Source organism: Streptococcus sp. SC1 (genome assembly GCF_030272855.1).
In the GTDB taxonomy this organism is placed as follows: Bacteria; Bacillota; Bacilli; order Lactobacillales; family Streptococcaceae; genus Streptococcus.
The window spans coordinates 1-57394 of the sequence record NZ_JAQCMU010000006.1 but is presented as its reverse complement, the minus strand read 5'-3'; the positions used below and the strand labels follow the sequence as shown (position 1 = coordinate 57394).

The 57394-nt window shown below is 42.1% G+C and carries 53 protein-coding genes, 9 tRNA genes, 1 rRNA gene, 3 pseudogenes and 1 riboswitch (1 of these 67 cut by a window edge); of the genes and pseudogenes, 12 read left to right on the top strand and 54 right to left on the bottom strand.

Translation table 11 applies throughout. The features are described from left to right. The 3 genes and pseudogenes from PAN94_RS08785 to PAN94_RS08775 all read right to left on the bottom strand — a co-directional run. Nucleotides 1-438: pseudogene (locus tag PAN94_RS08785) on the bottom strand (type I restriction endonuclease subunit R); its annotated part reaches 1350 nt to the left of the window's first position; the annotation flags it as partial. 200 nt (nucleotides 439-638) lie between these two features. Next, on the bottom strand, nucleotides 639-1103 hold the full coding sequence (locus tag PAN94_RS08780; protein ID WP_285875544.1) for an ImmA/IrrE family metallo-endopeptidase: 465 nt from the start codon (nucleotides 1101-1103) through the stop codon (nucleotides 639-641). Between the two features lie 197 nt (nucleotides 1104-1300). After that, nucleotides 1301-1675, bottom strand: coding sequence for a helix-turn-helix domain-containing protein (locus tag PAN94_RS08775; protein WP_285875543.1), 375 nt, complete (start codon nucleotides 1673-1675; stop codon nucleotides 1301-1303). A 210-nt stretch (nucleotides 1676-1885) separates the two neighbouring features. Here PAN94_RS08775 and dcm point away from each other — a divergent pair, with 210 nt between their 5' ends. Then, entirely contained in the window at nucleotides 1886-3334 is a 1449-nt protein-coding gene (gene dcm / locus PAN94_RS08770; protein WP_285875542.1) for a DNA (cytosine-5-)-methyltransferase, read from the top strand. Between the two features lie 28 nt (nucleotides 3335-3362). Here the strand turns inward: dcm and PAN94_RS08765 are convergent, their stop codons facing one another. The 12 genes and pseudogenes from PAN94_RS08765 to PAN94_RS08710 all read right to left on the bottom strand — a co-directional run bounded on the left by PAN94_RS08765 (nucleotide 3363) and on the right by PAN94_RS08710 (nucleotide 16536). After that, nucleotides 3363-4298, bottom strand: coding sequence for a protein NO VEIN domain-containing protein (locus PAN94_RS08765; protein ID WP_285875540.1), 936 nt, complete (start codon nucleotides 4296-4298; stop codon nucleotides 3363-3365). Next, nucleotides 4273-6234 (bottom strand): DEAD/DEAH box helicase, encoded by a 1962-nt coding sequence (locus PAN94_RS08760; RefSeq protein ID WP_285875539.1) that lies wholly within the window; start codon nucleotides 6232-6234, stop codon nucleotides 4273-4275. The genes PAN94_RS08765 and PAN94_RS08760 overlap by 26 nt, the downstream gene beginning before the upstream one ends. 12 nt (nucleotides 6235-6246) lie before the next feature. Next, nucleotides 6247-7533, bottom strand: a complete 1287-nt coding sequence (locus PAN94_RS08755) for a hypothetical protein (protein WP_285875538.1) — start codon at nucleotides 7531-7533, stop codon at nucleotides 6247-6249. Nucleotides 7534-7549: 16 nt separating this feature from the next. Further along, on the bottom strand, nucleotides 7550-8479 hold the full coding sequence (locus PAN94_RS08750) for a DpnII family type II restriction endonuclease (RefSeq protein WP_285875537.1): 930 nt from the start codon (nucleotides 8477-8479) through the stop codon (nucleotides 7550-7552). A gap of 244 nt (nucleotides 8480-8723) precedes the next feature. Beyond that, nucleotides 8724-8933: a SymE family type I addiction module toxin gene (locus PAN94_RS08745; RefSeq protein WP_129312471.1), complete on the bottom strand. Its 210-nt coding sequence runs from the start codon at nucleotides 8931-8933 to the stop codon at nucleotides 8724-8726. A 403-nt stretch (nucleotides 8934-9336) separates the two neighbouring features. Then, nucleotides 9337-9931 (bottom strand): annotated as a pseudogene (locus tag PAN94_RS08740) (type I restriction-modification system subunit M N-terminal domain-containing protein); the annotation flags it as partial. A 98-nt stretch (nucleotides 9932-10029) separates the two neighbouring features. After that, nucleotides 10030-10536, bottom strand: coding sequence for a methylated-DNA--[protein]-cysteine S-methyltransferase (locus PAN94_RS08735; RefSeq protein ID WP_061910078.1), 507 nt, complete (start codon nucleotides 10534-10536; stop codon nucleotides 10030-10032). A gap of 35 nt (nucleotides 10537-10571) precedes the next feature. Beyond that, on the bottom strand, nucleotides 10572-11429 hold the full coding sequence (locus PAN94_RS08730) for a VOC family protein (RefSeq protein ID WP_149555779.1): 858 nt from the start codon (nucleotides 11427-11429) through the stop codon (nucleotides 10572-10574). A gap of 230 nt (nucleotides 11430-11659) precedes the next feature. Further along, complete coding sequence (locus PAN94_RS08725; RefSeq protein ID WP_285875536.1) at nucleotides 11660-12109, bottom strand: Rrf2 family transcriptional regulator; 450 nt, start codon at nucleotides 12107-12109, stop codon at nucleotides 11660-11662. 56 nt (nucleotides 12110-12165) lie between these two features. Next, complete coding sequence (locus PAN94_RS08720) at nucleotides 12166-13014, bottom strand: metallophosphoesterase family protein (RefSeq protein ID WP_285875534.1); 849 nt, start codon at nucleotides 13012-13014, stop codon at nucleotides 12166-12168. A gap of 95 nt (nucleotides 13015-13109) precedes the next feature. Next, nucleotides 13110-15833 (bottom strand): FtsX-like permease family protein, encoded by a 2724-nt coding sequence (locus PAN94_RS08715; RefSeq protein WP_285875533.1) that lies wholly within the window; start codon nucleotides 15831-15833, stop codon nucleotides 13110-13112. A gap of 1 nt (nucleotide 15834) precedes the next feature. After that, nucleotides 15835-16536 carry an ABC transporter ATP-binding protein gene (locus tag PAN94_RS08710; protein WP_285875531.1) on the bottom strand — a complete coding sequence of 234 codons (702 nt, stop codon included), beginning with the start codon at nucleotides 16534-16536 and terminating at the stop codon, nucleotides 15835-15837. Between the two features lie 141 nt (nucleotides 16537-16677). Between PAN94_RS08710 and PAN94_RS08705 the strand changes: the two genes are divergently transcribed. Continuing rightward, complete coding sequence (locus PAN94_RS08705; protein ID WP_285875530.1) at nucleotides 16678-17241, top strand: TetR/AcrR family transcriptional regulator; 564 nt, start codon at nucleotides 16678-16680, stop codon at nucleotides 17239-17241. Between the two features lie 129 nt (nucleotides 17242-17370). Here PAN94_RS08705 and PAN94_RS08700 read toward each other — a convergent pair whose 3' ends face one another. After that, nucleotides 17371-18300 (bottom strand): peptidase U32 family protein, encoded by a 930-nt coding sequence (locus PAN94_RS08700; protein ID WP_285875529.1) that lies wholly within the window; start codon nucleotides 18298-18300, stop codon nucleotides 17371-17373. A 129-nt stretch (nucleotides 18301-18429) separates the two neighbouring features. Here PAN94_RS08700 and PAN94_RS08695 point away from each other — a divergent pair, with 129 nt between their 5' ends. Then, the gene (locus tag PAN94_RS08695; RefSeq protein WP_285875528.1) at nucleotides 18430-18720 is read left to right on the top strand and encodes a DUF3270 family protein; all 291 of its coding nucleotides are present in this window, start codon (nucleotides 18430-18432) and stop codon (nucleotides 18718-18720) included. Nucleotides 18721-18767: 47 nt separating this feature from the next. Here PAN94_RS08695 and PAN94_RS08690 read toward each other — a convergent pair whose 3' ends face one another. The 9 genes from PAN94_RS08690 to PAN94_RS08650 form a co-directional block, all read right to left on the bottom strand. After that, nucleotides 18768-19610 carry a C39 family peptidase gene (locus PAN94_RS08690; protein ID WP_285875526.1) on the bottom strand — a complete coding sequence of 281 codons (843 nt, stop codon included), beginning with the start codon at nucleotides 19608-19610 and terminating at the stop codon, nucleotides 18768-18770. A gap of 180 nt (nucleotides 19611-19790) precedes the next feature. After that, complete coding sequence (locus PAN94_RS08685) at nucleotides 19791-20222, bottom strand: YtxH domain-containing protein (RefSeq protein ID WP_285875525.1); 432 nt, start codon at nucleotides 20220-20222, stop codon at nucleotides 19791-19793. A gap of 15 nt (nucleotides 20223-20237) precedes the next feature. Further along, nucleotides 20238-20633 (bottom strand): DUF948 domain-containing protein, encoded by a 396-nt coding sequence (locus PAN94_RS08680; protein ID WP_285875523.1) that lies wholly within the window; start codon nucleotides 20631-20633, stop codon nucleotides 20238-20240. Between the two features lie 12 nt (nucleotides 20634-20645). Further along, complete coding sequence (lgt, locus tag PAN94_RS08675; protein ID WP_285875522.1) at nucleotides 20646-21425, bottom strand: prolipoprotein diacylglyceryl transferase; 780 nt, start codon at nucleotides 21423-21425, stop codon at nucleotides 20646-20648. Further along, the gene (gene hprK / locus PAN94_RS08670) at nucleotides 21418-22353 is read right to left on the bottom strand and encodes an HPr(Ser) kinase/phosphatase (RefSeq protein WP_285875521.1); all 936 of its coding nucleotides are present in this window, start codon (nucleotides 22351-22353) and stop codon (nucleotides 21418-21420) included. Before hprK ends, lgt begins: the two co-directional genes overlap by 8 nt. Before the next feature lie 143 nt (nucleotides 22354-22496). Then, nucleotides 22497-22988, bottom strand: coding sequence for an NUDIX hydrolase (locus tag PAN94_RS08665; RefSeq protein ID WP_285875520.1), 492 nt, complete (start codon nucleotides 22986-22988; stop codon nucleotides 22497-22499). 141 nt (nucleotides 22989-23129) lie between these two features. After that, nucleotides 23130-23402: a PspC domain-containing protein gene (locus PAN94_RS08660; protein WP_037586216.1), complete on the bottom strand. Its 273-nt coding sequence runs from the start codon at nucleotides 23400-23402 to the stop codon at nucleotides 23130-23132. A gap of 102 nt (nucleotides 23403-23504) precedes the next feature. Beyond that, a complete protein-coding gene (locus PAN94_RS08655) occupies nucleotides 23505-23954 on the bottom strand; it encodes a SprT family protein (protein ID WP_285875519.1) in 450 nt (149 codons plus the stop codon). Next, entirely contained in the window at nucleotides 23941-26073 is a 2133-nt protein-coding gene (locus tag PAN94_RS08650; RefSeq protein WP_285875518.1) for a Tex family protein, read from the bottom strand. Before PAN94_RS08650 ends, PAN94_RS08655 begins: the two co-directional genes overlap by 14 nt. A 171-nt stretch (nucleotides 26074-26244) precedes the next feature. Between PAN94_RS08650 and PAN94_RS08645 the strand changes: the two genes are divergently transcribed. From PAN94_RS08645 to zwf, 5 genes are all read left to right on the top strand, one after another. Then, nucleotides 26245-26382, top strand: coding sequence for an SPJ_0845 family protein (locus PAN94_RS08645; protein WP_125373709.1), 138 nt, complete (start codon nucleotides 26245-26247; stop codon nucleotides 26380-26382). Beyond that, a complete protein-coding gene (locus PAN94_RS08640) occupies nucleotides 26379-27284 on the top strand; it encodes a permease (protein ID WP_285875517.1) in 906 nt (301 codons plus the stop codon). The genes PAN94_RS08645 and PAN94_RS08640 overlap by 4 nt, the downstream gene beginning before the upstream one ends. Further along, nucleotides 27281-28096 carry a TIGR03943 family putative permease subunit gene (locus PAN94_RS08635; protein ID WP_285875516.1) on the top strand — a complete coding sequence of 272 codons (816 nt, stop codon included), beginning with the start codon at nucleotides 27281-27283 and terminating at the stop codon, nucleotides 28094-28096. The genes PAN94_RS08640 and PAN94_RS08635 overlap by 4 nt, the downstream gene beginning before the upstream one ends. 183 nt (nucleotides 28097-28279) lie before the next feature. Beyond that, on the top strand, nucleotides 28280-29644 hold the full coding sequence (locus tag PAN94_RS08630; RefSeq protein ID WP_285875515.1) for an MFS transporter: 1365 nt from the start codon (nucleotides 28280-28282) through the stop codon (nucleotides 29642-29644). Nucleotides 29645-29765: 121 nt separating this feature from the next. Then, entirely contained in the window at nucleotides 29766-31229 is a 1464-nt protein-coding gene (gene zwf, locus PAN94_RS08625) for a glucose-6-phosphate dehydrogenase (RefSeq protein WP_285875514.1), read from the top strand. Nucleotides 31230-31299: 70 nt separating this feature from the next. Here zwf and mgtA read toward each other — a convergent pair whose 3' ends face one another. From mgtA to PAN94_RS08600, 5 genes are all read right to left on the bottom strand, one after another. Then, nucleotides 31300-33960 carry a magnesium-translocating P-type ATPase gene (mgtA, locus tag PAN94_RS08620; RefSeq protein ID WP_285875513.1) on the bottom strand — a complete coding sequence of 887 codons (2661 nt, stop codon included), beginning with the start codon at nucleotides 33958-33960 and terminating at the stop codon, nucleotides 31300-31302. A gap of 157 nt (nucleotides 33961-34117) precedes the next feature. After that, entirely contained in the window at nucleotides 34118-34729 is a 612-nt protein-coding gene (locus tag PAN94_RS08615) for a glutathione S-transferase family protein (RefSeq protein ID WP_285875512.1), read from the bottom strand. Nucleotides 34730-34877: 148 nt separating this feature from the next. Next, nucleotides 34878-35033, bottom strand: a riboswitch (M-box (ykoK) riboswitch). A 52-nt stretch (nucleotides 35034-35085) separates the two neighbouring features. Further along, nucleotides 35086-36252, bottom strand: a complete 1167-nt coding sequence (locus tag PAN94_RS08610) for a MalY/PatB family protein (RefSeq protein WP_285875511.1) — start codon at nucleotides 36250-36252, stop codon at nucleotides 35086-35088. Nucleotide 36253: 1 nt separating this feature from the next. Continuing rightward, a complete protein-coding gene (locus PAN94_RS08605; RefSeq protein WP_285875510.1) occupies nucleotides 36254-37348 on the bottom strand; it encodes a cystathionine gamma-synthase in 1095 nt (364 codons plus the stop codon). A gap of 150 nt (nucleotides 37349-37498) precedes the next feature. Then, complete coding sequence (locus PAN94_RS08600) at nucleotides 37499-39127, bottom strand: putative polysaccharide biosynthesis protein (RefSeq protein WP_285875509.1); 1629 nt, start codon at nucleotides 39125-39127, stop codon at nucleotides 37499-37501. 86 nt (nucleotides 39128-39213) lie between these two features. On the opposite strand from PAN94_RS08600, the gene PAN94_RS08595 reads away from it, so the two are divergent. Then, on the top strand, nucleotides 39214-40659 hold the full coding sequence (locus PAN94_RS08595) for a UDP-N-acetylmuramoyl-L-alanyl-D-glutamate--L-lysine ligase (protein ID WP_285875507.1): 1446 nt from the start codon (nucleotides 39214-39216) through the stop codon (nucleotides 40657-40659). A 27-nt stretch (nucleotides 40660-40686) separates the two neighbouring features. Here PAN94_RS08595 and PAN94_RS08590 read toward each other — a convergent pair whose 3' ends face one another. The 7 genes from PAN94_RS08590 to rplK form a co-directional block, all read right to left on the bottom strand. Beyond that, nucleotides 40687-41436: a CPBP family intramembrane glutamic endopeptidase gene (locus PAN94_RS08590; protein ID WP_285875506.1), complete on the bottom strand. Its 750-nt coding sequence runs from the start codon at nucleotides 41434-41436 to the stop codon at nucleotides 40687-40689. 96 nt (nucleotides 41437-41532) lie between these two features. After that, nucleotides 41533-42186, bottom strand: a complete 654-nt coding sequence (locus PAN94_RS08585; RefSeq protein ID WP_148876020.1) for a DUF1803 domain-containing protein — start codon at nucleotides 42184-42186, stop codon at nucleotides 41533-41535. Beyond that, nucleotides 42179-42691: a YiiX/YebB-like N1pC/P60 family cysteine hydrolase gene (locus PAN94_RS08580; protein WP_148876018.1), complete on the bottom strand. Its 513-nt coding sequence runs from the start codon at nucleotides 42689-42691 to the stop codon at nucleotides 42179-42181. The genes PAN94_RS08585 and PAN94_RS08580 overlap by 8 nt, the downstream gene beginning before the upstream one ends. Nucleotides 42692-42778: 87 nt before the next feature. Next, the gene (locus PAN94_RS08575; RefSeq protein WP_148876017.1) at nucleotides 42779-43714 is read right to left on the bottom strand and encodes a manganese-dependent inorganic pyrophosphatase; all 936 of its coding nucleotides are present in this window, start codon (nucleotides 43712-43714) and stop codon (nucleotides 42779-42781) included. 310 nt (nucleotides 43715-44024) lie between these two features. Continuing rightward, nucleotides 44025-45473, bottom strand: a complete 1449-nt coding sequence (locus PAN94_RS08570) for an APC family permease (RefSeq protein ID WP_061910139.1) — start codon at nucleotides 45471-45473, stop codon at nucleotides 44025-44027. A 131-nt stretch (nucleotides 45474-45604) separates the two neighbouring features. Further along, nucleotides 45605-46294, bottom strand: a complete 690-nt coding sequence (gene rplA, locus PAN94_RS08565; protein ID WP_001085675.1) for a 50S ribosomal protein L1 — start codon at nucleotides 46292-46294, stop codon at nucleotides 45605-45607. A gap of 97 nt (nucleotides 46295-46391) precedes the next feature. Next, entirely contained in the window at nucleotides 46392-46817 is a 426-nt protein-coding gene (gene rplK / locus PAN94_RS08560; protein ID WP_001085808.1) for a 50S ribosomal protein L11, read from the bottom strand. A 149-nt stretch (nucleotides 46818-46966) separates the two neighbouring features. Here rplK and PAN94_RS08555 point away from each other — a divergent pair, with 149 nt between their 5' ends. Then, nucleotides 46967-47314, top strand: a complete 348-nt coding sequence (locus PAN94_RS08555) for a DUF3397 domain-containing protein (RefSeq protein WP_125380369.1) — start codon at nucleotides 46967-46969, stop codon at nucleotides 47312-47314. A 106-nt stretch (nucleotides 47315-47420) separates the two neighbouring features. On the opposite strand, the gene gloA2 is transcribed toward PAN94_RS08555, so the two are convergent. The 4 genes and pseudogenes from gloA2 to PAN94_RS09845 form a co-directional block, all read right to left on the bottom strand. Continuing rightward, the gene (gloA2, locus tag PAN94_RS08550) at nucleotides 47421-47807 is read right to left on the bottom strand and encodes an SMU1112c/YaeR family gloxylase I-like metalloprotein (protein WP_285875504.1); all 387 of its coding nucleotides are present in this window, start codon (nucleotides 47805-47807) and stop codon (nucleotides 47421-47423) included. Nucleotides 47808-47917: 110 nt separating this feature from the next. After that, nucleotides 47918-50215, bottom strand: a complete 2298-nt coding sequence (locus tag PAN94_RS08545; protein ID WP_285875503.1) for a DNA translocase FtsK — start codon at nucleotides 50213-50215, stop codon at nucleotides 47918-47920. A 71-nt stretch (nucleotides 50216-50286) separates the two neighbouring features. After that, a pseudogene (locus PAN94_RS08540) lies at nucleotides 50287-50479 on the bottom strand (PspC domain-containing protein). A 132-nt stretch (nucleotides 50480-50611) separates the two neighbouring features. Further along, on the bottom strand, nucleotides 50612-50734 hold the full coding sequence (locus PAN94_RS09845; protein ID WP_502963018.1) for a DUF2798 domain-containing protein: 123 nt from the start codon (nucleotides 50732-50734) through the stop codon (nucleotides 50612-50614). Between the two features lie 286 nt (nucleotides 50735-51020). Between PAN94_RS09845 and PAN94_RS08535 the strand changes: the two genes are divergently transcribed. Beyond that, a complete protein-coding gene (locus tag PAN94_RS08535; RefSeq protein WP_285875502.1) occupies nucleotides 51021-51440 on the top strand; it encodes an NUDIX hydrolase in 420 nt (139 codons plus the stop codon). Between the two features lie 55 nt (nucleotides 51441-51495). Beyond that, on the top strand, nucleotides 51496-52290 hold the full coding sequence (locus PAN94_RS08530; RefSeq protein ID WP_285875501.1) for a peptidylprolyl isomerase: 795 nt from the start codon (nucleotides 51496-51498) through the stop codon (nucleotides 52288-52290). 199 nt (nucleotides 52291-52489) lie between these two features. Here PAN94_RS08530 and ldcB read toward each other — a convergent pair whose 3' ends face one another. The 13 genes from ldcB to rrf all read right to left on the bottom strand — a co-directional run bounded on the left by ldcB (nucleotide 52490) and on the right by rrf (nucleotide 57383). Further along, the gene (gene ldcB, locus PAN94_RS08525; RefSeq protein ID WP_285875500.1) at nucleotides 52490-53272 is read right to left on the bottom strand and encodes an LD-carboxypeptidase LdcB/DacB; all 783 of its coding nucleotides are present in this window, start codon (nucleotides 53270-53272) and stop codon (nucleotides 52490-52492) included. A 9-nt stretch (nucleotides 53273-53281) separates the two neighbouring features. Further along, nucleotides 53282-54997: a TcaA second domain-containing protein gene (locus PAN94_RS08520; RefSeq protein WP_285875499.1), complete on the bottom strand. Its 1716-nt coding sequence runs from the start codon at nucleotides 54995-54997 to the stop codon at nucleotides 53282-53284. Nucleotides 54998-55015: 18 nt separating this feature from the next. Further along, on the bottom strand, nucleotides 55016-56146 hold the full coding sequence (locus tag PAN94_RS08515; RefSeq protein ID WP_285875497.1) for a DUF6574 domain-containing protein: 1131 nt from the start codon (nucleotides 56144-56146) through the stop codon (nucleotides 55016-55018). Nucleotides 56147-56421: 275 nt separating this feature from the next. Next, a tRNA-Pro gene (locus tag PAN94_RS08510) sits at nucleotides 56422-56495 on the bottom strand. 42 nt (nucleotides 56496-56537) lie between these two features. Beyond that, nucleotides 56538-56611, bottom strand: a tRNA-Arg gene (locus PAN94_RS08505). A gap of 18 nt (nucleotides 56612-56629) precedes the next feature. Further along, a tRNA-Leu gene (locus PAN94_RS08500) sits at nucleotides 56630-56715 on the bottom strand. Nucleotides 56716-56720: 5 nt separating this feature from the next. Further along, nucleotides 56721-56792, bottom strand: a tRNA-Gly gene (locus PAN94_RS08495). Between the two features lie 18 nt (nucleotides 56793-56810). Continuing rightward, a tRNA-Thr gene (locus PAN94_RS08490) sits at nucleotides 56811-56883 on the bottom strand. A gap of 15 nt (nucleotides 56884-56898) precedes the next feature. Next, nucleotides 56899-56980 (bottom strand) — tRNA-Leu (locus PAN94_RS08485). A gap of 5 nt (nucleotides 56981-56985) precedes the next feature. Next, a tRNA-Lys gene (locus PAN94_RS08480) sits at nucleotides 56986-57058 on the bottom strand. A 30-nt stretch (nucleotides 57059-57088) separates the two neighbouring features. Further along, a tRNA-Asp gene (locus PAN94_RS08475) sits at nucleotides 57089-57161 on the bottom strand. A 4-nt stretch (nucleotides 57162-57165) separates the two neighbouring features. After that, nucleotides 57166-57238 (bottom strand) — tRNA-Val (locus PAN94_RS08470). Nucleotides 57239-57267: 29 nt separating this feature from the next. After that, a 5S ribosomal RNA gene (gene rrf / locus PAN94_RS08465) occupies nucleotides 57268-57383 on the bottom strand. Nucleotides 57384-57394 lie beyond the last annotated feature (11 nt).

Here is a 57394-nt window from a genome sequence, read left to right as displayed (position 1 = left end):
ATGCCATTCTTCCGGATCATTATTACTAGAAGTCATGACAACTCCAATTTTTTCTGTCCAATTCGGACGCTTTTCAAGTAAGGTACGATAAATTTTCATCGCAATCGGACGAGAATAAGCAACAATCATTGCTTTTCCAGTTAATTCCTGCGCACGATTTTCTTCATAATGAGTAATAATATCTTCACACAAGGCACTAATAGTTTGGTCGGCCCCTAAAATACTATCAAGACGCCCCAATTCCTTCTTGCTTCTATCAATCGCATGTGATTCAGCGCTTTGTGCCATCAAGTCATACTCTGTGTCAATCAAACGCAAGATATTTTCATCTAGTTTTAAATGCATGACACGGCTTTCATAATAGACGGGCCGAGTGGCGCCATCTTCAACCGCCTGTGTCATATCGTAAACATCAATGTAATTACCAAAAACCTCTGTTATCCGAGACTATTCCCGACGGGTGACCGTATAAAACCTTTTTTTGTTTTTTACAACAAGGAAACTCTATTGTTCCTGTAATTTTTAACGCTTCTGTTCCTATAACTATTCGCCTTCCTTTCTATCTAGGGGTTTGAAATATTACACTTTTTTGTCAACTCATTAGCAAAAATTTTTCTTGCTGCTTTTACACAGCAAGATTAAATAATGTTGCACTCTTCCAATCGTATTATTGTGGATTGCTTCGAAACTTGAAAAAAATCAGCTAACCTATTGATTTCTCTCCAATCAGCCTGTTCATCGGCAATCCCTAATTCTTCTGCTGCCTTAATGAACATCTGCTTCGGCATTAATATTTTGGGTGCAATTCCAACAGCTTGATTTTCAAGAATCTCCTCTTCGTCAGATAAATATCCTACCTGGTCTACCCGACACTTACAAAACTTTGCGTGACGAGGAAGAACAAATCGTTGCATAAGATAATACATTCTGTGTTTATACCAATGTACGTATTCATGTGCAATCGTATTGTTCAGGCATCCTACATTTGTCTTTTTTACAGCCTCTGGATCAATAAGTACTGTTTTCAGAGAATACTTTTTTTCATCATACAGCCCTTCATCTGGATCATATACCTCGACTAGCCCATCATCAAAAATGGTCATACCGTATATATCCAGTTCTTCTGATAAACAAATAAACTGCACATCTAGTTTCAGTTCATTTTTTGCAATATCCAATATAGGAACAGGCTGTGGACTACTCAATGTTTGAGGATAATATGTTTCAAGAAATTAAGTAGCAACCTTTTCATAATCTGGTGCAGGAATATACGGCATTAGATTATTCAAGTTATAACTCATTATGAATCTCCCTTTCTATCAATTATGTCATTAACTTCTTTCCAAAAGTCATCGCCTAAATTTGCGTTACGAGCTTTTCTAAATGCAACTCGTGCATTAGGAATTGATTCATCCATAATATATTCCGTCAGATCTGGTGCTACCTGGTTACGCTCTCTTCCTGCAAGATCAAACATTTCTGCTATCTCTGCATCATTCAAGTTTAACATTGATGCTAAGATATCTAATCCTTCTTTATCTGGTGGGTTACGTCTCCCTTTTATAATATCAGACAGATAAGCAACCGAAACACCCAGTTTCTCGGCGATAGGTTTAAGTTTCACATCTTTTTCAATTCTTTTACGTGCAATAAACGCACCAAATTCACCTGCCATCTTTTCCTCCTTCTCGTAACTTAGCGAAATATTTTTGCACTTCAACAATTACGCTTAATTGTGTATTTTTATTATATCCGAACTTTTATACTTTGTCAATGTACAAAATATGAATTTTATATTTTTTGTTAAACTTGATTTAAGACATTGCAAAATCAAGTTTTTTATGTTATACTAATCATGTATTATTATGTAAAGGAGACATTCGTAATGCACGGAGGTAAGCGTGAAGGTTCGGGTAGAAATCCACTACCAGATGACCAGAAAAAAATAGCCAAAACTATTTATATCACTCCTACTCAAAATGATGATATCGAACTTTACGCTAAGGGAGATAGTTTCTCTGAGAAATGTCTTGATTTAATAACAACTCAGATTGAACGTAGGAAGCGATTTAATAATAACGAAGTTAAGTTTATTGATCTATTTGCGGGATTAGGCGGCATACGCTTAGGATTCGAAACAGCATTCAGAAAAAAAGGACTCATTCCAAAATGCGTATTTAGTAGTGAAATTAAAGACTACGCTATCAAAGCATACACGAACTACTATAAGGATTCTGACGTTGCTGGAGATATAACCGAAATACCAGCATCGGATATTGCTGATTTCGACTTTCTCCTAGCGGGCTTCCCATGCCAACCTTTCAGCTCGGCAGGTCTTCAGCTCGGCTTTGAAGACACTCGAGGAACTCTCTTCTTCGAAATCGAACGTATTCTCCAAGCAAAAAAGCCTTATGGTTTTTTGCTTGAAAATGTAGAAGGACTCATCAACCATGATGGTGGTCGCACACTCAGCGTCATTGTGACTCATTTAAAACAACTCGGTTATTTTGTTTCATACAGACTCATTGATAGTCAGTTCTTTGGATTAGCGCAATCCAGAAAACGAGTGTATATTGTAGGAACCCGAGATGCCCACATATCGCTAGATAATTTTGACGAACACACAGTTCTACTTGGAGATATACTAGAATCAGGTTTACCTGTTGTAGACTCACCATTTACTCAAAAACTATTTAGTCATTTCACCCCGGAACAGGTAGTGGGAAAAGCCATCAAGGATAAGCGAGGCGGAGAAGACAACATACATAGTTGGGAATTAGGACTTAAAGGAGAAACAACACAGGAGCAATGTGATTTTCTTAATCTTCTACTTAAAGAAAGAAGAAAGAAAAAATGGGCAGAAGAAATCGGTATAGACTGGATGGATGGAATGCCGCTTACTGCCAAACAAATATCCACATTCTATTCTAGGGAAAATCTGCAAGAGTTCTTAGATGAACTAGTAGATATGGGATACTTAACATTGGAGCATCCACGAAAGCGTGAAAAGAATAGAAGAATTCCAGACGAAACCAAGCCAAAAGGTTATAATATTGTTGCTGGAAAATTATCTTTCGAATTCACTAAAATATTAGATCCTAATGCACTTGCACCCACTTTGGTTGCGATGGATGTGTCTCATTTAGGAATTGTTGACAACGGTGGTCTTAGACGCCTTTCCATACGAGAAGGACAACGTTTGTGTGGATTCCCTGAAGATTATGATTTATCATTTCTAAAAGATCGAGAGGCCTTTGATTTACTTGGCAACACAGTATGTGTTCCTGTAATAGAGGCTATCGCAGAAAGATTAGCTGAAATGTATAAAAGCTGAGTATATAGGGCATGGATTTTACCATGCCCTATATCTTTTGTATTTTGTACGAGGAGGTATTCACTAACCAAGTATTATCGCTGAAAATCTTTTCATAAGGATTGACAATAAATATTGGCTCATATTCAGGATCGTTTATGCGCTCATATTCAACTAAACACAATACATATCTATCACCCTTCAATTTAGCAACATCAACTTCATTCTCAGACCAATAGAAGTGTGGAGTTCCAATAAAGGATTTCACCTCAATAAATCGGTCATATATTCTGCTACTTTCATCAGCAAATGAAACAATATCATATCCTGCAGATACATCAAAGTCAGAGATTCTCTTAATTTTATATGCTTTTGACGGTATTCTATTACGTTCAAATCTAACTACAAACTCTTCTGCTTCTAGACCTCTTCTACTCTGTTCCTTTTGACGTTCCATCAACTGTTCTAAGGTGAATTTGTCTTTTCTACTTCTTAGTCTAGCTGAAAACTCTTGTTCATAGCTATCAGATATACCAATTTCCCCATTGAACTCTCGTTCCAAAACTCCTGCTATCGTCAGAAAATTTCTAATAGAAGCATACGCTAATGGGAACGCTGAACGCCTAATACTTAAGTGTCCTTGCTCAGCATCAAATACTAATCCTTCTTTATCAAAGAGTCCTTCTTCGGTTAATTTTGTTATGCACTCTTCTACAAGGCTGCTTATTACAACACTCTTTTCTTTCGAATCAATAGAAGCATATTTATCCGTAGTTGTAACTATTTCTCCATCGTTCTCTATATATCCAAGATACTGTAAGAATGCTACTGCACCACTGCAATGTATGGTTACACCTTTTTCTAATGCGCACCTATTTACTAATTCGGAAAATCCTACTTTCTTTCTTACGTTCAACATTGACACCAGGAAAATAATACCATCAATGTTTCCAACGGAATTACAACGTTTTAGTTCGGCTAACATATTCCGCTATTAACGCTTTAATATCATCATCTCCTGTTTCCAATTCCACATTTGAAAATAGAGGAATTGGCATACTTTCGATAATTTCTCTAAGGCGCTCTTCCTTTGCTCGTAATCTATCATTGATTACGGAATCAATTGAGTCTTCTGATAGCAAGTAATAGTAATTGGTCTCAATTCCTGGTTTAAGACCATAACGGTGTATTCTATCCTTTGACTGTATAAAGTGTGCGGCATTAAAACTTCGCTCCATGTATATTGCATTATGACATACTTTATGTAAGGATATAGATTCTGATACAGCAAATGGGTTTGCAATTATAACTTTAAAAGATGAATCTTCTTTATGGAACTCAGCAATTATCTTTTCTCTGGTTTCTATTGTATCATCATCCTCTTCATCTCCAGTAGCGACAGGTGTTGCACCATAAAGTGTACGGCAGTCAATACCATTCTCTAGCAAATACTCCTGGAAGTCTAATATATTTTTTACATAAATGGCCCAAACTACAACTTTGCCTCCAGATGCAATGATCTTCTCAATTAATTCTTTTGCCTTGATAAATTTTGCCGGTGTTTCATTCTTAGAATACTCTAATACCTCTTTTATAAGCGAAGAGTCTTCAACCACTTCTTTAGCATCAAACCCCTCGTTGTTTGCAAATTGCTGCAATGGCACACTGAGCAAGTTTGGATTTGTAGCGGCTTGCATCATTCGAATTAATCGAGCCTTTATGAGATCTTGCTTGAAACTATTATCCTTTGAAGAAACAATTTCATTCATATATTTCTTTTCTATTACATCATAGATTCTTCTTTGTGCAGATCCCATTGGAACAATTATTGGTTCATGCTCAGTTGCCATCGGAATATCTAAATCACTTTTTTTCACTCTAATGAAAAACGGTGCCACCGCATTCAATAATGTTTCAACTCTGCTATCCGACTCTTGCTTACTCATATCCTTCAGCTGATATATTTCAAAAGGAATAACTTTTTTTGTTGGCCAAATAAACTTATAAAGATTGTACAAATCCTCATATCCATTTGGTGCAGGGGTTCCTGTCAATACAACTCTAGACGAGCAATACTGTGCAATATCCAACACACCATTTGCCGTTATTCCACCACTTGTATTTTTTATTTTGTGTGCCTCATCTAAAACAACCATAACTTGGTTATTTTTCAGAAAATAAATAAGTTCATCTTTTAATGACGGCACTGAGTTATATGATAACAGGGTTATTTTTGCAGGTATACGAGAATACAAATATTGTTTTTTCTCATCCACAGATACTTTACCGTTCAGTCGTTTAGTTGAAGGTTTTTCACCAAAGCACTCCTCATATTCTAATTCCCAAGGACCAAAGGCACTTAACGGAGAGATTATGAGAAGTTTATCGACATACTTACTATCATCAGCGGGCAGATTTGATAAGTACGCAAATGCTCCATACACCACGCTTGTCTTTCCTGCACCAGGCACAGAAAAATTACACGCATTCTGTGAAAAAGCCAAATGATAGGCAGACAAAAGCTGCAACTCATACAAACTTCTATTTTTCAAATTAATACTTAATGAATCTACAAATTTTTGGAAGTCTTCTTTGTCACAGCAGTTATCTCTAATCAATCGTGCCTTTTCCGAAAAAATATGGAATTTTTCTTCCTCCAAAGCATAGTTATTTACTGCCTCAGATACTTTTCCTGAAAAAACTAATTCTGCAGAGATGTATTCGCACACCTTTTTCAGTTTATCAATGGTTTTATTGATATCCTTCTCTGCATTTACAATCAGTTTTCCATCAGCTTTAGTAAATTCTATTGTGTCCTTTATATATCTTGCCGCCCTTCTGTTAGCAAAGATATCATCTATATCGCCCGTAATATATAGTTTAGACGAGTCCTCATTCGATTCGAGACAAATTCTCTTCATGCACCATCACCCCTACATTCCAAGAATTTTCTTAAACTCATTTACATATTCCTCTAATGTTTTTACGCAACCCTTAACGTTCGCATCGTCAGTAAATCCAGCCTGTTCAGTGTCAACAACCTCTAATGCCTGGCAGGCCTTTATTAACTGCTGCAGAGGTTTTGCTGAATTAGCATGATTGTTCAGACTATCTAAACTTCTAGTAAAGTTTTCCTCGAAATCATCCTCAACCTTTTGCTTCCACTGCTTATCTCTTGCTTTTAATGCACATCCCAAATCAGGCGGATTAGTTGCCATAACATCATCGACAGATTCTTCTTGAATATCGTCTACAATTTCAAAATGCCTATCTCTAAATGGCTCCCATACTTCCTTCTTTGCAAAGAAACTTGCAGCAGGTTTCTTTGGAGATGGAACATTAATAATGTTTCTGAACAGCGTCTGTTCAAAACCCTCACGAATATAGTCAAAGGCAATCAGTTTCAAATCTGAAACATCTGCATCTGGGTCATAATCCCACATTGATGGAACACCCGCTTTGTATCTTTTAAGCGCACTGTCAAGTTTTTGGAATGAATCCTCGTTCTTTTCCAACTGCGTATACATACCAGTATAACCAAACTCATCAAGATATTCTTCCATCAACTTCAAAACTGAAAGATACATTGTAACATTACTCTTCGTATCATCCATCATTCGTGCAATATCTTCTTCATGAAATCCTTCGCCCTTTAAATCAGCGCATTTTAAATACTTTTCAATTGGATTGTAGTCGACTTTTGCATCTTCACCCATTTGATAAGTTGTCTCTAATGCTAGGATTTCTTTTCTGTCAGCGTCTTCTGGCAAAATAATAGCAACGAAATATTGGCAATGACTCTTCTCGTTAAATGGAATGCTATCATCAGCCATAATATTATTCAAAAGACTTGCTCTTCTGTTTCCATCAATAATAATACCATCTGCTGTTACGATACCGTGTTTTTCTTGATGCTCCTTCAACAAGCGTTCTTTTGTCTTCTTATTTGCATCAACCTTTGATTCCCACAGGAATTTTTCAATCAATAATTTATCCTGAGGATCTTCAGGATCAATCTGGTGATTCTGTCTCTCATACGATTTTACAACGCTACCGATTCTTCCGTTATATGGATTGTAGACCAGATATTCAAGAGGAATTTCATACGCAGGAAATGTTCTTCTCTGTCCATGATACATGATTGGAATTCCAGTACGAACAGCTTTTTCAGGGTGATCAGTGAATTCTTTAAGTTTTGCTTTTCTCTCTTCTGCATTCATGTCTATTACCTCCGATTTACATATGATTTTCTACATACGAAGTTATGATATCTTCGATTAGGTTCAAGTTGTTAAAATTGATGACATAATCTGAGCATCTATGAATTTCTCTCATGTCCGCTTGACGTCCTATCCAGCCCGCGCCATCCAAGAAATTAACATAAATGATCTGATTACCTTTTTCACGTTCTTTCTTAAGAGTATCTTCCGTTTTTCTAGCAGCGTTCTTTTTATCTCCTTGTGCGCTTGATGTTGTGACGCTGTACGAGACATCAATTATTATTTTAGGATCTGTTGGTGATTCTAAAACAAAGCTGACAGCTCTATCTAGAATAGGCACCCTAACATTCTTTTCATAATCAAGACCATGCTTAACGCAAACTTGATTAATTTTTCTTTCTATATCTTCAAGAATCAAATCTCCGATATTATTGCTGTATTTTCCTTCAAGTCCTCTTTTCACAAACAAACGGATAGAGTCCTTATTCTGCAATTTTGCTAATGTAGCTTCTGTAATTCCCATATTATCCAAATAGAAGAATGGGATTTTTGCTTTCATTCTTTCATCATTTCTGCCGTCATACAACAGATCTAATACACTTTCCATCATTGCAGGGCTGTCCATCATTGCCGTTCTTATTTTGCCTAGTCCCCATTCTGTGGAGAATACAAAACCTCGGTCCTTTCTAATCATGGAAACCATTCTCTTAAATCGCTCAGTTGAAATTTCCATCAAACTTGTAAGGTTATCAAGTGCATCTTTATGGTCAATAATGTACTGCTTCAAATCTTCTTTCGAATGGATAAATTGTAATTCTCCAGCCAATTCATCAACCTTGGCTTGTACCTCTTTCTCCATTTCCTCTTCATATTTATCATTCACATAAAACATGGTGGTGGAGTTAAAAAGTTCTTCAAATTCAATTTTCCTAACAACATCTGCCATCTCGGCACCTCCTGTCCCAGTATTTCTATTATGTATATTCTAGCACACCTTTTAACGATTGGCAATCCTGGATTTACACTTTTTTGTTAATTTTTTTGAGAACCCTATTTTCAATTATCCATAATTATTTATTACGCACTTTTGCGTATTTTTAACGAAGCCTAGTTTTTCATTAGATAATGAAAAAAGCACCAATAGTTATATCTATCGATGCTCTGTGCAAAACAATACCATAATCACATTATTACTGATGATACGCCACGCCCTCATCAATAACTTCATCCCGGAGTGTAATAACCAAACGACCACCCTCGCACTCTACGTTCAACGGCTCTCCAATGTCAAAGCCCAACTCTTGTAGCCATTTTCCTTGCAGTCTGATTTGAGGAACCATGATATTTCCTGCTCCCGTTGATCCATAAACCTTCATTTCTCTGTTCTTCTTAAAAGCCATTGTAAATACCCCCTTTTACAACTAGCACCAATTGATGCATATAAATTAATAGAATCTGCCTTGTGTGGCGATTTCAGGAAATGGACTCGGACAATTCCACCCTTGAGCATACGGAAACGCCATATTTCAAGCGACCTTCACTTCGCATAGAAATCTATATTGTGTCTTTGGATTTGTGTTTTGATTCGGAAATTGAAACTTGAATATTATGACAATTAGTCAGAACCTTTTAACGATAATTTCCTATCATTAAAAAGAGGTGCAAATTTGATTATAGGATTCGAAGCATTGCTCTGCTGCCTCGCAGGAGAATCGCTCGTAAAAGATAGAATAACGCAGAAAAGCCTTTATTTCAAGCCACTTTTTGACTGAACCAAGGGTTAAATTGTATCAATCCGATAGTGGCGATTTCATAAACACGGCCTCTATAAGGCTTTAATATTTCTACAATCGTTTTTACGATGCTGGTCGGAGTATAAAGTTCACCACCTCGTTTTCCTTCATATGCCGCAAACTGTTCAATACAATATTCATAAGCACGCCCAAGTAAATCTTTTTCATTCTCACCTTCATGCATTTGAATATTAGTAAAAATGTCTACAACTTCCCCTAAAACTCGCTTATCTAAGTCTGGACTGGCATAAATCTGAGGAAGGACATTCTCTAGACTAGGATTATCCTCTTCAATTTCACGCATGGCTTCATCCAAGACTGTGCCAATTTCCGAAGAATGGGCATGACTCGCAATAAATTGCCATCTAGCTATTTCAGGGACAAAGAAAATATTCTCCTCTGAATATGCATCAGGATCATTCTCAAATCCGTCACCGTCTGCAAGTAATTGTTTTTTCTTCAAAAGCATCTGATACATATTTTAAAAAGATTAGACCAACAATAACTTTTCTGTACTCTGACGCTGAAATGTGCCCCCGAAGTGAATCTGCAGCATCCCATAGTTCCTTTTCAAATCCAATATTTGCGTTTGATTTTTTCGCCATTTTATACTCTTTTCCTATTTAATCACATCCATTTTACCATATTTAAAGTAAGTTAAAAAGCACCGAAGGGTGCTTTTTTAGCTTATCAATAGTTTTATTTATCCTGATGTCTTCTCCCCCGCCTCTAGTTTCAACAGGAAGGCTTTTTTATCAAGGCCACCGGCATAGCCGGTCAGTTTGCCGTCGCTTCCGACAATCCGATGACAGGGAATCAAAAGGGAAATGGGATTATGGCCGATGGCACCACCGACTGCTCTAGCAGAGCCAATTTTTCCATACTCAGCCTGCAACTCCCGCAAAATATCAGAATAGGTAGCCGTTTGTCCATAAGGAATCTTCTGCAGCACTGTCAGAACCTTGCTTCTAAACTCAGTCACTTGGGGTGTCAATAGAATCTCATCTGTCGCAGGATTTTCTCCCTTGAAATAAGCATCCAGCCAAACAGAGACGCGTCGGCTGACTTCTGTCTCTCCCTGTTGCGCTTGCTCCAGATCATAGCCTGCCCCAAAATATTTCTGATTCTCCAGCCAAAGCCCCAACAAGGCATTTGCGTCTGTCAAGATAAGAATCCGGCCAATCGGTGATGCATAATAAGTCTTGTACATATTTTTTCTTTCTTTTAACTTCTTGATATGCCTTATTATACCACTCTTGTCTTAACTTTTGCTACAATCCCATCTGGGTCTGTAACTTCTAGCTCCTGAGAGCTAATCCATCGGACTGGCGCCTGCAAGTCCAGAGCATTTTCATAAATAGCTACTAGGTCTTCTTTTCCTTCTACTTGCGCCTCAAAATAGGCTAGTCCTAGTTGCTTAGGTTGGCGATGATTCAAGTGAGAACCCCCCCATTCATTAACCGCTAAATGATGATGATAGTTTCCGGATGCCAGCCAGCTAGCAGAAGGTACAGAAAATTTATCCTCCAAGTCTAGAAGCTTTTGGTAAAAATGACTGGCTGCTCTGCTATTTTTCACAGACAGGTGGACATGGCCCATACGAGTGCCTGCAGCAATACTAAACGGTTGGACTTCCTGACCTAATTCATAGATTTCTTGAGCCGCAAGTGCTTCCGTCACTCCGATAATGTGGCCGTCTTCTCGAATATCCCAATCCTCCTGAGGCTTGTCCCGATAAAGCTCAATGCCATTGCCTTCTGAGTCCTCCAGATAAATGGCTTCACTATAACCGTGGTCCGCCCCTCCAACCATAGGAACTTTATTTTCGGATAAATGCTTCAGGATATCCGCTAAGGCTTGACGGCTTGGAAGCAAAAGTGCCAGATGATAAAGACCGTAAGCCGACTTAACAGACTGCCGGTCACTGGTTGCTAAAAGCCTCACTAGCACTTGTCCGCCCCTGCCCAAAGCCACCTGTCCGTCCTGCTCTTCCAAAAGCTCCAGCCCTAAAACGCGCTGATAAAAATTCTTTTGTCTTGCTAAATCGGCCACATAAAGTGCCACCTCTCCTAGATAAATCTTGCTTTCATATTCAAAAGTCATGTTCTTTCTCCTCTCTTTAATTTTAAAGTTCAGTAGTTTTCCTGCCCAATCTTTCTTTTTATTCCCCAAAACAGAGATAGGTTCCTTGATATAGATTTCCACATCTCCATTTGCTCCGAAGGATTATTCAGATTGTAATTATTTTTATTACAACTATTAGTATAGCACATCTCAATGTAATGTCAATAATTACATCTCGGAATATTATTCACCAAAAAACAACCTGCTTCCTAGGAAACAGATTGTTCTTTAATTTCTTTTTCGGTTGCTGCGACAACTTCGTCAAGTCTGGTCTGAGCCAATTCAGCTTCCATGGCTGCCTGAATAGCCGCCAAACGGTCATCTAAGACATTGTGAATGTTCTTGCCGATAGGACAGTCTGGATTGGGCTTGTCATGAAAGCTAAAAAGCTGGCCGCTCTTGCCCAGACATTCAACGGCACTATAGACGTCCAACAGGCTAATGTCTTTCAAATCTTTGACAATCTCTGCTCCTCCAGTTCCACGAGCAACGGTAATCATCCCGGCATTCTTGAGCTGGGACAGGGTCTTGCGGATAATAACTGGATTGACGCCGACACTGCCAGCAAGGATATCACTTGTCAGTTTTCGTTTTTTCCCCTCCAAAGCCAGGACAATCAGCATATGGGTGGCAATGGTGAAACGGCTAGAAATCTGCATTTTTTCTCCTCCCTCATCATCTTCTCTCACTATTATATATCAAAAATGGTGTAACTTCAAGAGTTACGACTGGACTTTAAGAAAGCTGCAATCTCATCTGCATAGCCTTCCCGCTCACTGATTTCCCGCAGCAGGTCGTGGTTATGGGTATGGTGGATACCATTGACCAAACTCTCCCGATAAATCTCATAGTAAGGCAAGTGGAGCTCCCGCGCCAATCGTAGTTCCTGCTCCACATCATAAGCCACGCGCCGAAGGTCAACATCAGCCAGACCCGTCTCATCAATCTCTAAAATGGCATACTGGGCTCGCAAGTCCTGACGCAAAGCTGAATCTAGAAAGAATGGCTGACCAATAGAACCGGGATTGATAATCAGCTGCCCCTTAGTCCCGTAGCGGAGAAACTGCTGGTGAATATGACCATAAACAGCAACAGCACAGTCATTTCCCTCAAAAAGTCGGTCGAAATCGCTCTGCTCGCCAATATGAATCAGCTCCCGTCCCCAATTCTTATCTGGCAGATGGTGGCTGACCGCAATCTTCAATCCTTCTACTTCTGTCAAGACCTGCAGAGGAAGTTCCTGCATGCGGTCAATCTCTTCAGGCTTGATTTCCTCTAGGACAAAATGGCAGAGCCGGGTCAGGTAGAGATGGCTGGGACGATCCAAATCCAGTTTTTGATGCAAGGCATGCCAGAGGCTGTCTTCCCAATTCCCTCTGACCTGGAGGCTGATGGGCAGCTGCTCCATTCTATCTAGGATATTTCTGCGACCGGTTCCTGGCAGGAGCAAATCCCCCAAAAACCAATAGTCTGTCACCTGCTGGCTTTCCGCATCCGCCAGTACTGCTTCCAAGGCTGTGCTATTTCCATGCACATCGGATAATAAGGCAATTTTTCGTGTCATCGTGTATCTTTCTCTTTCTTTACAAGGAATATTATATCAAAGTTCAAAAAAACTTCCACCCATCAAGTGAGTGAAAGTTTTGAAACGTTTTTTTATCAATCGACAGACTTGAGTGCTTCCAGCATATCCACCCGTCTGAGGCGGTAGTTGACAAAGAAGCCAAGCAAGGTCAGGATAAGAGTCACTGCTGTTAGAGGAAACAGATAGACTGAAGGACTTACTTGAGGGGTTAAGCTGATAATGCTAGGCGCAACCTTCTCAATCAAAAAACGATGCAGGAAGAAACCACCTAGAAGCCCAACTGCCATCCCAATCACTGAAAGAATAATAGTCTCTCGATAGATATAGAGGGTCACTTCCTTATTATGGAAGCCCAAAACCTTGATGGTGGACAGCTCGCGAATCCGCTCGGCCACATTGATATTTGTCAGATTATAGAGAATGACGACTGCTAAAAGAATGGAAATCAGTACCAAAACCAGCATCGTATTATTAAGAGAATCAGCTAGAACATTGAACTGCTTCACCATGCTTGCATTTTGGGAAACACTCTTGACAGACTTGAGGCTCATAAATTCATTGGCCTTATTCACAATATTTTTACTAGAAGAGTCCTTGAGTCGCACTAGATAAGCGTTTTTCTCGGGCTTTTTGCCGTAAATCTTCTGGTAGTCAGTCACCTTCATAAAGGCAAAATGGCCAAAATGATTCTCACTGACTGCTGCGAGCTTGACAGACTTGCCATCCAGTTCTATACGGCCACCGGGGCTAACCCCAGCTATACGGGCCAGTTTATCCGAAACAACTACACCGTCCTTGAGAGTCAGCTTTTGCTGGTTGTCAGGGCTTTCCATATAAATAAAAGGTTCAAAATTTTCCTTGTCCGTAACCATTAAAGTGACTGACTCTGTCTCTTTTTTTCCTTTGTATTTCTCTGTCAAGGTTTCACTGTAGATCTCCTGATAATCAGCAATCGAGTCATCTGCCAGCATCTTTTTCAGATTATCTTGTTCGGCTTGATTCTCCCCAGGATTGACAGCAACAATCAAGTCGTATCGCAGAATCTCCTCAAACTGACGTTTGGGAATACCACCAATAGAAGATTGGAGTCCTAGACCGGCAAAGAGCAGGGCAACCGAACCCGCCACACCAAAGATGGTCATAAACATCCGCTGCTTATAGCGAAAGATATTGCGTGCTGTGACCTTCTGAGTAAAGCTAAGGCGCTGCCAGATAAGGGACAGTCTTTCCAAGAAAATCTTGGAGCCCTTGACTGGTGGCTTGGGCAAAAGCAAGTGAGCTGCTTCCTCTGTCAACTCTCGTCTTGCCACCAAATAGGCAGGGAGAACGCTGGAAAGAAGAGAAAGCCCAAGGGCCAGTAAACTATAGGAAATATAAAAATAAGCATGCGGAGCAGAGAGCACCATCCCTCTGGTAATAATAGAAGAAATCACTCCAGACAAGAAATAATGTCCCAGCAGAATCCCTATGAGGGTACCCAAACTACCCGCTACCAAGCCGTAAAGAGCAAACTTGCGAATGATATCTCGGCTATGATAGCCTAGAGCCTTGAAGACACCTGCATTTGTTCGCTCCTCGTCGACAAAGCGCGTCATAGTGGTAAAGGTCACCATAGCTGCCACCAGATAGAGCACCACTGGGAAAATATTACCAATCGACGCAATACTATTCATGGAGTTTTTATACATATGATAGCCATTCCCACCTGGCAGGGACTTGCGGTCATAACTATGATAGGCCGGCTCTTTCAAACGACTCAGGTCTGCCTTAGCGTCAGCTAGCTTTTCCTTGCTAGCCGATAAGTCTTTCTCTGCCTGTGCTAACTCTGCTTTTTTCTGATTGAGCTGGGACTCAGCTTCCTGAATCTGTTGCTGGCTCTGGCTGAGCTGTGCAGGAGGGAGGATAGAAGCGGCTTGGGCTGCTTCTAGCTGGGGTTTTTGCTGGTCCAGCTGATTCTGAGCCTGCTCTAATTGTTTTTTCCCTTGGGCCAGTTGACTCTCAGCCTGAGCAATCTTATCTTGCCCCTTCTGAATGGTGCTTTTGGCATCTGCCTTTAATCGCTTAAAGCGAGCCGCTCCGTTATCTTCCAGGCTCTTGTCCAAAGCAGTCTGGTGCTGCTCCAAATGCTCCTGATAACTTTCAGAGAAGGGAGCCAGCTTTTCTAAATCATGATAGCGCAGGCGGGCAATACTGTAAACATCTGTATCAAAGGTCTTGGGGCTGACTACAGCATAGGCAGATAAAGCCCCGCTGCCACTAGTCGCATTGCCCAGATTTCTATCAGACCAGAGCTCTGCCGAGTTGACAAAACCCACAATCTTATAGGTCTTGTTTTTCAGAACTGACCGACTGCCTCCTTTCTCGGTCAGATCAATCTCCTGACCAAGCTTATATTTCTTGGACCAAAAGCTAGCCAGGGCAATTTCTTGCTCTTTCTTGGGAAGACGGCCAGAGGTCACTTGAAAGATTGAAATATCTTTAGTATTCGAAAATACTCGGAGGGCCTCCTCGTCCACGGTGACATCTGTCAGATAGCCAAACTCGACATCAGCACCCTTGATAGCTTCCAGCTCTTTCTGATCCGCCTTATCCAATCCATAATCCGCCATAACAGACAAGTCCATGGTTCGCTGCTCTTTCAAGTAATCTGTGGCTGTTCTGCGCATATTGGGTGGAGCGACCTTGAGTCCCACGAGAGCTAAAGAGCCCAGCATCATGAGGATTAAAATAGATAGGAAACGTCCTTTAGAGCTAGTGAAGGAGCGCAGAATATCTTTCCAATAAATCTTTCTCTTCATATCAATACTCCAATGTACTTATATCCTGAGGCTCTTCATTGACTGTAACACTCTTAACTCTCGCGTCGTGCATGCGAATAACCCGGTCAGCAATGGGAGCCAAGGCAGCATTGTGGGTCACGATAATCACCGTTGCTCCTTGATTGCGGGACATATCCTGTAAGATTTGCAGCACTTGCTTGCCAGTATTGTAGTCCAGAGCCCCTGTCGGCTCATCGCAGAGTAAAATCTTGGGATTTTTGGCCACAGCCCTAGCAATGGACACCCTCTGTTGCTCCCCACCTGACAACTGCGCTGGAAAACTATTGAGGCGCTTTCCCAGACCCACTGCTATCAGTGCTGCCACTGGATCTTGAGCATCCTTGACAATTTCAGAAGCCAATTCGACATTTTCCTTGGCCGTCAGGTTGGGCACCAAATTGTAAAACTGAAAGACGAAGCCCACATCATTGCGGCGATAGTCCGTCAGCTGATGGGAATTGTAGGCAGCAATATTCTGACCGTCTATCAGAATGTCTCCCTCATCATTGGTATCCATACCTCCGAGGATATTGAGCACCGTAGACTTGCCTGCACCAGAGGCACCCAGGATAATAACCAGTTCCCCCTTTTCAATCTCAAAAGAAATATCGTTATTAGCGACAATTTCTGCCTCACCTACCTGATAACGTTTAAAGCTATGTTTCATTTCAATATAAGCCATATCGCTTCTCTCCTTTTCAAACCCCATCTCCTTAAATCGACAAGGTGTTGATTCTAAATCACAGATATTATATAATGAGCTTAGATAAAAAGCAATAACCAAAAATCAACAAAGTGTTGATTTAAGTAAAAAGGAAGAAAAATGGTCCAGAAACGAAAAACTAGTACCAAGGAAGACATCAAAGAAGCCTTGATTCAGCTACTATCAGAGGAAAGGTTTAATACTATCTCCATCAGCAAACTCTGCAAGCGGGCAGGGATTAATCGCGGCACCTTCTACCTCCACTACCAAGATAAGTATCAGATGATTGATAGCCTCAAAAGCGACATCATTTCTCAACTTTATAGTTATAGTCTTTTTGAAGAAGAAGGCGAATATTCCAAACAGTTCATGATAGCCAAATTTCATATACTGCGTGCTAATGAACGTCTGATCAATGCCCTGACTAGAAGCCATTATATTGACTTTCGCGGAGCTATTCGTGAATTCATAACCAGTATCATTCTGAGCGACAAGCAAGAAGCTGCTACCCAGCGTTTTTTAGAGGAGAACTTCCATATCCCTCAGAAATACGCCTTGGAAATCTTCCTATCCAGTGTTGAGGGGATTATTTCTCTTTGGATAGCCGGCGGAGCTCAAGAAGAGCCTGAAGAAATTACGCAAATGATCCTAACTACCTACAATTATGATTATTGGAAATCATAACCAGCACTCCATTTTTATAGATGAAAACTCAAAAAGGCGCAGATTCATCTGTGCCTTTTCTTAAAACGTTTCTGGTGAGCAAATAGCTTTTTGGTGATGCCCACTTAGATAAAGGCAGCAAAATCCTGTCTATTTCACCATGTCTGGGTCGTAATCATAAAATCCTGTATCGAGGAAACGATTCTTCGGATGCAATTTGTGAAGCAGCTCATCTAACAAGAAAGCTTGGTCATGACTAAATTCACCTTTTTCAATCAAGTCCCTCGCCTGAACAAAAAGCTTAGCAATCTCAACAAAATTCTGACCAGGAGTGTAGAGCCCTTCCAACTTCCAATGCGTAAAGCCGTGGTCAACCAATTCTGTCAGCTTGGTCATCAAGTCCAAGTCATTATTGGCGAAAATGTGCGTCCCGTGGTCGTCCTCAAAAATCGAATAATGGCTCTGAGGGTCACTTGGCTCAGCAAGAAAGAGGTCTCTCTCTCTTGATTTTTCATCATCAATGTGTGTAAAGTTATAGTAATTTTGCAAAAGCGGACGTTTAGAGTGGTGGATAACGCTCGCACCATAAACTAGGACTTCGGCTGGAATTTCAAGGATTTCCGGCATTTTAAAGAGTTCTGCCGATGGAATTTCCCGCGCCAAAACAGCTTCCGATACACCAGCATTCTTGCCCCAAAAATTAATCTGGCGACTGCTGGTAACCATGGTCGAAGCATCATAAATCGTTTTTAGCTTATAGCCATCCCGCTGCAAAACGTAGAATACACCTGCATCACCGACGGTGATATAATCTACCTCAATCTCCTGAAGAAAATCCAAATAAGGCTTGATCTGATCCATCATGTCCTGATGCATCAAAGCATTGACAGCAACGGTCATTTCTTTTCCTGCCTGATGAACCATTCGAGAAATCCGATTTAATTCGTCGTAGGTGAAATTATGCGGCAAACGAAGGCCGTATTTTTTCTCACCGACATAAATACGATCCACACCTGCTTCCAATAAAGCTTGAACTTGTTCTATACTTTCAGCTGTCGCTGTAATGATTATCTTTTTCATATCATTATTATACCAAAAAAATAGGAATTATGATTTCTTAATTCGATTTTATTCGTTTTGTAACTATCTTGTAACATACCTAATAGTAGAAACATGATAGAATGATAAGGTACTATTAGGAGAGAGATTATGGCAGTAAGAGATTTTAAACAGTTTGAATCAGCGCCCCTGCATGATTCGACAGAGCAAAGCAAGGAAGTTTCCTATCAAGAATACCTGCCCCAAGCAGAATCAGCATCACAATTACGTGAGCTATTTTTCTTTATAAATATCGCTTTATTCTGTATTTTGACAGTCTTTTTTAGCTTTATCTTCTTATCTGCAAAAATAAGTACCTTCCTATCCTTTACACTTGCTGTAGTCCTGAGTCTCATGGTTATTCAAGGCTACCGTACTGTTCGGAGAAAGAGACACCGTTAATTCACGAATTAAATCAAACGAGATCAAAAGATCTCGTTTTTCTTTTTTTACCAAGCGTAATTTGGTTCCTGACAAGCACACATAGCTGCCAATAATTCTTCTGGAGTCACCTTTTTCAGCCCTCCATAGACTGGATCCTGAACGGTATAGGATGGATCAATGTAATAAACTGCAAGGACATCACTGCCGTCTGCTGATAATTCATAGCCCGTCCCCACAACATTGTGTTCACCCTTGTGCCCTGGGTAGATGGAGGCATTATCAATCGTATAGTAGAGCGGATAGCCATCATCAATATTCTTGCGAAGGCGCTCCTTAAAGAACCGCATATCTTCAGAATTCGAGGCACTGCTAGTCACTGTCGCAAGATGGTAGTCCGCTTGGCCTGCCGGCACTTCCGCATAACCAAATAAATATTGATTTAAGACACGGATAGCATTGACATTATGGGTACCGAAAGTCTCATCGGTGCCCATCGCTCGTGCCAATTCTTCCTGACTAGCCTGGACGCCCCTGTAAGCTAGAATAATACTGACAGAGGTCGGTGCGCAAGTATTCCAAGCTCGCTGAATCTGCATAGGGACTTCCAGACGTTTTCTGATAGAAGAAGGCGCTTCTTTACTAGAAGGCTGTGTATCCTCTTCTCTGACCTTTTCAGTTGTCTGACTGGAGCTTTCCGACTCCGCAGAAGCGGAACTCTGGCTAGGGCTGGTTTGATTAGTACTGGCTTGACTACTACTATCTGCTTTCGAGCTAGCTTGACTCGCGCTCGAAGCTTTAGAAGAAGAGTCAGAGCTTTTAGACCGAGGGGACTCTGAAGCTTTCTGCCGAGAACAGGCTAATAAGCAGCAGCCCAGACCTAGCAAGGCAAGTATTTTTAAATTTTTCATACCAACACCCCCTTTTATTTATATAATAACGCTTTCTTTTCTGAAAATCAAGTTGGCTAAGGGGAAACTAAATAGTAGTAATTTTTGCTTCCTATACCACTGCGACAAAGGTGCAATTCTAATAAAAAACGAGGCTAGGACTCTTTTGTCCCAGCCTCAACTTGTATATCCAGTTTGAACTTACTTATCTTCTAAATCAATGATGATTTCTTCTGAAGAGGCTTTTTCTCCTTCTTCCACCACGATATCAGAAATTTCTTCTTCAAGAATTTCCTCTTCTTTTTCAAACTTTTCTTTGATTTCTTGGAATTTATCCTGCGAATAGTCTACTACTGACTTGGTCGTATCCTTGACAGACTCCAATACTGTTTCAGCTGTAATTTCGCCATTTTCAACCTTTTCCTTGGTTTGGTTGATGGCCTTGACAGCCTGATCTGAAAAATCCTTTACTGATTGGACAACTGCTTCGTGAGTCTTGTCTGGATCTTCCCGATAGTCTACAACAAAGTCTTGAACTTTTTCAGTGATTTCTTTACCTTTTTTGCTAGTTATAAAGTACGCTGCAGCTGCACCAGACACAGCACCTAATAAAAGTGATGAAATTTTTCCCATAATAAACCTACTTTCTTATTTTTTAAATAATTTGCCAACAAAACGAAGGGCCGTTAGACCTGCTGTTGTTTTGGCTGTCGTGCTTCCTGCTGCGACTGCCTTTTTTCCTAAAACACGCGCCTGATCATTTAAATCAGAGACTGATTCGGATAGGTCTGCCACCGCATTGAAAAGCGGATCAATCGTTGCTACTTTGTGGTTGATATCATCTGTCAACACATTGACTTTGGCAATCAAATCATTGGTTTGATGCAGGGTGATATTGACATCAGAAGTCAAAACTTTGATAGTATTTTCTGTCTCATCCAGCATTTTTGCAGCCTTATCACCGAGAGTTTTGACGGTGATGGTCATATAGATTAGAAAAACAATCAAAGCGACAGCAACTAAAGTATAAGCAATTTCAAGCATAGTATTCTCCTCTCACTCTTGATAATAGGGGGCTTGTTTTTTTCTTTGGTAAATCATAATGCCGATGCCGAGTAAAATCAGGGCTGCAGACAGCCACTGAGATATACGAACACCCAAGAACATGAGACTATCAGTCCGCATACCCTCAATAATCATCCGGCCAAAGCCGTACCAAATCAGGTAAAAGGCTGCCAATTCTCCCTGACGGAAGAATTTAGGGCGGCGTCGTAAAATCAGCAATAGGGCAAAGCCAAGTAAATTCCAAAGGGATTCGTATAAGAAGGTTGGCTGGCGATAAGCACCATCTATGTACATATTGTTACGGATGAAGGACGGCAGATAATTAAGATTTTTGACCACTGCTCCATAGGCTTCTTGGTTAAAGAAATTGCCCCAACGGCCAATGCTTTGAGCAATCAAGACGCTAGGCGCTGCAATATCCAAGAAATCAACAGGATTGATCAGCCTTCTCTGTGAAAAGAAATAGAGGACAAGGGCACCGGTGATCAAACCACCGTAAATGGCTAAACCACCATTCCAAATCTGAAAAATCTCAATCAGAGAGTGCTTGCCATAATAAGACCATTCAAAAATCACATAGTAGAGCCGCGCTCCAAGGATGGCCAAGGGAAAGGCAATCAGAATGAAATCAAGAATATCATCTGGAATCATCTTCTTGCGTGGCGCTTCCTTCATGGCTAAGTAAACGGCTAAAATCAAGCCAGTGACAATGCAAATCGCATACCAACGAATACTAAAGGGACCGACTGAAAAAGCTACTGGATCAAGCATCTTTCACCTCATTCTGGCTAATCAGATTAGTCAGTCGTTCTTCAAAAATCTTGGTGGCATCAAAGCCCATCTCCTTAGCCCGATAGTTCATAGCTGCGGCTTCGATCACCACAGAGATGTTGCGTCCTGTCTTAACTGGGATGCGGATCCGAGGAATTCTGACACCGGAAACTTCCAGTTCTTCTGCATTATTGCCTAGACGGTCAAAGGTCTTATTGGTATCATAATTTTCCAGATAGACGGCAATCTGTACCTGTGAAGAATCCTTAACCGCACTAGCTCCGTAAAGGCTCATCACATCAATAATGCCGACACCACGAATTTCCAAGAGATGACGAAGAATCTCAGCAGGCTCTCCCCAGAGGGTCATTTCATCCTTGGCAAAAATATCGACCCGGTCATCCGCCACTAAACGATGGCCACGCTTGACTAAATCAAGACCAGTTTCACTTTTACCAATACCGCTGTCCCCTTGAATCAGCACTCCCATCCCGTAGATGTCCATCAATACGCCATGGACACTGGTTCTGACCGCCAAACGCGAGTCAAGGAAGCTAGAAATTTCTCCTGATAGACGACTGGTTGATGTACGGCTGCTCAGAATAGCGATTTGCTTTTCCTCCGCTGCTCGCTGCATTTCTTCAGGAATCTCCAAATCGCGTGCCACAATGACAACTGGCGTTTCTGGTTGAAACATTTTCAGAAGGACTTGATGACGGTTGTGGGATGTCATCTTCATCAGATAAGACCACTCCTTCATCCCAATCAGCTGAATCCGTTCTGGTGTGTAGTAGTCAAAATAGCCGGTCATTTCAAGACCCGGCCGCGCAATATCCGATGTCGAAATCTCCTTTTCTAAGAGGTCATCACTGCCGTAAACGATACGTAAACGGACTTTTTCAATCAAATCTTTGACCTTTACAGACATTCCCTGCTCCCTTCAAATTTATCTTTCTCTATTATAGCAAATTTTTACCCTAAAAGAGTTTTTAAGATTGGAAATTAAGCAGGATTTTTCCCTAGATGCTTGTGAAAACATCTGCCAGCCAGTAAAAAGGTCAGTCAAAACAACTAGCCTATCCACCTTTGGAGAATTTTTTTCTGATTTTGAAAGCAAGGATGGCTCTCGATAAAGGCTGGAATTTCTCTTAGAGGCAGCCAGACATGAGCATCAGTTTCGCCTGCCTGATAGCGAACTTGGCTCTTGTCTCCAGACACCACCGCTTCATAGAAATCAAAGTGGCACTGGTCTTCGACAGAGCACACCTGCTCCAACAGTCTGATACTGTCGGGAACCAGACCCGTTTCTTCTTCTAGTTCCCGGAGGGCGGCTGTCTGACTATCCTCTCCTGCCAATACACTACCTCCCGCTCCAAACTCATAGTAGCCAGGATAGAGACTTTTATTTACTGACCGTCGCATACAGAGAATATCGCCATCCTGATGGCGAACCAAGACATTGACACAGAGATGAAACTGTCCTTCAGGAATTTCATCTCCTCGAACCAGGAGATGCGGGAGTTGATTTCGATTTAAGTCATAAGCATTCCAAACTTCTGTCATATTTCCTCCTTGGATAAAGTCATTCATCTTTCGGTAGCAGTTTCCAGATTCCGTCAGCTGCGCTTCCCTAGATTCTCTCTTTTCGTTTCTTCTACATCTAGCAAAAATTCGGGAATACTCCCGAATCTTATATTTGTTATTTTACCAAAACCAACCATCATTGTCATTGATTGGCTCGGCATCTTTCATTTTGCGAGGGCCCGTTCCATACATTTCCGCTTCCACATCTTCCTTGTAAGGCATCACGACAGCCAACAAAATATAAATCAAAATGCCTAAGCCAAAATTGGAAACTGTAAAGATGATGAATAAAAAGCGTAACAAGCCAAGATCAAAATTAAATTTATCAGCCAATCCTGACAAAACCCCTGAAATCACTCGGTTTCTTCTTAATTTATAAAACTTAGTTTTCATGATGATGACCTCAACTCTCATTCTTTCCTTCATTTTATCATAGCGGGAGAACAAAAAAATCAGCCCCAAGGCTGATTCTGCATTGATCCGTTTTTAATTCGCTCAGCCTCTGTTTGTTTCCTCTTTGAGGAAGGACAGTTGACCTCTACAACGACCGCAACGATATTTTTTTATGTCTACCCTTCGTCTACGACGGATATGTGCTCCGCAGCTTAGGCATTCATAAATGAGAAAGGATTGCGAGTTTGACAAGGATGGAGCGTAGCGCAGACCGTCAACTTGCTTAAGGAGGTCTTTAAAATCTCTATCTCCATGGCGGTAACCTTTACCCTGATAATAGAGGTGATAGTGAACCAACTCATGACGAACAATTTTTCGAAAAGTTTCAAGTCCAAAAGTTTCATAAATTTTCGGATTGAAATCTAGATGACCATCTTTTGGAAAGAAGCGTCCTCCAGTCGTCCGGAGACGCTTGTTCCAATAAGCTTGGTGGCGGAATTCCCAACCAAAATCTTCCAGCGACACCTGCTTAACGTAGTTAGTTAGATTCATTTGGCGCTATCAGAGAGAGATTGACCTTTTCCCGCTCCACATCCAGTTTATCCACCCAGACAGTGACCAAATCACCGACTGACAGGACTTGGCTAGGGTGTTTGATAAAGTTTTTACTGATTTTAGAAATATGGATAAGGCCATCTTCGTGGATACCGATATCCACAAAGGCTCCGAAATCGACGACATTGCGGACAACACCTTCCAGTTTTTGACCGATGCGCAAATCCTTGATATCCAAGACATCCTGCCGCAAAACTGGCGCGTCAAAGGAATCTCGCAAATCTCTGCCAGGCTTGAGCAAATCAGCAATAATATCTTTGAGGGTTTCTTCTCCCAAGCCTAGCTCTGCAGACAAACTAGCAGTCTGCACTGCTTTTAATTTAGCTTGGGCTGCTTCATCCAAACTACTAATTTCTAAACGCTTAAAGAGCTCCTCCACCGCCTTATAAGACTCTGGGTGAACGCCTGTATTGTCTAGCAAGTTATCACTTTCAGGAATACGCAGGAAGCCGGCTGCCTGTTCAAAAGCCTTTGCGCCCAGACGTGGCACTTTCTTGATAGCCTCGCGAGACCGAATCAAGCCTTCTGTTTCTCGGTATTTGACAATATTTTCTGAGATAGTTTTATTAAGACCAGCCACATGAGCCAGCAGAGCAGGACTGGCGGTGTTGATATTAACCCCGACTTGGTTAACCACGGTATCCACGACAAAGTCCAGACTTTCAGACAGCTTTTTCTGGCTGACATCATGCTGGTACTGACCAACCCCGATCGACTTCGGATCAATCTTAACCAGCTCTGCCAATGGATCCTGCAGACGGCGGGCGATGGAAATAGCTGAACGCTTTTCAACCGTCAAATCTGGAAATTCATGACGAGCCAGTTCACTAGCAGAGTAGACAGATGCTCCGCTTTCATTGACGATGACATAGCTGACATTTAGATGGGATTTCAAAACTTCAGCTACAAAGGCTTCGCTTTCTCGGCTAGCCGTTCCATTTCCAATGGCAATGATTTCCACGCCAAACTGCTCAATCAGCTCCGATAACTCTTTCTTAGATGCTTCAATCTGAGCTGGCTTTGCTGGTGGAACGGGATAGATGACATGAGTCGTCAGCATCTTTCCTGTCGCATCCACAACAGCTAGCTTGGCTCCTGTCCGAAAGGCTGGATCAAAGCCCAGTACTACGCGACCTTTGAGAGGAGCAATCAGGAGGAGATTTCGGAGATTTTCTGAGAAGAGCTGAATGGCTCCATCCTCAGCGGCCTCAGTCAACTCAGTCCGAATACGGCGCTCCATGGCTGGAATGATTTTCTTTTTAACTGCTTGCTGGATAGCTTCAAGAATATAAGCATTTTTCACCTTGAAACGTACCTCAAAGAAACGCAGAATTTTCTCAAGATTGTGCTCAAAACCAACCTTGAGAATACCCAGCTTCTCACCACGGTTAAGAGCCAAGGTACGGTAGCCTTGCATGGTCGCTACTTTTTCAGAAAAATCATAATAAATCTGGAAGACTTGCTTTTCATCCAAATCCCCGTCTTTGAGACTGGATACGATAGAAGAATTGGTCTGCATCTCATGGTAGGTCCAAGCCCGCAGCTTGGTATCTTCAGAAATCGCCTCAGTCAGAATATCCACAGCTCCAGCAAGAGCAGCCTCTGCTGTCGGAAAGGCTTCACTAGTCAGTTTCTCAGCTTCTTCCTGCAGATTAGCCGCATCCCGTAAGATTAGGCGAGCCAAAGGAAAGAGACCTGCTTCACGCGCAATAGTAGCCTTGGTACGACGCTTCTCCTTATAAGGCAGATAGAGTTCTTCCACATCAGCCAGCTTTTCAGCAGCCTCAATCTCAGAACGCAGTGCATCCGTTAGTTTTCCCTGCTCCTCAATCTTAGCTAAGACCGTTGCTTTACGCTCCGCCAAGGCAGTCATGCTCTTATCCAAATCAATGATTGCCTTAATCTCGACCTCATCCAGATTTCCTGTCATTTCCTTACGGTAACGAGCAATGAAAGGAATGGTATTTCCCTCAACGGTCAGGTCTAAGACCTGTGATACTTGGCTTTCTTTAAGGCCCAATTTCTGGGCAATTTTTTCAATATTAGTATTTTCCATAACGCTTCTATTATATCATAATATGAAGCTGAACAATCTATAAAGACTAGTTTAATCCATCTTTTTCTTTCTTGGATAAATCCGCTGTCTCAGCTCCATCGTGGCTGAAAATATCATTTTTTTTCTTTTGGTAGTATAATAGAATTATTATTTTAGAAATGAGGTACTTTTATGGCTGTTAAATTTACTAAAACAGACGATTTAGACAAGATGTTCGAGGAATTTGCCACTCTGCCCAAGCTTGAAAAAGTCGAATTTCCAGATGACAAAAAGAAAAAAGAAGCTGAAGACAAGGCTAAAAAAGCATGAGCCTCTTTTCAAATCTTCCTTCCAGCGTTTTACAGGCTGGAGCTATTTTTCTCTCCATTATCATCGAGGCCCTGCCTTTTGTCTTAATCGGAAGTATCATTTCTGGCTTTATCGAGGTGTATGTCACGCCGGACAAAGTTTATCGTTTCCTGCCCAAGAACAAATGGGCTCGGATTTTCTTTGGAAGTTTAATCGGTATTGTCTTCCCTTCTTGCGAGTGCGGAATCGTTCCTATTATAAACCGATTTCTGGAAAAGAAAGTTCCCAGTTACACGGCTGTGCCTTTTCTGGTAACAGCTCCAGTCATCAACCCTATCGTGCTCTTTGCGACCTACTCAGCCTTTGGTAATTCCTTTCGAATGGCTCTGCTTCGTGCTCTAGGTTCTATGGTCGTGGCTATTCTTTTAGGGATTTTTCTGGGCTTCTTTGCAGACAGCAATATTCAGAAAGAAAATCGCAAGGCTGTTCATGAACATGACTTTTCACATCTTAGCAAAGGACAAAAACTTTTTCAGGTCTTCGTTCAAGCCATTGACGAATTTTTCGACACAGGCCGCTATTTGGTCTTTGGCTGTCTCTTCGCCAGCATAGTACAAGTCTATGTGCCAACCAGAATCCTGACCTCTATCAGCTCGACACCAGCTGTTGCTATTCTCCTCCTCATGCTGCTGTCCTTCCTGCTCTCACTTTGCAGCGAAGCTGATGCTTTCATCGGGAGCTCCTTGATTGCTAGTTTCGGCTTATCGCCAGTCTTAGCTTTCTTGGTCATTGGGCCTATGCTAGATGTCAAGAATCTGCTGATGATGAAAAACTACTTTAAGACACGCTTTATCTGGCAATTTATCAGCCTGGTTACTGTCGTCGTCTTTCTTTACTCTTGGCTTGTGGGGGTAGTGCTATGATTCGATTTTTAATCTTAGTCGGCTACTTTGAGATCACCATGTACCTACAGCTGACAGGCAAGCTCAACCAATATATCAATCTCCACTACTCCTATCTGGCCTACTTGTCTATGATTCTATCTTTTATCTTGGCAGTTGTGCAGCTGATCATCTGGATGAAGAAGATGGAGGTTCATAGTCATTTGACCTCTCGCTGGGCCAAGTTAGGCAGCGTGCTGCTCCTTGTCATTCCGCTTTTTGTAGGAATTTTCTTTCCAACTGTTACCTTGGATTCGACAACAGTTTCGGCTAAAGGATTTCATTTCCCACTGGCTGAAGGAACTTCTGCAGCCGTCCAGCAGGACGAAGGCACTACCAGCCAATACCTAAAGCCGGACACCAGCACCTACTTTACCAAAGGAGCTTACGAAAAAGAAATGCGGGCAGCCGCCAAGAAATATGTCAAGCAAGATACCATTCAGGTCACAACTGAGAACTACATGGAGGTCATGGAGGTCATCTATGATTATCCCGACGAGTTTGTGGGTAAAACGCTGGAGTTCACCGGCTTTGTCTACAATGACCCTAGCGACCAGAAGAGTCAATTTCTCTTTCGCTTCGGTATTATCCATTGTATCGCCGACTCAGGTGTCTATGGCCTCTTGACGACTGGAAATACCCAGCATTTTGAGAATAATACCTGGATTCATGCCAAGGGGAAACTTGCCATGCACTACCATAAAAGTCTTGGGCAAAGCCTGCCAACTCTAGAAGTTGAAAGTTTTGATAGGGTAGAAAAACCGGACAATCCTTATGTCTATCGGGTCTTTTAGAGTCAAACACCTGTGAAAATCCATTTTCATGGGTGTTTCTTTTATATGCCATTCTCTCCCCTTTACTAAGTTAGTCTGCTCGACTTTTATAAATTTGATTAAAGTTGCTATTTAACTTTTTTTCTCCTCTCTTAGAAAATCATGCTACAATAATACTATCTCATTTGAAAAGGAGTTGTTTTTATGAATCAAGAAAAAGTAAAGAAACGAGATTTGCTTTCTATTCTGGCTGTGGCCTTAGTCACCTTTGCTGGAATTCTTTCAGAGACCAGTATGAATGTGACCTTTCCCCACCTCAGCAAAGTATTTGGTCTGAGCTTAGGAGTGCTGCAATGGATTACGACTGGCTATCTGCTGGCCGTCGCCATCACCATAACTTTAGGCGCAACTCTAGCCCACAATTGGACGGAGCGTCGCATCCTCTTTACCTCACTTTCCATCTTTACTCTTGGTAATCTGATTGCTATGATTGCCCCAGACTTTACTTTCCTTATGCTGGGACGGATCCTTCAGGGGGGAGCGACTGGGATTGCCATTCCACTTATGTTTAATCTCATCGTGGAGCGGGTCCCTCGGCAGAAAATCGGATTTTATATGGGACTGAGTGGCCTAGTTATCAGTCTGGCACCAGCCATCGGCCCGACCTACGGAGGATTCATGATTGGCTCCTTCGACTGGCACATGATCTACAGTTTTATCATGCCAGTTCCCATTCTCTCTTTTTTGCTGGCATATGTTAACTTGGAGAATTCAGCAGAAAAAAGCAAGCGCCCCTTTGATGTGCTGGGTTTTCTCTCGCTTGCAACGGCTCTTTCCTTTTCTCTGATGACCATCTCCAGTTTGGAAGGTGGCGATAGTGTCAATTGGCTCTATCTTGTTATTTTTCTCCTTTCCTTTGCCTTTTTTATCTGGCGGAGTCTGGCTGTCCAAGATCCGTTTCTGGACATCCGTATCTTGAAAGAACCAACAATTTTCTTTGGAATTCTGCCCTTTTTAATTTTCCAATTCTCCAACCTATCCAGCAACTTTCTCATTCCCAACTTTCTCGTGCTGGTCAAGAATGTCTCCACCGCCCAAGCTGGTTTTTCCCTCCTTCCCGGAACCATGATCGGGGCTTTTATGTCGCCTTTTCTGGGAAAATTGTACGATAGCAAAGGCCCTAAGCTGTCTCTGCTGGGCGGCAATAGCCTAGTCTTTCTGGTCATGATTATCTTTAGCTTCTTTACAAGTTGGCTCAATCTGCCTTTGATCTTAGGATTTTATATCCTCTTTACTCTGGGACGCAACATGGCCTTCAACAATACCATGGCTTTATCGGCTTCTCAAGTCAGCAGAGATAAAACGGCGGATGTAACTGCCCTCTTTCAACTAGCGCAAACCTTTGCTGGTGCCTTGGGAACGGCAATTGCAGCCGTCCTGCTCAACCAAGCACCCAATACGACAAGTGGCGTCCACAATGTCTTTAGCCTACTTCTACTTCTCGCAATAGGAAACTTTATTTTCTACTATTTTCTGTTTCGAGCGATTCATCAGAAGAAAGAAGCTTAAATTTCTATCCCGACTTCCCCTCGGGATATTTTCTTTGGTCAAATCCAGATTTTTCAAATACAATTTTTCTGAAAATTGTGATAAAATAGAGACAATCACATTTAGATAGGTAATAGATATCATGTCTTCAAAAGTTATTATTACAATTTTCGGTGCCAGCGGAGACTTGGCTCAAAGAAAGCTTTATCCTTCTCTCTTTCGACTTTATAAATCTGGCAATCTTTCGCAACATTTTGCCGTAATCGGAACTGCCCGCAGACCTTGGAGCAAGGAATATTTCGAGTCGGTCGTTGTCGAGTCAATCTCAGACCTAGCCGACAGTGCCGAGCAGGCTCAAGAGTTCGCCAGCCACTTTTATTATCAAAGCCATGACGTGCAAGACACCGAGCATTATATCGAATTGCGCAAGCTGCAAAACAAGCTCAACGAGCAATACCAGGCAGAAAATAACAAACTCTTCTTCCTTTCTATGGCGCCACAATTTTTCGGAACCATTGCTAAGCATCTCAAGTCTGAGCAAATCGTTGATGGAAAAGGATTTGAACGCCTGATTGTCGAAAAACCCTTCGGAACAGATTTGGCAACTGCCAGCAAGCTTAACGAAGATCTATTGGCAACCTTTGACGAAGAACAGATTTTCCGCATCGACCACTATCTGGGCAAGGAAATGATTCAAAAGATTTTTGCCATCCGCTTTGCTAATCTGCTTTTTGAAAATGTCTGGAACCGCCAATACATTGATAATGTACAGATTACCTTTGCTGAAAAGTTGGGAGTTGAAGAACGCGGTGGATACTATGATCAATCCGGTGCCCTCCGTGATATGGTGCAAAACCACACCCTACAACTCCTCTCACTACTGGCCATGGACAAACCAAAAAGCTTTACCAAAGACCATATCCGTGCAGAAAAGGTCAAGGTATTTGAGCTCCTCGTTCAGCCAAGCGAGGAAGATTTGAAACGCTTCTTCATTCGCGGCCAATACAAGTCTGGCAAAATCAACGGTCGAAAATACATTTCTTACCGTAGCGAACCAAATGTCAATCCTGAGTCTACTACTGAAACTTTTGCCTCTGGTGCTTTCTTCATTGATAGCGACCGCTTCCGTGATGTTCCTTTCTTCTTCCGAACAGGGAAGCGCCTCACCAAAAAAGGCACCCATGTCAACATCGTCTTCAAGCAAATGGACTCCATCTTTGGTGAACCTCTCAAACCAAATGTCCTAACCATCTATATCCAGCCAACCGAGGGGATTTCACTCAGCCTCAATGGCAAGAAAGTTGGGGAACTCTTTAATCTAGCTCCTATCTCATTGGATTATCGGACAGATGCCACAGCGTCAGGAGCCTCTCCAGACCCTTATGAAAAATTAATTTTTGATGTCCTCAATAACGACTCAACTAATTTCAGCCATTGGGATGAAGTAAAAGCCAGCTGGGAGCTTATCGATCGCATTGAAGAACTCTGGAGCCAAAATCAAGTACCACTCCATGAATATCCTGTCGGATCTATGGGACCAGAAGCCTCCTTCGAGCTACTCGCCCAATTTGGAGCAAGCTGGCAATGGCAACCTGATAAAGAATAATACATGCAAAAAAAGATTGGAGAATTTTCCAATCTTTTTTATAATTCTTAAACATCTGCTAGCCCTTCTATTACAGCCATTCCTTGTAACGCTTGATATAAAGGCCTTTCACAAGGGTTACGCTAACCATATAAAGCACGATAATCAAGAAAAGGCAAAGGAAATAGGTGCCATTGAGCGGAGCTGTCTTCAGAACTGACGCAAAGAGGCTATATGGCAAGGAAGTAACAAAGAGCGCAGCCGCCATGGTCGTCACAATGACGGAAAGAGCAGGACGGCTTTGCACAAAAGGCAGCTTAGGCGAGCGTAGCATGTAGATGACCATGGTTTGGGTCCACATAGACTCAATAAACCATCCTGTTTGGAAAAGAGTGATAAAGGTCGCTGCCTGTTCAGTACTAGCTTGATAGCTGCCTCCTGTGATCATAGGCACGATGATAAAGTAAAGTACCAGATAGGTCAAAACATCAAAAACGGATGAGATAGGCCCTATCCAAGCCATAAAACGGGTAATGGAGCTAGCTGACCAAATATGAGGTTTCTTGAGAAATTCACTATCTACATTATCAAATGGCAGAGCGATACAAGACAAATCATAAACTAGATTGAGGACAATCAAATGAACTGGTGCCATAGGCAGAAAAGGCAGAAAAATGCTGGCAAAGAGAAGAGAAAAGATATTCCCAAAATTGGAACTGACCGTCATCTTGATATACTTGGTCATGTTGGCATAGACCTTGCGACCTTCTACCAGCCCTTTCTCCAGAACCATGAGGTCCTTGTCCAGCAAAATGACATCTGCTGTTTCCTTGGCAATATCGACAGCTGTATCAACTGAAATACCCACATCTGCTACTTTCATAGAAGGCGCATCATTGATGCCATCGCCCATGTAGCCAACCTTGTGACCATTGGCCTTGAGTTGTAGGATAATCCGAGCTTTTTGGTCAGGGGAAAGCTTGGCAAAGACTGTTGTGTTCTCCACCGCCTGGCTCAATTCCTCATTAGATAAAGCATCTATCTCTACACCTAGCAAGATATTGTCTACATCTAACCCAACCTTTTCACAGACTGCTTGGGTTACCTTATCATTATCGCCCGTCAAAATCTTAGTGGAAACACCATATTCGGCCAAGGTTTCAATAGCTGGAGCCGCAGATGACTTAGGTGGATCTAGAAAGGCCAGATAGCCCGTCAAAATCATATCGGACTCATCCTTCACTTCATACTCATAATCTTCTTCTAAGTCTGACTTGTAGCTAACACCAAGTACGCGCAGCCCTTGCTCATTAAGTTGAGCCACTTCCGCAAGGATTTCCTGACGGATCTCCTCAGTCAGTTCTGTAATATGATTTTTGTATTCTACATAGCTAGAGATGGCCAGCATTTCCTCCAAGGCCCCCTTGGTCACCATGCTGATAACATCCTCATCATCCTTGACGATGACGCTCATGCGACGACGCTCAAAGTCAAAGGGCAGTTCATCAATTTTCTTAAAGGTTTGGTCTAAGTTACGAACAATCTCATGCTTTTCTGCTTCTTTCTCCGTCCGATTGATAATAGCCCGATCCATGAGATTTTTAAGGCCTGTTTGATAATAGGAATTGAGAAAGGCACGACGGAGTACTGCCAAGTCCAAATCACCATGAATGTCCAGCGGGTATTCCAATACAATCTCGTCTTGAGTCAGTGTCCCCGTCTTATCCGTACAGAGGATATCAATAGCTCCTAGGTCTTGGATAGCGTTCAGCTTCTTAATCACGACCTTTTCCTGAGCCATAATAATGGAACCTTTAGCCAAGCTCGCCGTGATAATCATAGGCAGCATTTCTGGCGTCAGGCCGACCCCAACACTGAGGGCAAAGACACCTGCTTCCAGCCAGTCGCCGTCTGTCAGACCGTTGATAAAGAAGACGACTGGCACCATGACCAGCATCAGACGAATCAAGAGCCAGGAGATACTATTCATCTCGCGCTCAAAAGAGGTCGGCTCATCATAGGTGTTAAGCGTCTGCTCAATGGCTCCCATCATGGTCTCATCACCAACCACCAGCACCAGAGCTGTAGCTCTGCCGGAAATAACGTTGGTTCCCATAAAGGCCAGCGACTCTGTTTCTAAAAGGCTATCGAGATTTTGACCATCTGACTTGGTCAAACAGATCTTTTCTACTGCATCACTTTCCCCTGTCAACCCGGACTGCTGAACAAAGAAATCACGCGAATCCAGCAGCAAGACATCTGCGGGAATCATGTCTCCAGCACTAAGTTTGATGATATCCCCTACAACAAGCTCATCAATGGGCAGTTCCTGCTCTGCTCCTTCACGGATAACCGTAGCCGTATTGACAATCAGTCGAGACAGATTGCTAGCAGCGCGGTCGCTCCGCAATTCCTGAATAAAACGAATGCCTCCAGAAATCAGCACCAGAACGACAATAATAATGGAAGTCGTCGGATCTTCCTCACCAGGCTTGGCCAGCCAGACATTGGTCACTAAGGACACTAGGGCAATCACCAATAGGATGACTGTAAAGGGGTTAATGATAGACTCGTAAATTTTCTTGAAAATAGAGTCTTCCTGACCCTTTGTGATGATATTTTCACCATAGAGGTCACGATTTTCTTCGACCTGCTCTTCTGTCAGGCCACGAAAGGAACTCTTGTAAAATGCCAGAGTTTCTTGTACAGGAAGTTGCAATGCAGCAACTAATCTTTCTTTTACTGTTTTCATTGGTTTCTCCTTTATGTATGATTGATAATTTTCATACACAGAGACCAATCACTTTATACGGACAGAACGACACAAATCAGCGATTGGCTGTGTATGTGCGGTTCCGGATGATCGTCAATTTGCATCGTACTTCTCCTTTCTTAGTTTATAAATGTAGTTAATAATCCCAAGATGCCTGCAAGACATCAAAAGTAGCATTCATCTTCTGGGTCCATTCTTGCAAGTCGGGAAAATTTTCTTTCAAAGAAAATCCAATGACTTCTTCACGTAAATTCCACCAATCTACAAGAGCAACTACTTGGATTGTTGCAATATTCAAAGAAAGTCCTTGCTCAGTAGCCAGTTTCTCTAATAAGGCCAAACTCCGGACATTTCTCTCTTCAATTTGCTGATGTCTGTCTTTCCACCAATGGTCTTTTTCATGAAAAATTTTTTCCGCAACCATCGGCATTGTATTTTCCAAAATTCCTTCAGCAACGGACAGTATGTTTAAAATGTGCCACTTCTCTATTCCATTAGGAAAAAGCGGAGTTTCCTGACCTAGCTCGTCTAAATATTGAGAAATTAAATCACTACCATACAACCATTCTCCATTGGAAGCTTGAAAAGCAGGAATTCTACCCAAAGGATTATCTTGATTATGCGGTGAATTTTTGTCGAAAGCCACCTGAACCTTCTGAATATCCACCTGCTCCTCTAAATGATGGTGTAAAATTGTAGCATAGACTTTACGCGCAAAAGGACTGGTACTAGAATACCATAATTTCATTACTATTCCTCCTTCTTTTTCTTAAGAGGCAGGCAATCAACTATTTGTACTCTTGAAATATTTTTAGCAAAAAAGAAGACCCTGCCAATTCTAGGCAGGGTTGTTTGCATGTCAGGTTGTTCGCTTCATTGTTTTAAACATAGATAAAACAAGCATTCACCGTTCAAGCTTTAACTCCATAAGGCGATGAAATGAGCTTAGTCTTGACCTTTGCGATCAGGACTGTTGACCAACGAGTAGTGTCTCCACTGCTTTGCGGTAGTCATCCGTATCCTTATGGTAGCCTCACCTACCGATTGACACTATTACTATACTCCTCTTTAGAAAGATTGTCAATAAAGAGAGCTATTTTTATTTTATTTTGGTAAAACTTCCGCAATCCTTCGACAAATCTCTTTGATCATAGTCTTTGGCGCAGCTGTATTGAGACGAGCATGTCCTTTGCCTTCTTGGCCAAAATCACTTCCCCGATTCAGGACAACCTTAGCCTCTTCTCGAAGCAAGTGGAAGAGCTGATCATCTGTCAGTCCATAATCTGAAAAGTCCAGCCAAACCAGATAAGTCCCTTGAGGCTTCATGACCCGCAGACGTGGCGCTTCCTTAGCAAAATAATCGACTACAAAATCAATATTTTCCTCTAAGACAGCCTTGAGCTCTGTCAACCAAGGCTTGCCATGACGATAGGCAGCTTCCGTCGCTAAAAATCCAAGACCCGAAATTTCATGCTGGTTATTGGCCAGTTGGCGCTTTTGAAACTTTTGTCGCAAGCTAGGATTCTCAATCACTGCATAGGAATTCTTTGTCCCAGCAATATTAAAAGTCTTAGTCGCACTGGCTAAAATCAAGCTAAAGTCCTTAAAGTCAGGTGAAACAGTATTGAAAGACTGGTGTTTATGTCCAAACAGCGTCAAGTCTTGGTGAATCTCATCTGAAACTACGAGAACGCCGTACTTTTGGCAGAGACGACCAATTTTCTCTAACACTTCCCGTTCCCAAACTCGACCTCCGGGATTATGCGGATTGCAAAGCACGTAAATCTTAACTTCATTGTCTACGATGTCCCACTCCAGCTGCTCAAAGTCAATCTGAAAGAGACCGTCCTGCTCTATCAAGGAATTAGTAATCAGCCGACGATTATTAAGCTTGACACTGCGGGCAAAAGGCGGGTAAACAGGAGTGTTGATTAGAACGGCATCACCTTCCTTGGTAAAGGCTTGGATAGCCGTCGAAATAGCAGGAACAACTCCCTCGATAAAGACCAAGGCTTCCTTGTCAAATGTGTAGCCATGCTCATCCCGCTCCCAAGATAAAACAGCATTGATCAACTCCTCACTAGCATAGGTATAGCCATAGACTAACTGATCAGCGTAATCATGCACTGTTTGCTTGATTTCAGGCAGGACTTCAAAATCCATGTCCGCAATCCAGGCTGGCAGGACTTGACTGTCTTTCTCCGCCTCTTTCCATTTATAAGTATTCTGACCAATACGATTGGGTGCTGTTTCAAAGTTATAACTTCCCATATTAGTCCTCCAAGGCTGCTCGTAAATCGTCTACCAAATCTCGACTATCTTCGATCCCAATCGACAGACGCAGCAAATCATCAGTCAAGCCATAAGAATGGCGTACTTCAACAGGAATATCTGCATGAGTCTGGGTCGTTGGATAGGTAATCAAGCTCTCTACTCCACCTAAACTTTCTGCAAAGGTAAAGACTTTCAGGCTATTTAAGAGATGAGGAATCTTCCCTTCGTCCACAACTTTAAAGGAAATCATACCACCCTTACCTGGATAGAGAACTTCTTTTACCGCAGGAGATGACTTCAGAAATGCGACTACTTCTTGTGCATTCTGAGTAGAGCGCTCCATGCGAAGAGCCAAGGTCTTGAGACCACGCAAAAGCAGATAGCTGTCAAATGGAGATAGGACTGCTCCAGTTGTATTGAGATTATAGAAAAGCTTGTCATAGATGGCAGTATCATTGGTCATGATAGCTCCAGCCAAGACATCATTGTGTCCTCCTAGATACTTGGTCGCAGAGTGTAGGACAAGGTCGGCTCCATCCTCCAGCGGTCTTTGGTAAATAGGACTGTAGAAGGTATTGTCCACAATGACAGCTGCTCCTTGCTCATGAGCCGCTTGGGAAATCCGAGCAATGTCAAACTCTACCATGAGAGGATTGGTCGGTGTCTCGATATAGACAATATCTATATCCTCTGTCAGATTATTGAGTAGCTCTTCTTCTGTATTGGCATAGGTAAAGGCATAGCGTCCTTCTGCTTCAGCCTGGGCAAACCAGCGGAAAGAGCCGCCATAGAGATCCCTAACAGCCAAAACCTTACTGCCGACGGAAAAGGCACTAAAGGCCAGCACAATAGCCGACATACCAGAGCTAGTCGCTAGGGCATAATCCGCACTTTCGATAGCAGCTAGAGTCGCTTCCAAGCTAGCCCGTGTAGGGTTCTTGGTTCGAGTATAGTCATATCCTGTGGACTGGCCAAACTCTGGATGCTGGTAAGTCGTTGAAAAATGCAAGGGGGTTGTTAAGGCACCCGTTGTTGTGTCTGTTTTTACTCCCGCTTGGGCCAACAAGGTATTTAATTTCCGTTCTTTCTCCATTTAACCGTTCCTCTTTTTTAAAAATATTCTACCTTTCTATTGTAACATCTTAAGAAAGTCTTGAGCTTTTTTCTTTTCAAGAGCTAGCTATAGTCTGAAACTATAGAGTAACAGTCCATAAAAAAGAGTCGCTGAACGACTCTTCGTTTCTTATTTCATTCTTAATCGTTGGCGTAAACTATCTGCCTTTTGTCCGATAAAACGGTCTATGAGCCGAACTTTGAGAGACAGTACGATATAGACGAGCATTCCGACTCCCCCAACGGCAGCGACATAGATAAAGCTGTACATCCGATTAGTTGGCTGGAAGATAAAGCTTAGTAGATACTCGACAAGCAGAACCAAGATCACCATGGCAATTGTGAGAATCATACTCAACAGCAGGCGCTTCAATAGATTCTTAGGATTCAAACCAACAACCTTGCGAATTTCTCTAAACATGAAGAAGATTGGCAGTAAAAGACCGACGGTCGTTGAAATCAAGGGACCATAAGCATGGAAGAGATTGATCATCGGCACCTGCAGACTGAGCTTGACAAGAACCCCATAAAAGAAGTAGAGAATGGCTTTCTTGTTTTGGAACAGAGCTTGAATCATCGGAGCGAGAACTGTATAGGTGCTGAGAATGATCGTCTGCAGCATGGCGCAGATGAAGAGTCCCAGTGCTAGACTATCTGGCTTACCATAGAAAACGGTATAGAGCGGACTAGCCACCATAACTGCTCCCACTGTTGACGGAAAGATAAAGAAGAGCAACATACTAAGATTATCTTGCACTAGGCGAGCAGCCGAGCGAAAGTCACCCTTGACATAATTCTCGGTCAAGAGAGGAATCCCGACACCACCGATAGAAGTTGCCACTGCAATTAAAATCATAGTGATTTTATTTGGATTAGCTGAAAAATAGGCGAATTGCACTAGGAGCTCTGATTTCGTATAATCGCTAACCTGGGTCATGATATTGATAAAGGTCGCCTGGTCAATAATCTGGAAAAGCTGAATTGCAGAGCCTGTAATGATGAAGGGAATGGCTTCTCGTATCGTATCCCAGAGAAGAGAACGACCACTAATTCCCGCAGATTTTTTGGGCTTTCTCAGGATAGAGCGTAGCATACCCGTTTTTGCTAGATAGAAAAGTAAGACGAGCATACTTGCCAGCATCCCGACAAAGGCAGCAAAAGTAGACTGGGTCACAGCTTCAACATAGTCACCTGAACCGATTTTCATAATGAAATAAGCCGTCAGTAGCATCCAGATAACCCGTATCACCTGCTCCGAAATCTGGCTGATGGCATACGGTTTCAGATTGTTAAACCCTTGGAAGAAGCCCCGAATGACACTCATAGACGGAAAAATGAGCACAGCCCAAGACAAACTTTGCATGACTGGAATCAAGTCAGCCCCGCCACCAGACATTGAGGCAAAAACCGGTGCCATCAAGTACATGATGACTGCAAAGATCAATCCCAATCCCAGCATGAACTTGAGGAACTCTCGAATAAGAGCAAAGCTGTGTTCCTCCTTGTCAATCGTATTGTACTTAGCAACCTGCTTGGCCACAGCCACTGGCACTCCCGCTGTGGAAACCAGCAGGAACCAAGCATAGATATTGTAGCCCATGGTAAAAAGACCATTGGCCTCTGCTCCGTGCTGTCCCATCCAGATGTACCAAGGAATGATATAGACAGCCCCGAGAAGGCGGCTGATAAAATTACTAGCAGTCAGCCAGGCAGTCCCTCTTAGCATTTTCTGCTGCTGGCTTGTTGTTTCTTGGCTCATAGAAAACCTCTTCTATTTGTTCTTCTTTTATTATAAACTTTTCCTTGCCTCTTGTAAAACATAGCCTTTCGGTTTACAATAGAGATATGATAAAAATTGAAACAATACTAGATATTTTAAAAAAAGACCAAAATTTTCGTGAAATCATCGCTGATGGAGACTACTACTTCAACTATCAGGGCTTGACCTTTGACAAGATTAGCTATGATAGTCGCAAGGCAGATAGCAAAACTCTCTTTTTTGTCAAGGGCGAGCATTTCAAGCGGGAATTTTTAGAGAAGGCTGTAGCAGCTGGACTAGAGTTTTACCTGAGTGAGACTGACCTCGAAGTCGGAATTCCAGTGCTTCTGGTCAATGATATTAAACAAGCCATGAGTCTCATTTCTATGGAATTTTACGGTCACCCAGAGCAAAAACTCAAACTTTTGGCCTTCACTGGTACCAAGGGCAAGACCACATCGGCTTATTTCGCTTATAATATTTTAAAACAAAGCCACAAACCAGCCCTGCTTTCTACTATGAATACCACTCTGGACGGTGAAACTTTCTTTAAATCAACCCTGACCACTCCTGAAAGCTTAGACCTTTTTGAGATGATGGCTCAAGCTGTAGCCAATGGTCGTACCCATCTCATCATGGAAGTCTCCAGCCAAGCCTATCTTAAAAAGCGAGTCTACGGCCTGATCTTTGATGTAGGTGTCTTCCTCAATATCAGCCCTGACCATATCGGCCCGATTGAGCATCCGACTTTTGAAGACTACTTCTACCACAAACGACTCTTGATGGACAATAGCCGAGCTGTTGTCGTCAATAGTGGCATGGATCATTTTCAAGTTTTGGCTGAGCAAGTGGCCAACTACGACCACGACTTCTATGGAGCAGACTCCGCCAATAGCATCCAGCAATCGCAAGCCTTCTCTTTTGAAACACAAGGGAAGTTGGCTGGTTCCTACGACATCCAGCTGATTGGTCGCTTCAATCAGGAAAATGCTATTGCTGCTGGTCTAGCCTGCCTACGACTTGGAGCTTCTATGGAAGATATTCAAGCTGGTATTGCCCAGACACGAGTTCCGGGACGCATGGAGGTCTTGACCCAGTCAAACGGTGCCAAGGTCTTCGTGGATTATGCCCACAATGGCGACAGTTTGGCTAAGTTGCTATCCGTCGTTCAAGAACATCAAAAAGGACAGACTGTACTTGTACTAGGAGCTACTGGCAATAAGGGAGAAAGTCGACGTAAGGACTTTGGCCTCCTACTCAATCAGCATCCTGAAATCAAAGTCATTTTGACCGCAGATGATCCAAATCGCGAAGATCCAATTGCTATCGCAAAAGAAATTGCTAGCTACATTTCCTTTGAGGTGGATATGATTGCTGACCGCGAAGAAGCTATCAAAAAAGCCCTCAGCCTAACCAATGCTAAAGGCGATGCAGTCATTCTAGCTGGCAAGGGAGCAGATGCCTACCAAATCATTAATGACCAAAAGGTTCCCTATCCTGGTGATTATGCACTGGCAGAAAAATACATATAAAAAAGGACTCTTGAAAGTCCTTTTTTATTATCCATTCCACATCACTAAAACGTAGATCAAGCTGCTACCTACCATATCCGCAAAAGCATGTGCCAAAAAGAAAGGCAGCAAGTTTTTAACCTTGTATTTGTAAAAGAAATAATAGAACAGACCGAAGACCACGCCAATCAGAAAAGCAGAGACTAGCCCCTGATAGGTATGGACAGAAAAGCGAACCAGCGTTGAAAAGCCTAAAACCCACCATTTGCTTTCTTCTTTCACCGATGTGAGCAAGCCTAAGAAAAAGAATTCCTCATAGACACCATTGAATAGAGAATAAAGAATGACGACAGGTCCTAGCGCAGCTAGTTTGCGAAAAACTTCGACAAAGGTCCAGTCGATATGCTGCAAGATTTCTAAGTCAAAATAATTATAGGAACCGACTAAAGCTGCTATCACATCAGAAGTCAGACCGACAACCACAAAAATCAAGGGTGCCCACAGAATAGACCAAGATAAGCGTAGTTTCAGTTGTTTAAAATCATAATGACGGATGCCTAGATAGAGCAGAGCCAGCACCAGCAGGAAAACTTGCAATTTTAAATTACTCAGCAAGGCAAAATTTTCATCCTCTGGTCTGGGCACGATTGCTTGTCCTACAGAGCTGGACATAGTAAGCCAATTTATTGTTGAGGAATAAATAAATTGGCCAAACATAATAATTGCTAAAATCAGCATATCGAACCATCTAAGGTTCTCCAGTGATTGCTCGGGATAGATTTTTTTTAACATTGTCATTCATATTCCTTTCCCAAATTCTATATACTACTATAGCACAGAATATAGCAAAATGACAGGTGGGGCTGTCTAATTTTTCCCTCATTCAAAAAACTATCAGTCCAATTGGAACACTAGGCGTTCCTTGTCAAAGCTAGCCTTCAACTCATACTTGCCAGCCTCATTCTGACGAATGTAACCTAGAATCACCAGACTATCGACAAAAATGTCTCGACGCTTCTGCAGGAGCTCATCCTTACGGACATACTTGAGGAGGAAAGTCGTCATATACTTGAGGGCATATTCTGGATTCACATCTCCCAAAATAGCATAAAGGGGCTTCTGCTCCTCAGACAGCGGATACTGTCGCTGCATTTTATAAAAATAATTAGACAAGGTCAGTTTATCTCTCTGAAAATCGGTCTTTTCCAGCAGAATAGCCGCATTAGTCTGATTAGCAAGCTGAGTCTCAAAGCTCAAATTCAACAATTCCTGATAGATCGGACTATCATCTCGAATAAAGATTTCCTGATCCAAAGATAGATTTTCAAGATTATCCAAAAGCGGAACCTGCTGATAATAGCGCTTATTCTCCCGCCGGATATAGCCCGCCTTGATACATTCCTCCATAAAGCGATCTAGATTGGGAAAGCCCGCAAATTCACGTTTGATTTCTCTTAAAATCACATCATCCTGCTGATCCAGATAATTGATTAGTTTTTCAAATAAGGGCTGTCGTGTCAGCCGAGTCGGATTTATAATTTTAATCATGAAGCTCTCCTTTAAAAATGAGCTTGGCTGACTGAGCCAACTGACTGGGATTGGTTCCAGGCTTCCCTAATGGCACGACCACGCCCAAGTCCTCATAGTAAGCCTGCCAAAACGCAGAAACCACATTTTCACCATCAGCAAACTGCATGGGAATGGTCTCAAAAATTGGCAAAATCTGAGCAATATACTCCGAACAGTAAAATCCCTCGCTCTCAGCACAAAAACTAGCATTATAAGGCTTTCCAAGATGGGACTTGGCTTCTTTAAAGACGCTGGCCGCATCTATCTCAGGATAAGCAAAGACATGATACATGTCCCCTTCCTCCAAAAGCTGGCTCAAGGGCTGATGGGCCACTCCCTTTTCCAGCGTTGCATGGTAAATCTCACCATCAAAAAAGATACCCACATGGCTATAGGAGCCCGTTGCTGTCCGAATCGCTGCTGCCATCTCGGATTGACCGACTGTGAACAGCAGGTCACCATTTTGTAAATCTTGAATCTTCATTTCTCTCGTCTATCAAAAAAGGAGCCGAAACTCCTTTACATGTGTGGAAAACCAGTGTTTCCTATCTTTTAGTTGTCATTTAAACTATTAAGCATTAAAGCTTTCAGTCAACTGAGGCACGACTTGTTTCTTACGTGAAACAGCACCTGGAAGGAAAGCGTGGTTGTTTTCAAGTTTGAAGTTAAAGGCTGCTTCGACCTTGTCCATGTTTGCGCCAATTGCAAGGATTTCTGAGTTTGAGTTCACGATATCTGTAATCATCAAAACAAAGTCAGAATAGCCATTTGCTGCAATAGCCGCTTGCATTGCTGCCTCGATTTCTGCTTGGCGTTCTAAAACTTCAGCAATATCTACAGTGTTGACTTGTGCTACACGGACATTGTTTCCGTTCAATTCAAAAGTCTTAGCATCAATGTCAATCAATTCTTCAGCAGATTTGCTTGCCAAGTTTGTACCAGCCTTCAGCATAGCGAGACCGTATTCTTCCAAGTTCACACCTGCTAAATCAGCCAACTCAGGAGCAATATCCTTATCACTTGGGTGTGTCGTTGGAGATTTCAAGAGAAGTGTATCTGAAATCAAACCAGATAACATCAAACCAGCAAGCTCTTTAGGAACTGCCACACCGTGTTCTTTAAACATACGATAAACGATAGAAGACGCTGACCCAACAGGTTCCAAACGCATGTAAAGTGGGCTTGCAGTTTCAAAGTTAGCTACACGGTGGTGGTCCACCACGCCATAAATTTCCACTTCAGCAATATCTGAAACAGACTGTTGGAATTCGTTGTGGTCAGTCAAGATAACTTGCTCTGCACCTTCCGCTTTAGCAGATGTGATGACGCGTGGTGCTTCTACACCAAAATAGTTCAATACAAAGGCTGTTTCTTCATTTGGAGTCCCAAGAGCTACTGCTTCTGTATCCAAACCGTAAGCTGTTTTTGCAAGATAAGCAAAGGCTACAGATGACCCGATGGCATCTGAGTCTGGATTTTGGTGACCAAATACTAGAATCTTAGACATGATAATACCTCTTTGTTTTTAATAATATTTATTCCACTTATTTTACCACAATTATGGGTATTTCACAAAAGGAGAAGGATATTTTCTTGAGAAAAATTGTAGCTTTGCGATAGAGGGCTGAGCTGAACCTTCAAAATAATCATCCAACCTTAACCGTCGATACAAGCACCATCTCTGATGAAAGTCCCCCAGAAGAAACGCTTGCTTTATCATTTTTATTTCCTGTGAAAGGATTTTTTCCTAAAAAAAGCCCTATCATAAGATAGGGCTGAAAAATTTATCAATTTAGCGATAGAGGCGATCGTCACTACTATTTAAGTGACTGTCTCTTCTCCCGTTTAGCCAAAAGTGGCAAGATGACACCTAAACTAATCAAGACAATCGGTGTCAAGATATTTGTCATCAGAGAGAAGCGCCAACCAGCTGGATCAACCGCATAATCTACTTTGGGAACCATACCTAAAATACAAGCAAAAGCTGTGAAAAGGAAGCACCAAGCTCCGATGATAAAGCCAAATTTCGGATTTTTAGTAAGTTTGTATTCCGCATCCTTGTATTTCTTCCAAGCTTTATTGAGCAACATATAAGCCACGAATACCCAAAGATAACGCATCGGCATAACAATAGAGTTAAGATTAGTCATCCATTTAACCAGACCATCAATTTCCTTGATTCCAAAGATTGGTAGGACAATCAGGAAGCTTACCAAAATCCCTGTCAGAATATAACCGTTAATCAATACACCTTTTGATGTCCGCTTACGTAGCCAGCTTGGAACAAATTCTTCATCTGCATTATTTAGCAAGATTTGTAGAGGCGCGTCAATTGAGAAGGCCAAGGCCGCAATCTGTCCCACCATATTGGTCAGGGCATAGATAACTACCAGTACATTACCCACGCCCCAGTAGTTACCCAGCATTTGGAAGGCTTGATAAGCACCGTTACGCATCAAATCTTCAGGAATATTGCTACCGTCAAAGAGCATACCCATGGCCAGAGAACCTAAAATCGCAGAGGCTCCAACCATGATGGCCATGATGATCATCCCTTTTGGAAATTCCTTAGCGGGATTGCGTGTTTGGTTAACGTAAGGCGAAATCTTCTCAGCCCCACCTACCGCAAAGACCAAAAGCGAGATAGTCGTAAAGTATGAAAAATCAAAATTAGGAATGTAAGTGCTGAGCTTGTCCATATTAGCCGTTGCAAACTGCATATCCGGCTTGATAAAAGGCGCACCAACCGCTAATAGAACAAAAAGGAAGGACATAATCAGCATCGCACTTCCAGCTAGACCGCCAATGACCTTGAGCGTGGATAGACCCTTGGTAGACAAGTAGAGAAAGGCACCGAAAATCAGCAAACTAAGAATAACAATCCAGTGAATATCAAGACTGCTCAAAAAATCGCCATTTCCTTGGATAGCCCATCCTAAAGGAATCAGAACTCCCTGTGGCTTTTGTGCCAAGTAGGGAATATGCACCACCCAGTAAGTCCAAGCCGCAAAATAAGCCAAGCGCTTGGTAGAGGTCTTCTCCACCCAGTCGCTGACACCACCTCCGCTCTCCTTGAAGGTCGAGCCTAGCTGCCCCACGATGAGGGCATAGGGAATAAAGTAAATGGCCAGGATAAGAATCCAAGAAACAACGACCGAAATCCCTTGTTGGGAGTAGTTGTTGACCACATTTCCCAGACCCCAAACCATATTAAAGGCAATCAGGGACACCATCAGCCAAGTCAGCTGGTTCTGATCTTTTTTCATCATTCATCTCCTTTGAATATAAAATAAATAGTTCCATAAAATTATACCATGTTTTTACATTTTTTGTAACCGTCTTCAGCATGTTTTGTCCAAAAAAAAAGAGCTACCCGTAGGTAGCTCAAGTTCAATTCTTAAAGTGAGTTCACGTCAACCTTGATACCAACACCTTGAGTAGTTGTGATTGTCAAGTTTGTTACGTAAGTTCCTTTAGCTGTAGCTGGTTTTGCCTTCTGGATTGTTTCGTTGAAGGCTTTGAAGTTTTCAACCAATTTTTCAGCTTCAAATGATACTTTACCGATGATTGCTTGAACGTTACCTGCACGGTCAGCACGGTAAGTGATCTTACCACCTTTAGACTCTTCAACTGCTTTAGCAACATCCATTGTTACAGTACCAGTTTTAGGGTTTGGCATCAAGTTACGTGGTCCAAGGACACGTCCAAGACGTCCAACAAGAGCCATCATGTCAGGTGTAGCGATAACTACATCAAAGTCCAACCAACCGTCGTTGATTTTCGCAACAAGGTCATCTTCACCAACAAAGTCTGCACCAGCAGCTTTTGCCTCTTCAGCTTTTGCACCACGTGCGAAAACAAGAACGCGTGAAGTTTTACCAGTACCGTTTGGCAATACCATTGCGCCACGGATTTGTTGGTCAGCTTTTTTAACGTCGATGTTCAAGTTGTAAGCAACTTCTACAGTTGCGTCAAATTTTGCAAAGTTAGTTTCTTTTGCAAGTGCTACAGCTTCTTCTACACTGTATGCTTTTGTGCTGTCGATTTTCTCAAGAGCAGCACGAAGTTGTTTGCTTTTTTTAGCCATTTTCTATTCTCCTTGTAAGTGGTTCAATCGATTTTCATCTCCCACGTCACTTCTCGAAATGATGAAGTCTTGCGGGTTATATTGGGGGTGTTATTGATTAGTCAACAACAGTGAATCCCATAGAACGAGCAGTACCTTCGATCATACGCATTGCAGACTCAATGTTTGCTGCGTTCAAATCTGGCATCTTAGTTTCTGCAATTTCTTGTACTTGTGCACGAGTAACTGTAGCAACTTTCGTTTTGTTAGGTGTACCTGATCCTTTTTCAACACCTGCAGCTTTTTTCAAAAGAACAGCAGCTGGTGGTGTCTTTGTAACGAAAGTAAATGATTTATCTTCGTATACTGAGATAACAACTGGAATGATCATACCAGCTTGATCAGCTGTACGAGCGTTGAACTCTTTTGTGAATCCCATGATGTTGATACCAGCTTGACCAAGAGCAGGTCCAACCGGTGGAGCTGGAGTAGCTTTACCAGCAGGGATTTGCAATTTTACAAGTTTTTCGACTTTTTTAGCCATTTTTAAATCCTCCTTTGTGGTTTTGGCGGTAATTAGAGATTTTTACCTCCCACAAGTATGCTTTTTGCATACTTTTCTATTATACACTAATCTTTTCAAAATGCAAGAAAAATTCTTATATTTTCTTATTTTTATGGTAAAATGGTTACATGGTATTATTAAAAATTGCTTCTGTATTATTTATTTTTTTAACACTTATCTTATCGATTATCGCGGTGAAGGTCTTCAAGCTAAGAAAATTTGGCTTGAATTTTGCAGATTTGGCTTTCCCTTTTTTTGCTATAGAGTTGTATATCATTTCAGACAAAGCCTTCTACCATAGTCTTTTACCCCACCTATTATTCGTCTTGTCTGGCCTGTCTATCGCTATCACAGCTTATTTTCTCAGGAAAAAACGGACTTTCTACTATCCCAAGTTCTTTAAATTCTTCTGGCGAGCTGGTTTTATCTTGACTTTCTTTATGTACCTAGCCATGGTCATCGGTCTCTTTTTGTAACAACGTAAGACACGCCCCCATTGGTTATAGCCGATGGGGTTTTCGTATGCGGAACTTACAAGTCATGTTTTTACTGAGAAACAAATATCTTCCGATTCTCTTAGTCTTATTCGTGAATCTCTAGAGGCAGACCATCGGGATCAAAGAAGAAAGCCATCTTACGACCATCAAAGTCGTCATAGCGCAGCTCAGTATGGGGAATCTCCAAACGATCAAATTCCGCTAGCGTTTCTTCAACATTTGTTACTCGGAAGGCTAGATGCCGCAGACCAGTATGCTCTGGAGCTGGCAAGGCTGGCCGCTTGGGAGCTTCTTCCTTGATGAAAATTTCCAGCGTCAGATTTCCTTTGCGGACATTAAAGAGAATGTCCTTCTTGTCGGGTCGATGGTGCTCATCCAGCTGCTCAAAGCCCAGCTTTTCCACATAAAAATCCTTAGTCTTGGCATAATCATGGCCAATAATCGCAATATGGTGAATGCTATCCAGTTTCATAGCTTTTTTCCTTTCCTTAACAAAAAAGTAGAGAAAATCTGCCGGCTGACTGCTGACAGATTTGTTTTTATCAAATGATTATCTTGCTAGCAAACTAGTGAAAATAAAGATTAATTAGTCTGCAAAACCTTTCTCGGCTTGGTTCCTTCGGCTGGACCGATAACGCCTGCCGCTTCAAGTTCTTCCATGAGACGAGTGGCCCGATTAAAGCCGACCGAGAGTCGCCGCTGGATCATCGAAGCGCTGGCTTTCTGAGTCTCGATAACCAAGGCCTTGGCTTCTTCAAAGAGCGGATCACCTTCATCGTCGCCACCGCCAGACTCCATATCACTTTCAGATACTTCACCAGGATCAAAGCTATCGTCATAGTCAGCTTCAGCTTGATTCTTGACAAAGGCTACAATTCGCTCCACATCTTCATCTGAGATGAAGGAGCCCTGCAAACGAACTGGATGGTTTTCATCAATCGGCTTAAAGAGCATGTCTCCTCTACCCAAGAGCTTTTCTGCCCCATTTTCATCCAGAATGGTCCGACTGTCTGTCCCGCTGGACACAGCAAAGGCAATCCGAGAGGGTACATTGGCCTTAATCAAGCCCGAGATAACATCTACAGATGGCCGCTGGGTAGCCAGAATCATGTGAATCCCAGCCGCACGCGCTTTTTGTCCCAAACGAATAATAGCGTCTTCCACTTCCTTGCTGGCCACCATCATAAGGTCTGCCAGCTCGTCCACGATGACGACGATTAGAGGCAAGGGAATCTGCTTATATTCTGACTGAGCATTGTACTCAGCTACTTTAGCATTGTAGCCGGCAATATTACGGGCACCGACCTTGGAGAAGAGTTCATAGCGGTTTTCCATCTCGTCTACAACCTTCTGGAGGGCGCGGCTGGCCTTGCGAGGATTGGTTACGACTGGGATAAGCAAGTGGGGAATGTCATTATAAACGGACAGCTCCACCATCTTAGGATCCACCATCATAAACTTGACTTCATCCGGTCTGGCCTTCATGAGAATGCTGGCAATAATACCGTTGACGGCCACAGATTTACCAGAGCCAGTAGAGCCAGCCACCAAGAGGTGAGGCATCTTAGCCAAGTCAAAGGAGCGGACAGAGCCGTTGACAGCCTTCCCAAGTGGGATTTCTAGGAGCTTGCTGGCATCCGTTTTCGACTGGTCCCAGAGTTCTCGGAAGGTCACGGTCGCAATTTCAGAGTTGGGCACTTCGATCCCGACAAGAGACTTTCCAGGAATTGGTGCCTCAATTCGCACATCCTTGGCAGCTAGAGCGAGAGCCAAGTCATCCGCCAGATTGGAGATCCGATTGACCCGAACGCCGACAGCTGGCTTAACCTCGTACTTGGTGACAGAAGGCCCGATTTCAGCCCGCTCAACAGCAGCCTTGATGCCAAAACTAGCAAAGGTTTCTTCCAAAATCTTGATATTCTCTCGGACAATCCGCTTTTCTTTGGACTGATTTTTAGGCTTATCAGGCGCAAAGAGATTGATAGTGGGTAATTTATAGTCTAGATTTTCTTTGGTCGTAAAATCTACCTCTACGCCCACCTCTGCTTCTCCTGTTTCCTCTTCTTGACCAAAATCTAGCGGCTCATGAGGATTATAGTCTCCCTCGCCAGCATAGTCCGCCTCATCAAAGTCCATAGGCGAATAGGACAAATGCTCGTCATCTAAAATCTCCCCCGTTTCAGGATCCACTTCAGTCTCTGCCTGCTCTACCTCAATGGCTTGCATAGCTGCCTGTGCAGCTTTCTCCTCCTGCTCAAGAAAACGAAGCTGACGTTTTTCTTCCTCTTTTTCTCTCCAGTTTTGGAAAGTCACGCTAAATTTCTCAGCAAGATCATAAAGCGACCATGGACTCATGAGCAGGGCCCCCAGCAAAATCAGGAGCAGGCCAATGAAATAGGAGCCGATATTTGAAAAAAGAAAAGAAATCGGAGCATAAAGAGCCGCCCCAATCAGCCCACCACCAGCAAATGAGGACACTTTAAAGGCCAACAAATCTGTCAAGACTCGCGTAAGCGTTGTGGATAAAACCTGCCCTTTCAAATGCAAAACATGAACAAAATAGGCTTGAAAAATTAAGCTGAGTCCTAAGAAAAAGCTGATAAAGCCCGAAATCTTCCCCTCATGTTTGTGCAGCCACTTAAAGAAAAAGAGATAAAACAAGGCAGCTAGAATCGCCACATAAGCCAGACTCCCTACCAGAACCCGAATTAAGTTATAAATGGTGACTCCAAAAGCCCCCAGCTTCAAAGCAGCAAACAATAAAGCGATAGCCAAAGCAAAGGTGACTATCATCCGTCGAATCGCTTTTTGTCTTTCTAATTCCGCTTTTGTCGGCCGTCTCGTAGTCCGACTGTTTTTTGTATTTTTCTTATTTGCCATAACTTTCATTATACCATATTTTAAGATCTTCTAAACAGAAAACTAGCTGCCTTTTGCAACTAGTTTCTGCCTTATTCTTCTGGCAAAATCACCCAGAAAATGAGGTAGGGAAGAAGCCCAATCCCATAAGCAAAAAAGGAAACTCCCCAGATGACACGAATGATGACCGGATCAATATTAAAATACCGAGCCAAGCCGAGCCAAGCCGGAGCAAACTCCCGCAATGATTTTATCATCAGCACTTCTTGTTAAACGTCTTGCCATAATCAAACTCCCTTCAAATCAACGATAAATTTTTATCAAACGAAACCAATGATTTTTATCTTATTTTACCATAATTTTTCCTCAAATAATTGTTGGAACTTCACTATCGCCCTCAAAATCTTCAACTTTTTCTTAATTCGGGAAAGGTTTCTGGATACGCCCTAGTATAAAAGGCGAGAGCGGTCCAACCAAGAGGAAGTTGAGGGGGACTGCCATTACAAAGTTTGTTCCCCAAGCTCCCAAATAGCTTTCCACTGACAAGGATACGCCCTAATATTTTGTGAGCGCTTATGATGAACGAAGGACCAGTTCTTTGACCAATGTTTCTACTAAAAAAGCTGTTATAAAAGCAGATGAACAATATAGCTTCCTTAAAATTTATAGGCACAAGTGCTCCATTTCTGATGTATAACGTTCATCTTAACATATATATTTTTATAGAAAGCGGAAATTTCAAGAAAGTGTTTCTATAGCTCAGATTGGTAATCTCTAGCTATTTTTGCTAGACTATTTAGAAGAAAACAGCGGAAAGGAGAATAGTATGCGAGCAGGTGTGATTGTCTACAATCCTTTCTTGGACAAGATTTTACTGATTCACCGCTGGAAGAATGGGCAAGAGTATTTGGTAATTCCCGGTGGGACTATCGAACTTGGAGAAGGGCCTTTAGAAGCTGCTTTACGGGAAATGAAAGAAGAAGTCAATCTTAGTTTTTCTGCTGACCAGCTGCACACAGCTTTTTCCTTTAACAATCAGGGAAAAGAGGAGTATTATTTCTACACCAGTCTAAGTACGGCTGAGACTCCCCTCATGCAGGGCGAGGAGCTCGAGCGCAGTAGTCTCCAAAACATTTACCAGCCCGAATGGATCAGCTTGCAAGCACTTTACAACCACAATCTGCGTCCAGAAAGCCTTAAATCGCTACTCTTGGAATTACTGACGCAGGAAAGTTTGAAAAACTAAAGCACTTATAGTAAAATAGCAATAGTTCATAAACTTACGCATAGAAAGGTTATTTATGAAAAAAATCATTCTTTTTAGTCTTTTATCTGCACTTGCTCTGACGGGCTGCTCCACTAAAGAAGATTCTACTACCAAGTCCTCCAGCGCTCCTAAGCAGTCTTCTACTACCGATACCAGCTCTGAGGCAGCTGAAGCTCAAAAACTCCGTGAACAGTATAAGGATGCCATGACCAATGAAAATGCTAACTTCCCACAACTATCTACAGAAGTTGCTGAAGATGAAGCTGAAGTCAAGATTATCACAACACAAGGAGACATTCGCCTCAAGCTGTTTCCTAAATACGCTCCTTTAGCTGTCAAAAATTTTCTGACACATGCAAAGGAAGGCTATTATGATGGGGTCATTTTCCACCGCGTTATCAATGATTTCATGATTCAGACCGGCGATCCTAAAGGAGATGGCACGGGGGGCGAATCCATTTGGAAAGGCAAGAATGAGTCTATTGACTCAGGAAATGGCTTCAAGAATGAATATTCTCCTTACCTCTACAACTTGCGCGGTGCACTAGCCATGGCCAATGCTGGAAAAGACACCAACGGCAGTCAATTTTTCATCAACCAAAGCAAGAAAGACTTATCCAAACAATTACCGACCGACACCTTCCCAGCTAAAATTATTGAAGCTTACAAAAATGGTGGAAATCCAAGTCTTGACGGCGGCTATACCGTCTTTGGTCAAGTCATTGAAGGCATGGATGTGGTAGACAAAATCGCTGCCACAGAAACTGGCGATAAAGATAAACCCAAAACAGACATTAAAATCGAAAAGATTGAAATTATAAAAGAATAGGAAAAAGTCAACTCGAGCTCTGCTCATCTTATGAGTTATGCCTTAGCATCAACAAAAGAAAAAACCAGTCCCCAAAAAACGAGGACTGGTTTTACTATGCATTTTTCTAATCATCCAGCAGCTCAACTCCACTTTTAAAGTGAGATATGTAGCTTCTAACTTTTTAGAATAAGGTAGACACTGAGTCTGCAATTAGATTTTATTGGGCATAATTACCACCTGTAAAATGATAATACTCTTCCAGTGTGAGACCAGATTCGGAAATTTCCTTGGCCTCTTTTCCTACATAGCGTAGATGCCAACTTTCAGGCACATAGCCAGTAGACCCCTCCTTGCCAACAGGATAGCGTACTACAAAACCATATTTATAGGCATTGTCCAAGAGCCACTGACTAGCTCCAGCTTCTTCAACCAGATTGCCGCTACTATCAATCAGATCAAATGCTAAACCAGTTTGGTGCTCACTGTAGCCTGGTCTTGCCGAATAGCGATCAGCCGCAGCTAGTCCATCTCGATTCACATAACTTTGATAAAGGCCGACCTGAGTTTGATAGCTACGAAAACCGCTATATTGGTTGCTGATAGGATAACCTTTGGACTGCATATCTGCGATTAACTTAAGTAGTTCTGCTTTAGCAGTCGGATTCTCACCTGGATTGTAGTCAGCTGATAATGGATAGTGTTTATTGGCGATGACTATTTCGTCATATTTCCCTTGAACGCTATAGTAGCTTCCGTTGTAAGAAACATTTTTATCAACAGTTACGTCCTGTTTCTGCTCCTTCTTAGACTCCGTACCATCCGATTCACTCCTTGTATCTTGGCTAGATGACCGATCTTTTTCAGCCTCTTTTTTTTCAACAGATACATTTGAGCTACTTGCCTGCTTGTTTGTATTACTTACAGTCTTGTCTTTGGCTGCTGAGCAAGCACTTAAAAGCAAGACTGCCATTGCTAGAAAAATAAGTTTATTATATTTCATTGTATTCCACTAACTTTCTGAAACTTCAATATTGTAGATTGCAAAGGAATTTCCGGTCGGCTTCAAATAGTAAGTTTTATTTTTTCTATTGACACTATTTGGAGTACTATCAATATAGTGAACTGTATAGTCTTCATAAGTCGTCACAATATAGGAGCCGTTCTCCTCTCTCACTGCACGGATATCCAAAGCTCCTGGATCGTAATAATCAATTTTCGCCTTCTTGACACCACCACCTGTAGTCCACTCAACCATCTCTTTGTATGATGGACTAGAAGTGTCATAATATTGAGCATAATAATTAGAACGATTAGAGACCGATCTGAAAACAGCCGTGCGATATTCGCTAAGGAAATTAGTGATTTTTGCCTTGTTAGCTTCTACCTTTTTAGCTTCTTCGTCCTTTTCTTTGATCTTATCTGTCACTTCTTTAGGTAAAGATAAAGCAACATCAAGCGTGTCTCCCTTGACAACAATACTTTCCTTGTTGGTTACAAAAGTGTTATCAGCAACAACAAACTTAGCATAAACTTCCAGTTCTTGATGTGGTACAACTTGAATATCTGTTTCCAAGCTACTACCAATTTCTTTACCATTTACAACAATTTTAAGGTCTGTTGCATTTGAAGCTTCTGCTGGCATAGTAATCTTCAATCGTTTCTTTTCAGACTTAAGATCTAATTTAATTTCATTATTCTTAGCAGTGGCTAAATCAAGCTGAATCTTACTCTCAATCTCTCCAACTTCCGTCTTCCCTTTCAAGGTAAATTCCTGCTTAATAAAATGATATTTGCCAATATTCGTCTCAGCATTCTTACTCAAAGGAAGGCTTTTCTTATCTCCTGCTTTGATGCTCGCATTGTCTAAGTTCGTGTTAACCTTAACCTCTACTGGATAGGCCACTATTTGATATTCCTGAAAAATCCCAAATTTCTTGCTTTTTTCAGTTACACCTAAAAGTTTATTCTGATTGTCATCAATATAGGCTGATTTTCCCTTTGACTTAGCAATGTTATCCAGCTCGGTCTCAATATTGATTTCTTGACTCTCTAAGTGGTCGACCAAAGCCCTCGCGTCTGCACGTGTCCACTTATCTGAGTTAGAAGAAAGCAGGTTTGCGATTCCATCATAATCCTTTTTAGTAACCGCCTTTGCAAAATCATCCGTAACAACTTTAACACCTGTCACTGAGCTCAAATAAAGAAAAGCTGCCACCAAAACAGAAAGTAGAATAAGAGGAAAAGCAATCATCACGACCTTCTTCTTCGACCTTCTTTTTTGTATTGGTTTTTGAGGCAATTCCGATTCCAGTAATTCAGAGCGAATAGGTAGATTAAGAAAACCTTGATTTCTAGCTTCTAAAAATTCCTCTTTAGTCGGCTTTCTACCAATATTCTTCTCGAAAGCTTGCAGCCAATTCTCCCGTTGCTCTTGGTATTGATCAGGCTCTGAAAACTCTTGCTTCTCTTCTTTAAGAGGCTCCTCAACAGATTCTTCTTTGAAAAACTCTAGGGCTGGCTCCTCTTGCCCCAAATTTTCTTCCTGAGTCACCGAGCTTTGCTTCTCTTCAGCTGGCCCATCGTTACTTTGTCCTGCAGGAGCCGCAATAGAAATAATCTTCTTGGGATCAAAGTCAGAACGTTTTCCTTCTAAAAACTCATCTGCGGTTGGCTTTCTACCAATGACTTGCTCAAAAAGCTCAACCCACTTTTCTTTCGTTACCATAAATCACCTCCAAGAACTTTACATCATCATAAGACTCATCAGCAATGAGAAAGCGATGAAAGTAAAGATAAATGTAATCACACCATTGACAATAATTGCCAGTAAATATTTATAAAAAGGATCCATTGACGTGCTGGATTTTGAATAAATTAAAGCAAAGGTTGCTCCGACCCCAATTAACACTAAGCCAATCCATGCTAGGAAGAGGGAAACAGACATAATCCCAAGTAAACTAAATAAGGCAGAAAAAGCCACAAAAGGTAAGACAATCGCATAGAGTCTGCCATACCAGTCAAATGCCTTATTAAAGCTAAAGCTTCCATCCTTATAGACCATGCGTTTTACAGCAAAGCCTCCTAAAATAATGGAGAAAAGAACGAGGGCTGCCGCTATCAGTGAGACCAAGAAAAGTCTAAAATCAAAAGTCGGACCACTGTAAAAGCCAAAACTCACCGAATGAATAAGATTATAAAAGTTATAATTCACCACAATAGCTGCAAAGAAAACAGTCAATCCTAGGGAAAGATAGCCATTTAATTTGCTACTTTCAACTTCTGAAGTTGGCGACTTCCAAGCAGAAACAAGCCAGGCCCAGAAACCTTTCATCGTTTTAGAAAATTCACTTGTTTGCGCAGGCTGTTGCTGACTATAGTAGGCCTGTGGACCTTGCTGGAAATTCTGCGCATTGAACTGCCCTTGCGGATTGTTTTGATAAGCTTGTTGGTTGAAGCCTTGCGGACCAGAAGATTGAGGCTGTCCAACAAACTGGTTAGGTTGCCAACCATTTGGCTGTTGATAAGGATGGCTCTGCTGGGCAAATGATTGTGTTTGGTTAGCAAAATGATTTTGGTTAGGCTGTTGCTGAGGAAGCTCTTGATATTGCTGCCCAGTTGGCTGAGTGAACAATGCTTGCCCATTCTGTTCCTGAAAACTATTTTGCGGCTGAGCATAATATTCACCGTTTGAAGCTCCTCCTTGTGCTGGAACAGAGTCTGATATGATTGAGCCAGTTTCACTTCCAACTTGATTCGTACTTGTCACCTCAGGTTCCACAAATTCACCAGCCAGCAAAGCTTGAGCAATTTCTGCATCCGTTGCTGAACGACCATTCACAGCTTCAAAATACTCGAGCCAATCTTGCTTTAACATATAAAAATCTCCCATCAATAAATGATTATCCACATATTAGTATACAAAAAATTAAGTAAAAATTCAATCAAGGCAATAGGCACGCATAAATAGCAAAAAATATGAAGTAAGCCAAATACTTTAATCAAAAAGTAAAAAGGCCACATCCTATATGGATACTATCTAATTTACGAAAACTTATAAATTATAGAAACATTATAGAAAAGCAAAAAACCAGAACCCATAAAATATAAAAAACAACAGCATTTAGCCGTTGTCTTTTATGAATTAGCATATCGGGAAGACAGGATTCGAACCTGCGACACCTTGGTCCCAAACCAAGTACTCTACCAAGCTGAGCTACTTCCCGATCATAAGTAAAAACGGAGTCATAGGACCTCGTTTGCCTTCATGCACCCTAGAGGAGTCGAACCTCTAACCGCCTGATTCGTAGTCAGGTACTCTATCCAGTTGAGCTAAGGGTGCCCTGTCGCATATCCGCTATGCCGAGGACCGGAATCGAACCGGTACGATCGTTACCAATCGCAGGATTTTAAGTCCTGTGCGTCTGCCAGTTCCGCCACCCCGGCCTCAAAGCGAACGACGGGATTCGAACCCGCGACCCCCACCTTGGCAAGGTGGTGTTCTACCACTGAACTACGTTCGCATCTCTATCCAAAAAAAATGCCGGCTACATGACTTGAACACGCGACCCTCTGATTACAAATCAGATGCTCTACCAACTGAGCTAAGCCGGCTCATTTATATTTCTATGCGGGTTAAGGGACTTGAACCCCCACGCCCTAAAGCGCCAGATCCTAAATCTGGTGCGTCTGCCAATTCCGCCAAACCCGCGCTTATGACCCGTACTGGGCTCGAACCAGTGACCCTTTGATTAAAAGTCAAATGCTCTACCAACTGAGCTAACGAGTCTTTCTTCTTGAAACTGTCTAACAATTTCAACGGTCCCGACGGGAATCGAACCCGCGATCTTCGCCGTGACAGGGCGACGTGATAACCGCTACACTACGGGACCTATATGGGAGTTAACGGGATCGAACCGCTGACCCTCTGCTTGTAAGGCAGATGCTCTCCCAGCTGAGCTAAACTCCCAAAAAGGAAGTACTCCGACTTCCTATCCTGCTAAGCGACTACCATATCTCACAGGGGGCAACCCCCAACTACTTCCGGCGTTCTAGGGCTTAACTTCTGTGTTCGGCATGGGTACAGGTGTATCTCCTAGGCTATCGTCACTTAACTTGCTGAATT

Bases quoted from the DNA above. Each gene is read 5' to 3' on its own strand.
- PAN94_RS08630 (WP_285875515.1), top strand. From the start codon at position 28,280: ATGAATCAAGAAAAAGTAAAGAAACGAGATTTGCTTTCTATTCTGGCT.
- PAN94_RS08660 (WP_037586216.1), bottom strand. From the start codon at position 23,402: ATGAAAACTAAGTTTTATAAATTAAGAAGAAACCGAGTGATTTCAGGG.
- PAN94_RS08730 (WP_149555779.1), bottom strand. From the start codon at position 11,429: ATGACTTTTGAATATGAAAGCAAGATTTATCTAGGAGAGGTGGCACTT.
- PAN94_RS08755 (WP_285875538.1), bottom strand. From the start codon at position 7,533: ATGAATGCAGAAGAGAGAAAAGCAAAACTTAAAGAATTCACTGATCAC.
- PAN94_RS08590 (WP_285875506.1), bottom strand. From the start codon at position 41,436: ATGACAATGTTAAAAAAAATCTATCCCGAGCAATCACTGGAGAACCTT.
- PAN94_RS08535 (WP_285875502.1), top strand. From the start codon at position 51,021: ATGCGAGCAGGTGTGATTGTCTACAATCCTTTCTTGGACAAGATTTTA.
- PAN94_RS08530 (WP_285875501.1), top strand. From the start codon at position 51,496: ATGAAAAAAATCATTCTTTTTAGTCTTTTATCTGCACTTGCTCTGACG.
- PAN94_RS08600 (WP_285875509.1), bottom strand. From the start codon at position 39,127: ATGAGCCAAGAAACAACAAGCCAGCAGCAGAAAATGCTAAGAGGGACT.
- PAN94_RS08710 (WP_285875531.1), bottom strand. From the start codon at position 16,536: ATGGCTTATATTGAAATGAAACATAGCTTTAAACGTTATCAGGTAGGT.
- PAN94_RS08715 (WP_285875533.1), bottom strand. From the start codon at position 15,833: ATGAAGAGAAAGATTTATTGGAAAGATATTCTGCGCTCCTTCACTAGC.
- PAN94_RS08575 (WP_148876017.1), bottom strand. From the start codon at position 43,714: ATGTCTAAGATTCTAGTATTTGGTCACCAAAATCCAGACTCAGATGCC.
- PAN94_RS08650 (WP_285875518.1), bottom strand. From the start codon at position 26,073: ATGGAAAATACTAATATTGAAAAAATTGCCCAGAAATTGGGCCTTAAA.
- lgt (WP_285875522.1), bottom strand. From the start codon at position 21,425: ATGCTTGATCCAGTAGCTTTTTCAGTCGGTCCCTTTAGTATTCGTTGG.
- PAN94_RS08735 (WP_061910078.1), bottom strand. From the start codon at position 10,536: ATGTACAAGACTTATTATGCATCACCGATTGGCCGGATTCTTATCTTG.
- PAN94_RS08695 (WP_285875528.1), top strand. From the start codon at position 18,430: ATGGCAGTAAGAGATTTTAAACAGTTTGAATCAGCGCCCCTGCATGAT.
- PAN94_RS08765 (WP_285875540.1), bottom strand. From the start codon at position 4,298: ATGTTAGCCGAACTAAAACGTTGTAATTCCGTTGGAAACATTGATGGT.
- rplA (WP_001085675.1), bottom strand. From the start codon at position 46,294: ATGGCTAAAAAAAGCAAACAACTTCGTGCTGCTCTTGAGAAAATCGAC.
- rplK (WP_001085808.1), bottom strand. From the start codon at position 46,817: ATGGCTAAAAAAGTCGAAAAACTTGTAAAATTGCAAATCCCTGCTGGT.
- PAN94_RS08760 (WP_285875539.1), bottom strand. From the start codon at position 6,234: ATGAAGAGAATTTGTCTCGAATCGAATGAGGACTCGTCTAAACTATAT.
- PAN94_RS08655 (WP_285875519.1), bottom strand. From the start codon at position 23,954: ATGAATCTAACTAACTACGTTAAGCAGGTGTCGCTGGAAGATTTTGGT.
- PAN94_RS08605 (WP_285875510.1), bottom strand. From the start codon at position 37,348: ATGGAGAAAGAACGGAAATTAAATACCTTGTTGGCCCAAGCGGGAGTA.
- PAN94_RS08520 (WP_285875499.1), bottom strand. From the start codon at position 54,997: ATGGTAACGAAAGAAAAGTGGGTTGAGCTTTTTGAGCAAGTCATTGGT.
- PAN94_RS08665 (WP_285875520.1), bottom strand. From the start codon at position 22,988: ATGACAGAAGTTTGGAATGCTTATGACTTAAATCGAAATCAACTCCCG.
- PAN94_RS08640 (WP_285875517.1), top strand. From the start codon at position 26,379: ATGAGCCTCTTTTCAAATCTTCCTTCCAGCGTTTTACAGGCTGGAGCT.
- PAN94_RS08685 (WP_285875525.1), bottom strand. From the start codon at position 20,222: ATGGGAAAAATTTCATCACTTTTATTAGGTGCTGTGTCTGGTGCAGCT.
- dcm (WP_285875542.1), top strand. From the start codon at position 1,886: ATGCACGGAGGTAAGCGTGAAGGTTCGGGTAGAAATCCACTACCAGAT.
- PAN94_RS08555 (WP_125380369.1), top strand. From the start codon at position 46,967: ATGGTATTATTAAAAATTGCTTCTGTATTATTTATTTTTTTAACACTT.
- PAN94_RS08700 (WP_285875529.1), bottom strand. From the start codon at position 18,300: ATGAAAAAGATAATCATTACAGCGACAGCTGAAAGTATAGAACAAGTT.
- hprK (WP_285875521.1), bottom strand. From the start codon at position 22,353: ATGTCTGTAAAGGTCAAAGATTTGATTGAAAAAGTCCGTTTACGTATC.
- PAN94_RS08595 (WP_285875507.1), top strand. From the start codon at position 39,214: ATGATAAAAATTGAAACAATACTAGATATTTTAAAAAAAGACCAAAAT.
- ldcB (WP_285875500.1), bottom strand. From the start codon at position 53,272: ATGAAATATAATAAACTTATTTTTCTAGCAATGGCAGTCTTGCTTTTA.
- PAN94_RS08545 (WP_285875503.1), bottom strand. From the start codon at position 50,215: ATGGCAAATAAGAAAAATACAAAAAACAGTCGGACTACGAGACGGCCG.
- PAN94_RS08725 (WP_285875536.1), bottom strand. From the start codon at position 12,109: ATGCAGATTTCTAGCCGTTTCACCATTGCCACCCATATGCTGATTGTC.
- PAN94_RS08570 (WP_061910139.1), bottom strand. From the start codon at position 45,473: ATGAAAAAAGATCAGAACCAGCTGACTTGGCTGATGGTGTCCCTGATT.
- gloA2 (WP_285875504.1), bottom strand. From the start codon at position 47,807: ATGAAACTGGATAGCATTCACCATATTGCGATTATTGGCCATGATTAT.
- PAN94_RS08745 (WP_129312471.1), bottom strand. From the start codon at position 8,933: ATGGCTTTTAAGAAGAACAGAGAAATGAAGGTTTATGGATCAACGGGA.
- PAN94_RS08635 (WP_285875516.1), top strand. From the start codon at position 27,281: ATGATTCGATTTTTAATCTTAGTCGGCTACTTTGAGATCACCATGTAC.
- mgtA (WP_285875513.1), bottom strand. From the start codon at position 33,960: ATGAAAACAGTAAAAGAAAGATTAGTTGCTGCATTGCAACTTCCTGTA.
- PAN94_RS08610 (WP_285875511.1), bottom strand. From the start codon at position 36,252: ATGGGAAGTTATAACTTTGAAACAGCACCCAATCGTATTGGTCAGAAT.
- PAN94_RS08780 (WP_285875544.1), bottom strand. From the start codon at position 1,103: ATGACCATTTTTGATGATGGGCTAGTCGAGGTATATGATCCAGATGAA.
- PAN94_RS08750 (WP_285875537.1), bottom strand. From the start codon at position 8,479: ATGGCAGATGTTGTTAGGAAAATTGAATTTGAAGAACTTTTTAACTCC.
- PAN94_RS08585 (WP_148876020.1), bottom strand. From the start codon at position 42,186: ATGATTAAAATTATAAATCCGACTCGGCTGACACGACAGCCCTTATTT.
- PAN94_RS08720 (WP_285875534.1), bottom strand. From the start codon at position 13,014: ATGACACGAAAAATTGCCTTATTATCCGATGTGCATGGAAATAGCACA.
- PAN94_RS08645 (WP_125373709.1), top strand. From the start codon at position 26,245: ATGGCTGTTAAATTTACTAAAACAGACGATTTAGACAAGATGTTCGAG.
- zwf (WP_285875514.1), top strand. From the start codon at position 29,766: ATGTCTTCAAAAGTTATTATTACAATTTTCGGTGCCAGCGGAGACTTG.
- PAN94_RS08775 (WP_285875543.1), bottom strand. From the start codon at position 1,675: ATGGCAGGTGAATTTGGTGCGTTTATTGCACGTAAAAGAATTGAAAAA.
- PAN94_RS08705 (WP_285875530.1), top strand. From the start codon at position 16,678: ATGGTCCAGAAACGAAAAACTAGTACCAAGGAAGACATCAAAGAAGCC.
- PAN94_RS08690 (WP_285875526.1), bottom strand. From the start codon at position 19,610: ATGAAAAATTTAAAAATACTTGCCTTGCTAGGTCTGGGCTGCTGCTTA.
- PAN94_RS08680 (WP_285875523.1), bottom strand. From the start codon at position 20,633: ATGCTTGAAATTGCTTATACTTTAGTTGCTGTCGCTTTGATTGTTTTT.
- PAN94_RS08580 (WP_148876018.1), bottom strand. From the start codon at position 42,691: ATGAAGATTCAAGATTTACAAAATGGTGACCTGCTGTTCACAGTCGGT.
- PAN94_RS08515 (WP_285875497.1), bottom strand. From the start codon at position 56,146: ATGTTAAAGCAAGATTGGCTCGAGTATTTTGAAGCTGTGAATGGTCGT.
- PAN94_RS08615 (WP_285875512.1), bottom strand. From the start codon at position 34,729: ATGAAATTATGGTATTCTAGTACCAGTCCTTTTGCGCGTAAAGTCTAT.